59 protein-coding genes and 2 pseudogenes (2 of these 61 running past the window's edge) are annotated in these 54,462 nt (G+C 67.3%); 34 read left to right on the forward strand and 27 right to left on the reverse strand.

What is annotated here, in order from left to right; translation table 11 throughout:
- Together tssM and icmH are read left to right on the forward strand one after the other, a co-directional pair.
- Window positions 1–1,062: the 3' portion of a type VI secretion system membrane subunit TssM gene (gene tssM / locus HWX25_RS19350; RefSeq protein ID WP_175909779.1), read on the forward strand. Its footprint begins 3,030 nt before the window's first position; 1,062 of the gene's 4,092 nt are visible here — the last part of the coding sequence; its start codon lies beyond the left edge, outside the window; its stop codon occupies window positions 1,060–1,062.
- Window positions 1,063–1,081: 19 nt separating this feature from the next.
- The gene (icmH, locus tag HWX25_RS19355) at window positions 1,082–2,299 is read left to right on the forward strand and encodes a type IVB secretion system protein IcmH/DotU (RefSeq protein WP_175909782.1); all 1,218 of its coding nucleotides are present in this window, start codon (window positions 1,082–1,084) and stop codon (window positions 2,297–2,299) included.
- A 73-nt stretch (window positions 2,300–2,372) separates the two neighbouring features.
- Here the strand turns inward: icmH and HWX25_RS19360 are convergent, their stop codons facing one another.
- Window positions 2,373–3,581: a benzoate/H(+) symporter BenE family transporter gene (locus HWX25_RS19360; RefSeq protein ID WP_175909784.1), complete on the reverse strand. Its 1,209-nt coding sequence runs from the start codon at window positions 3,579–3,581 to the stop codon at window positions 2,373–2,375.
- Window positions 3,582–3,810: 229 nt separating this feature from the next.
- Window positions 3,811–4,836 carry a fatty acid desaturase gene (locus tag HWX25_RS19365; protein WP_175909785.1) on the reverse strand — a complete coding sequence of 342 codons (1,026 nt, stop codon included), beginning with the start codon at window positions 4,834–4,836 and terminating at the stop codon, window positions 3,811–3,813.
- A 318-nt stretch (window positions 4,837–5,154) separates the two neighbouring features.
- Here HWX25_RS19365 and HWX25_RS19370 point away from each other — a divergent pair, with 318 nt between their 5' ends.
- Entirely contained in the window at window positions 5,155–5,979 is an 825-nt protein-coding gene (locus HWX25_RS19370) for a PhnD/SsuA/transferrin family substrate-binding protein (protein ID WP_175909787.1), read from the forward strand.
- A 23-nt stretch (window positions 5,980–6,002) separates the two neighbouring features.
- On the opposite strand, the gene HWX25_RS19375 is transcribed toward HWX25_RS19370, so the two are convergent.
- Window positions 6,003–6,743, reverse strand: coding sequence for a GntR family transcriptional regulator (locus tag HWX25_RS19375; protein WP_059818353.1), 741 nt, complete (start codon window positions 6,741–6,743; stop codon window positions 6,003–6,005).
- Between the two features lies 1 nt (window position 6,744).
- Window positions 6,745–8,433 (reverse strand): sigma-54-dependent Fis family transcriptional regulator, encoded by a 1,689-nt coding sequence (locus HWX25_RS19380; protein WP_175909789.1) that lies wholly within the window; start codon window positions 8,431–8,433, stop codon window positions 6,745–6,747.
- Between the two features lie 130 nt (window positions 8,434–8,563).
- Here HWX25_RS19380 and HWX25_RS33460 point away from each other — a divergent pair, with 130 nt between their 5' ends.
- The 17 genes from HWX25_RS33460 to HWX25_RS19465 all read left to right on the forward strand — a co-directional run bounded on the left by HWX25_RS33460 (window position 8,564) and on the right by HWX25_RS19465 (window position 22,452).
- Window positions 8,564–8,950: a phenol hydroxylase subunit gene (locus HWX25_RS33460; RefSeq protein WP_244135270.1), complete on the forward strand. Its 387-nt coding sequence runs from the start codon at window positions 8,564–8,566 to the stop codon at window positions 8,948–8,950.
- Between the two features lie 16 nt (window positions 8,951–8,966).
- Window positions 8,967–9,962, forward strand: coding sequence for a phenol hydroxylase (locus HWX25_RS19390; protein ID WP_175909791.1), 996 nt, complete (start codon window positions 8,967–8,969; stop codon window positions 9,960–9,962).
- Between the two features lie 37 nt (window positions 9,963–9,999).
- The gene (locus HWX25_RS19395) at window positions 10,000–10,269 is read left to right on the forward strand and encodes an MmoB/DmpM family protein (protein WP_059818357.1); all 270 of its coding nucleotides are present in this window, start codon (window positions 10,000–10,002) and stop codon (window positions 10,267–10,269) included.
- Window positions 10,270–10,307: 38 nt separating this feature from the next.
- A complete protein-coding gene (locus tag HWX25_RS19400; protein WP_059818358.1) occupies window positions 10,308–11,858 on the forward strand; it encodes an aromatic/alkene/methane monooxygenase hydroxylase/oxygenase subunit alpha in 1,551 nt (516 codons plus the stop codon).
- 74 nt (window positions 11,859–11,932) lie between these two features.
- Complete coding sequence (locus HWX25_RS19405) at window positions 11,933–12,289, forward strand: phenol hydroxylase subunit P4 (RefSeq protein ID WP_175909793.1); 357 nt, start codon at window positions 11,933–11,935, stop codon at window positions 12,287–12,289.
- A 25-nt stretch (window positions 12,290–12,314) separates the two neighbouring features.
- Window positions 12,315–13,379 (forward strand): phenol 2-monooxygenase domain-containing protein, encoded by a 1,065-nt coding sequence (locus HWX25_RS19410; RefSeq protein ID WP_175909795.1) that lies wholly within the window; start codon window positions 12,315–12,317, stop codon window positions 13,377–13,379.
- 1 nt (window position 13,380) lies between these two features.
- On the forward strand, window positions 13,381–13,737 hold the full coding sequence (locus tag HWX25_RS19415; RefSeq protein ID WP_059692558.1) for a 2Fe-2S iron-sulfur cluster-binding protein: 357 nt from the start codon (window positions 13,381–13,383) through the stop codon (window positions 13,735–13,737).
- Window positions 13,738–13,770: 33 nt separating this feature from the next.
- Entirely contained in the window at window positions 13,771–14,715 is a 945-nt protein-coding gene (locus HWX25_RS19420) for a catechol 2,3-dioxygenase (RefSeq protein ID WP_059692557.1), read from the forward strand.
- Window positions 14,716–14,735: 20 nt separating this feature from the next.
- Complete coding sequence (locus HWX25_RS19425; protein WP_175909798.1) at window positions 14,736–15,185, forward strand: heme-binding protein; 450 nt, start codon at window positions 14,736–14,738, stop codon at window positions 15,183–15,185.
- Between the two features lie 60 nt (window positions 15,186–15,245).
- A complete protein-coding gene (locus tag HWX25_RS19430; protein WP_175909800.1) occupies window positions 15,246–16,757 on the forward strand; it encodes a 2-hydroxymuconic semialdehyde dehydrogenase in 1,512 nt (503 codons plus the stop codon).
- 28 nt (window positions 16,758–16,785) lie between these two features.
- Window positions 16,786–17,568: a 2-oxopent-4-enoate hydratase gene (dmpE, locus tag HWX25_RS19435; protein ID WP_175909802.1), complete on the forward strand. Its 783-nt coding sequence runs from the start codon at window positions 16,786–16,788 to the stop codon at window positions 17,566–17,568.
- 41 nt (window positions 17,569–17,609) lie between these two features.
- Complete coding sequence (locus HWX25_RS19440) at window positions 17,610–18,530, forward strand: acetaldehyde dehydrogenase (acetylating) (protein WP_059818364.1); 921 nt, start codon at window positions 17,610–17,612, stop codon at window positions 18,528–18,530.
- 44 nt (window positions 18,531–18,574) lie between these two features.
- A complete protein-coding gene (gene dmpG / locus HWX25_RS19445; protein WP_175909804.1) occupies window positions 18,575–19,621 on the forward strand; it encodes a 4-hydroxy-2-oxovalerate aldolase in 1,047 nt (348 codons plus the stop codon).
- Entirely contained in the window at window positions 19,618–20,406 is a 789-nt protein-coding gene (gene dmpH, locus HWX25_RS19450) for a 2-oxo-3-hexenedioate decarboxylase (protein WP_175909806.1), read from the forward strand. The genes dmpG and dmpH overlap by 4 nt, the downstream gene beginning before the upstream one ends.
- A 24-nt stretch (window positions 20,407–20,430) precedes the next feature.
- On the forward strand, window positions 20,431–20,625 hold the full coding sequence (locus tag HWX25_RS19455; protein ID WP_257130074.1) for a 2-hydroxymuconate tautomerase: 195 nt from the start codon (window positions 20,431–20,433) through the stop codon (window positions 20,623–20,625).
- A 35-nt stretch (window positions 20,626–20,660) separates the two neighbouring features.
- On the forward strand, window positions 20,661–21,482 hold the full coding sequence (locus HWX25_RS19460; RefSeq protein ID WP_175909808.1) for an alpha/beta fold hydrolase: 822 nt from the start codon (window positions 20,661–20,663) through the stop codon (window positions 21,480–21,482).
- A gap of 67 nt (window positions 21,483–21,549) precedes the next feature.
- Window positions 21,550–22,452, forward strand: a complete 903-nt coding sequence (locus HWX25_RS19465) for a transporter (RefSeq protein ID WP_175909810.1) — start codon at window positions 21,550–21,552, stop codon at window positions 22,450–22,452.
- Window positions 22,453–22,532: 80 nt separating this feature from the next.
- On the opposite strand, the gene hndA is transcribed toward HWX25_RS19465, so the two are convergent.
- Complete coding sequence (hndA, locus tag HWX25_RS19470; protein WP_175909812.1) at window positions 22,533–23,483, reverse strand: 2-hydroxy-1-naphthoic acid nonoxidative decarboxylase; 951 nt, start codon at window positions 23,481–23,483, stop codon at window positions 22,533–22,535.
- A gap of 121 nt (window positions 23,484–23,604) precedes the next feature.
- Between hndA and HWX25_RS19475 the strand changes: the two genes are divergently transcribed.
- On the forward strand, window positions 23,605–24,489 hold the full coding sequence (locus tag HWX25_RS19475; protein WP_175909813.1) for a LysR substrate-binding domain-containing protein: 885 nt from the start codon (window positions 23,605–23,607) through the stop codon (window positions 24,487–24,489).
- Window positions 24,490–24,518: 29 nt separating this feature from the next.
- On the opposite strand, the gene dbpA is transcribed toward HWX25_RS19475, so the two are convergent.
- From dbpA to HWX25_RS19515, 8 genes and pseudogenes are all read right to left on the reverse strand, one after another.
- Window positions 24,519–25,916 carry an ATP-dependent RNA helicase DbpA gene (gene dbpA, locus HWX25_RS19480; protein WP_175909815.1) on the reverse strand — a complete coding sequence of 466 codons (1,398 nt, stop codon included), beginning with the start codon at window positions 25,914–25,916 and terminating at the stop codon, window positions 24,519–24,521.
- 1 nt (window position 25,917) lies between these two features.
- Window positions 25,918–26,115 carry a hypothetical protein gene (locus tag HWX25_RS19485; RefSeq protein WP_059818388.1) on the reverse strand — a complete coding sequence of 66 codons (198 nt, stop codon included), beginning with the start codon at window positions 26,113–26,115 and terminating at the stop codon, window positions 25,918–25,920.
- 338 nt (window positions 26,116–26,453) lie between these two features.
- Window positions 26,454–28,112 (reverse strand): malate dehydrogenase (quinone), encoded by a 1,659-nt coding sequence (gene mqo, locus HWX25_RS19490; protein WP_175909817.1) that lies wholly within the window; start codon window positions 28,110–28,112, stop codon window positions 26,454–26,456.
- A gap of 503 nt (window positions 28,113–28,615) precedes the next feature.
- Window positions 28,616–28,927: a hypothetical protein gene (locus HWX25_RS19495; RefSeq protein WP_059818389.1), complete on the reverse strand. Its 312-nt coding sequence runs from the start codon at window positions 28,925–28,927 to the stop codon at window positions 28,616–28,618.
- 66 nt (window positions 28,928–28,993) lie between these two features.
- A pseudogene (locus HWX25_RS19500) lies at window positions 28,994–29,152 on the reverse strand (Lrp/AsnC ligand binding domain-containing protein); the annotation flags it as partial.
- Between the two features lie 74 nt (window positions 29,153–29,226).
- Window positions 29,227–30,102 (reverse strand): mechanosensitive ion channel family protein, encoded by an 876-nt coding sequence (locus HWX25_RS19505; RefSeq protein WP_175909819.1) that lies wholly within the window; start codon window positions 30,100–30,102, stop codon window positions 29,227–29,229.
- Between the two features lie 368 nt (window positions 30,103–30,470).
- The gene (locus HWX25_RS19510; RefSeq protein ID WP_175909821.1) at window positions 30,471–31,205 is read right to left on the reverse strand and encodes a fucose-binding lectin II; all 735 of its coding nucleotides are present in this window, start codon (window positions 31,203–31,205) and stop codon (window positions 30,471–30,473) included.
- Window positions 31,206–31,326: 121 nt separating this feature from the next.
- Complete coding sequence (locus tag HWX25_RS19515; RefSeq protein ID WP_057926312.1) at window positions 31,327–31,716, reverse strand: fucose-binding lectin II; 390 nt, start codon at window positions 31,714–31,716, stop codon at window positions 31,327–31,329.
- A gap of 123 nt (window positions 31,717–31,839) precedes the next feature.
- On the opposite strand from HWX25_RS19515, the gene HWX25_RS33465 reads away from it, so the two are divergent.
- Window positions 31,840–32,574 carry a hypothetical protein gene (locus tag HWX25_RS33465; RefSeq protein WP_244135271.1) on the forward strand — a complete coding sequence of 245 codons (735 nt, stop codon included), beginning with the start codon at window positions 31,840–31,842 and terminating at the stop codon, window positions 32,572–32,574.
- Between the two features lie 114 nt (window positions 32,575–32,688).
- On the opposite strand, the gene HWX25_RS19525 is transcribed toward HWX25_RS33465, so the two are convergent.
- Together HWX25_RS19525 and HWX25_RS19530 are read right to left on the reverse strand one after the other, a co-directional pair.
- Complete coding sequence (locus HWX25_RS19525) at window positions 32,689–33,498, reverse strand: TlpA disulfide reductase family protein (protein ID WP_175909823.1); 810 nt, start codon at window positions 33,496–33,498, stop codon at window positions 32,689–32,691.
- 229 nt (window positions 33,499–33,727) lie between these two features.
- The gene (locus HWX25_RS19530) at window positions 33,728–34,741 is read right to left on the reverse strand and encodes a hypothetical protein (RefSeq protein ID WP_175909825.1); all 1,014 of its coding nucleotides are present in this window, start codon (window positions 34,739–34,741) and stop codon (window positions 33,728–33,730) included.
- Window positions 34,742–34,956: 215 nt separating this feature from the next.
- On the opposite strand from HWX25_RS19530, the gene HWX25_RS19535 reads away from it, so the two are divergent.
- A complete protein-coding gene (locus HWX25_RS19535) occupies window positions 34,957–35,682 on the forward strand; it encodes a methyltransferase domain-containing protein (RefSeq protein ID WP_059533662.1) in 726 nt (241 codons plus the stop codon).
- Window positions 35,683–35,713: 31 nt separating this feature from the next.
- Here the strand turns inward: HWX25_RS19535 and HWX25_RS19540 are convergent, their stop codons facing one another.
- Window positions 35,714–36,190: a GNAT family N-acetyltransferase gene (locus tag HWX25_RS19540; protein WP_175909827.1), complete on the reverse strand. Its 477-nt coding sequence runs from the start codon at window positions 36,188–36,190 to the stop codon at window positions 35,714–35,716.
- A 131-nt stretch (window positions 36,191–36,321) separates the two neighbouring features.
- On the opposite strand from HWX25_RS19540, the gene HWX25_RS19545 reads away from it, so the two are divergent.
- Entirely contained in the window at window positions 36,322–37,800 is a 1,479-nt protein-coding gene (locus HWX25_RS19545; protein WP_175909829.1) for a PLP-dependent aminotransferase family protein, read from the forward strand.
- 60 nt (window positions 37,801–37,860) lie between these two features.
- Here the strand turns inward: HWX25_RS19545 and HWX25_RS19550 are convergent, their stop codons facing one another.
- Complete coding sequence (locus HWX25_RS19550) at window positions 37,861–38,898, reverse strand: aldo/keto reductase (RefSeq protein ID WP_175909917.1); 1,038 nt, start codon at window positions 38,896–38,898, stop codon at window positions 37,861–37,863.
- Between the two features lie 127 nt (window positions 38,899–39,025).
- Here HWX25_RS19550 and HWX25_RS19555 point away from each other — a divergent pair, with 127 nt between their 5' ends.
- From HWX25_RS19555 to HWX25_RS19575, 5 genes are all read left to right on the forward strand, one after another.
- Window positions 39,026–39,913: a LysR family transcriptional regulator gene (locus tag HWX25_RS19555; RefSeq protein WP_175909831.1), complete on the forward strand. Its 888-nt coding sequence runs from the start codon at window positions 39,026–39,028 to the stop codon at window positions 39,911–39,913.
- 195 nt (window positions 39,914–40,108) lie between these two features.
- Window positions 40,109–40,408, forward strand: a complete 300-nt coding sequence (locus HWX25_RS19560) for a helix-turn-helix domain-containing protein (RefSeq protein WP_059533672.1) — start codon at window positions 40,109–40,111, stop codon at window positions 40,406–40,408.
- 20 nt (window positions 40,409–40,428) lie between these two features.
- Entirely contained in the window at window positions 40,429–41,781 is a 1,353-nt protein-coding gene (locus HWX25_RS19565) for a pyridoxal-dependent decarboxylase (RefSeq protein ID WP_175909833.1), read from the forward strand.
- 140 nt (window positions 41,782–41,921) lie between these two features.
- Window positions 41,922–42,389, forward strand: coding sequence for a cupin domain-containing protein (locus HWX25_RS19570; protein ID WP_175909835.1), 468 nt, complete (start codon window positions 41,922–41,924; stop codon window positions 42,387–42,389).
- A 69-nt stretch (window positions 42,390–42,458) separates the two neighbouring features.
- Window positions 42,459–43,280, forward strand: a complete 822-nt coding sequence (locus tag HWX25_RS19575) for an SDR family oxidoreductase (protein WP_175909837.1) — start codon at window positions 42,459–42,461, stop codon at window positions 43,278–43,280.
- 90 nt (window positions 43,281–43,370) lie between these two features.
- Here the strand turns inward: HWX25_RS19575 and surE are convergent, their stop codons facing one another.
- The 3 genes from surE to HWX25_RS19590 all read right to left on the reverse strand — a co-directional run bounded on the left by surE (window position 43,371) and on the right by HWX25_RS19590 (window position 45,385).
- Window positions 43,371–44,150, reverse strand: a complete 780-nt coding sequence (surE, locus tag HWX25_RS19580; protein ID WP_059533679.1) for a 5'/3'-nucleotidase SurE — start codon at window positions 44,148–44,150, stop codon at window positions 43,371–43,373.
- A gap of 205 nt (window positions 44,151–44,355) precedes the next feature.
- Window positions 44,356–44,655, reverse strand: coding sequence for an AzlD family protein (locus HWX25_RS19585; RefSeq protein ID WP_175909919.1), 300 nt, complete (start codon window positions 44,653–44,655; stop codon window positions 44,356–44,358).
- Window positions 44,648–45,385, reverse strand: coding sequence for an AzlC family ABC transporter permease (locus tag HWX25_RS19590; protein WP_059698770.1), 738 nt, complete (start codon window positions 45,383–45,385; stop codon window positions 44,648–44,650). Before HWX25_RS19590 ends, HWX25_RS19585 begins: the two co-directional genes overlap by 8 nt.
- A 125-nt stretch (window positions 45,386–45,510) precedes the next feature.
- Between HWX25_RS19590 and HWX25_RS19595 the strand changes: the two genes are divergently transcribed.
- Window positions 45,511–45,969 (forward strand): Lrp/AsnC family transcriptional regulator, encoded by a 459-nt coding sequence (locus HWX25_RS19595; RefSeq protein ID WP_006486309.1) that lies wholly within the window; start codon window positions 45,511–45,513, stop codon window positions 45,967–45,969.
- A gap of 219 nt (window positions 45,970–46,188) precedes the next feature.
- Window positions 46,189–46,758, forward strand: coding sequence for a hypothetical protein (locus HWX25_RS19600; RefSeq protein ID WP_175909838.1), 570 nt, complete (start codon window positions 46,189–46,191; stop codon window positions 46,756–46,758).
- A 248-nt stretch (window positions 46,759–47,006) separates the two neighbouring features.
- Here the strand turns inward: HWX25_RS19600 and HWX25_RS19605 are convergent, their stop codons facing one another.
- The 4 genes from HWX25_RS19605 to HWX25_RS19620 form a co-directional block, all read right to left on the reverse strand.
- A complete protein-coding gene (locus HWX25_RS19605) occupies window positions 47,007–47,639 on the reverse strand; it encodes a LysE family translocator (protein WP_175909840.1) in 633 nt (210 codons plus the stop codon).
- A gap of 186 nt (window positions 47,640–47,825) precedes the next feature.
- The gene (locus HWX25_RS19610) at window positions 47,826–48,686 is read right to left on the reverse strand and encodes a hypothetical protein (RefSeq protein WP_175909842.1); all 861 of its coding nucleotides are present in this window, start codon (window positions 48,684–48,686) and stop codon (window positions 47,826–47,828) included.
- Window positions 48,687–48,748: 62 nt separating this feature from the next.
- Complete coding sequence (locus HWX25_RS19615) at window positions 48,749–49,081, reverse strand: DUF2322 family protein (protein ID WP_059533687.1); 333 nt, start codon at window positions 49,079–49,081, stop codon at window positions 48,749–48,751.
- Between the two features lie 44 nt (window positions 49,082–49,125).
- Window positions 49,126–49,818 carry a flavin reductase family protein gene (locus HWX25_RS19620; protein ID WP_175909844.1) on the reverse strand — a complete coding sequence of 231 codons (693 nt, stop codon included), beginning with the start codon at window positions 49,816–49,818 and terminating at the stop codon, window positions 49,126–49,128.
- Window positions 49,819–50,032: 214 nt separating this feature from the next.
- Here HWX25_RS19620 and HWX25_RS19625 point away from each other — a divergent pair, with 214 nt between their 5' ends.
- Complete coding sequence (locus HWX25_RS19625; protein WP_059533691.1) at window positions 50,033–50,359, forward strand: thioredoxin family protein; 327 nt, start codon at window positions 50,033–50,035, stop codon at window positions 50,357–50,359.
- A gap of 10 nt (window positions 50,360–50,369) precedes the next feature.
- Entirely contained in the window at window positions 50,370–50,789 is a 420-nt protein-coding gene (locus HWX25_RS19630; protein ID WP_059464957.1) for a secondary thiamine-phosphate synthase enzyme YjbQ, read from the forward strand.
- A 57-nt stretch (window positions 50,790–50,846) separates the two neighbouring features.
- Here HWX25_RS19630 and atsR read toward each other — a convergent pair whose 3' ends face one another.
- The 3 genes from atsR to HWX25_RS19645 are packed head-to-tail and all read right to left on the reverse strand — an operon-like array spanning window position 50,847 to window position 54,094.
- Window positions 50,847–52,658, reverse strand: coding sequence for a hybrid sensor histidine kinase/response regulator AtsR (atsR, locus tag HWX25_RS19635; RefSeq protein WP_175909846.1), 1,812 nt, complete (start codon window positions 52,656–52,658; stop codon window positions 50,847–50,849).
- A gap of 9 nt (window positions 52,659–52,667) precedes the next feature.
- Window positions 52,668–53,168: a molybdopterin-dependent oxidoreductase gene (locus HWX25_RS19640; RefSeq protein ID WP_175909848.1), complete on the reverse strand. Its 501-nt coding sequence runs from the start codon at window positions 53,166–53,168 to the stop codon at window positions 52,668–52,670.
- A 47-nt stretch (window positions 53,169–53,215) separates the two neighbouring features.
- On the reverse strand, window positions 53,216–54,094 hold the full coding sequence (locus HWX25_RS19645; RefSeq protein ID WP_059818443.1) for a helix-turn-helix domain-containing protein: 879 nt from the start codon (window positions 54,092–54,094) through the stop codon (window positions 53,216–53,218).
- Window positions 54,095–54,430: 336 nt separating this feature from the next.
- On the opposite strand from HWX25_RS19645, the pseudogene HWX25_RS33910 reads away from it, so the two are divergent.
- Window positions 54,431–54,462 (forward strand): annotated as a pseudogene (locus HWX25_RS33910) (hypothetical protein) (its annotated part continues 178 nt past the right edge of the window); the annotation flags it as partial.

Below are 54,462 nucleotides of genomic sequence, written 5' to 3' on the forward strand. Positions count from 1 at the left end.
GTGACCGGCAACGCCGATTCGGAGGGCGCTTCCCAGGCGGCGGCTCAGGCTGGCGCGACAGGCCTCGACGGTGTAACGAACCTGTTGAACGATTACTACACGGCGCTCACGGTCTCTGACAACGCGTTGTCGAACAACAGCATGCCGCCGGCCAGCGACACGGCGGCGAAACTCAAGATGGCCGCCAACACGATGCCCGCGCCTTTCCGGGCGGTACTGCTGCAGCTTGCCGCGGATGGCTCGCGCGAAGTCAATCAGGGTATCGGGCAACTATTGTCGCGCCAGATGCAGGCAGCCGTTGGCGACACGTGCCGGCTGACCATCGAGGGCAACTATCCGTTCTCGCCCGACAGCAAGCGCGATGTCGGCATCGACGATTTCACCCGCATATTCGCGCAAGGAGGCGTAATCGACGATTTCTTCGCGAAGACGCTGGCGCCTTTCGTCGACACGTCAGCGAAGCCGTGGCGGTACCGAACGCTTCCCGGCGCGACGGAACCCGTACGGGGGCCGGATCTCGAACCGTTCGAACACGCGAAAGCGATTCGCGACACCTTCTTCAGCGATCCCGGCCACAAGCAACTCACGTGGAAGGTCGACATCCGCATTCCCGAACTGGACCCCGCGATCCTGGGCCTGTCGCTCGACGTCGATGGCCAGACGTCGCTCTATCAGCATGGTCCCGTGGCGCCGTTCACGGTGTCGTGGCCGGGGCCGCGCGGTGGCGTTCATGCGGAGATCACCGCCAATCCGCGCATTCGTCCCGACACGTCGACGATCGCTGCCGACGGACCCTGGGCACTGATGCGACTGCTCCAGCGGGGACGGGTCGTCGAAACGGCGACGCCCGGCCGCAGCCGCGTCGCGTTCGAATTCGACGGTCGCAAGGCGGCGCTCGACATCGCGAGCACCGGGAGCGTGGCGAATCCGCTGACGAGCGATGTGCTGAGCACATTCCGTTGCCCTAGCTCGATGCCGCTGTTCGACCTGTCGGATAGTGGCCCGCCCCCCGGATTGCCGCGCGGCACGGTGCCGGCGGGCACGATCAATACTGCCCGATGAATGGCGAGGAGGGAACACGATGACGATTTCGACGGCCGATCCGAGAAGTCCTGCCGGAGCGCCGGCATCCCCGCCGCTTGCAACGCGTCTCAGGGATGCGGAACAGGCGGTCAACCCGCTGCTGGAGTCGGCGCGCAGCTTGCTGCGAGCGCTGGCGGATACGCCCACCGTGCTGGAACCTGACGCCGTCGCGCATCGACGCTGGTGGCTGGAGCAGGAGCTCAGGTTGTTCACGCGTGTCTGCAACGAGTTGAAACTGCGATCCGACCACGTTGTTCGCGCGAGCTATGGCCTGTGTGCCGCGCTTGACGAAGCGGCGATGCAGACGCGTTGGGGCAAGGGCGGGGCGACGGGAGCCGACTGGCAGTCGAACAGCCTGGCAGCGGCGCTGGGTCATGACCGGCAAGGAAGCGATCGCGTGTTTCGACTGATCGACGAGGCGCTCGGGAGTCCTCGCGAGCATCTCGATTTGCTCGAGCTGTATCAGAACATCCTCGATCTGGGTTTCAAGGGGCGATATCGCGTTGGGAACGATGGCTCGGCCCGTCTTCAGGGTGTTCGCGAAGCCGTGCACCAGGTTGTGGTGACTAGCGGATTCGGCAGCATGCGCGACAGTGAGCCGATCCGGCGGCCACGGCAATCGATCGTCGATCCGTGGGTGCGCCCCGTACGGGCGCGTCGTACACGTTGGTGGATTGGCGCGGGCCTTTTCGTTGCGTTGATGCTCGGCGCGGCGGGTTATGCGGCGGTGAGCCACTGGATTCACGGCAAGCCGGCTGCGACGACGTCCTCGCTGGAAGTCCTGTCGGCGCAGCTTGGCACGAGTCTGCGTGATGAGGTGGCTGCCGGCAACGTCGAACTGAACCGGGATACGGCGACGAATGCACTGACGCTCCGGTTCAACGGCATGTACGCGTCGGGTGACGTGGCGGTCGCGCCATGGTGGGCATCCATCATGGCTACAGTCGGTCGGACCATTGTCGCGTCGGTACCCGCCGCGCACGTGCGGGTCGTTGGTTACACCGACAACGTGCCGGCTGGCGCGACATCCCGGAACAACAATCAGGCGCTTTCCGAAGCCCGCGCCCGGCAGGTCGCGCAGATCCTCGCGGCGGCGGGTGTGCCGGTGCAAAACATCTCCGCGGCTGGACAGAGCGACGCCGATCCGCTGGCCGACAACGGCACGGCACAGGGAAGATCGAGGAATCGCCGTGTCGAAGTGACCGTATCGAACTGAACGGCGAGTCGATGTGTATTGCGAAGCGCCGATACGGGAGACGTGCCTTTCGCCGAAGGCAATCGGAGCCTGCTTAAGTGCCCTGGCGCCGCCGCACCCTGCTCAACACCGCATAAGAAAGCGACCCGATCATGATCCCCCAGAACGCGGACCCGAGCCCGAGCCAAGTCATCCCCGACGCAGTCGCGAGGAACGTGATCACCGACGCTTCGCGATGATCCTCATCCTCGAAGATCCCGTGCACGTTCGCGCCGATCGCACCGATCAGCGCGAGCCCGGCGAGAATCGCGACGAAGGCCTTCGGCAGTGCAAAGAACAGCGTGACGATCGTCCCCGCGAAGAGCCCGCCGATCAGGTAAATCACGCCGTTCGCGATGCCCGCGATATAACGCCGGTCCGGATCCTCGTGCGAATCCTTGCCGGTGCACAGCGCAGCGGTGATCGCCGCGACGACGATCGTGATCCCGCCGAAGCACGCGACGACAAGCGACATCACGCTGGTTGCGGTGATGATCGGCCGCGCCGGCGTGTGATAGCCCGAGACGCGCAGGATCGTCATGCCGGGCAGGAACTGGCCGGTGAGACTCACGACGACGAGCGGCAGCGCGAGGCTGAGCGTGGTGCCGAGCGTCCATTCGGGGGCGATGAAGATCGGTCGCGCGATGCTCGGCGACACGTTGCCGAGATGCGCCATCCCGAGCAGCGTCGCGAGCGCGGTGCCGGTCAGCAGCACGAGCACGATGCTGTAGCGCGGCAACAAGCGCTTGAAGATCACGTACGCCGCGATCATCCCGAACCCGAGCACCGGCTGCGCAGTCGCGGCGGAGAACGCATGCATGCCGAACGGCAGCAGGATGCCGGCCATCATCCCGCACGCGATGCCGCGCGGAATGTGGCGCACGAGCCGGTCGAAATAGCCGGTGATGCCGATCACGAGGATGATCAACGCGGCCGTGATGTACGCGCCGACGGCCTGGTTCAGCGTCAGCTGCGGAAAGAGGCCGACGAGCAGCGCGGTGCCGGGCGCCGACCATGCGGTCACGATCGGCACCTTCAGTTTCCAGCTCGCGAAGAGGCCCGACACGCCCGCGCCGATCGAGATCGCCCAGACCCACGATGCCACCATCTCGTTGGATACGTGCGCGGCCTGCGACGCCTGGAAGAAGATCGCGAGCGGGCCCGCGTAGGAAATCAGCACCGCGAGAAAGCCGGCGGTGACCGCGGAGACGGACCAGTCGTTGCCGATCGAGCGGATCGCGCCGGGCGAGGTGTTCGGTTGCATCGTCGTAGGGGAGTGCGGCGCGCGGCCGGGAGGCTGAGCCGGGGCGAATGATTGTTGGAGGCCCCGGACGATCCGTCATTCTGGGCATTGCCGCCGAAATTGGCAATTTGCCGATGAGGATCGGTGTTGTCGGCTTTTCGTAAGCAAAGCGCGTCGCGGCAGCCGCGCGGCCTTGCGCGGCCGTCGCCGCATCGGGCGCCTTCCCGGCGCAGCGCGACCCGCTCAAGCGTTACGTACTGATCTGAAGATACCCGTCGACCGCGGCGACCTTCGCACCGCTGCCCGTCGACAGCGACGCCGTGCCGTGGTCGAACGGATGCACGGGCGCGTCGGTCGGCGTCCATGCGTGACGCGCCAGCAGTTCGCGATACCCGCCGCGGATCACGAAGCCGCCGCATTTCTCCAGATACGCGTCGCGCCGCATCCGGTACGCGCGCGGCAGGTCGTACCACGGCAGCCTCGGCAGGTCGTGATGCACGAGGTGATAGTTGTTGTTCAAGTACAGCAGCCGCATCGCGAAGCCCGCCTCGTTGATGACGATGCGCGCCTTCGGATGCCGCGCGGCGCGGTGCTCGAACAGCGAACGGATCATCGCGAGCGACAGCGCGGGCCACGTGACGGCAAGCAGGTAGTACCACCACGGCACGCCGATCGCCCGCTGCAGCCATGCGAGTAGCGCACCCACGCAGACGGCGTGCGTCACCCACATCCGCAGATAGCGGAAGTTGCCGCGCCGGAACGCGGTGAATGCGCCGGCGAACATCGCGGCGACGCTCGTCGGCGGCCCGAACACGAGACGTCCGACGAAGGTGGTGCGCGCAACGGTCAGCGCGCGACGCCAGCGCGGCAACCGCGCCCACTGCGCGCGCGACACGTAGTTCGTTTCCGGGTCGACGCCCGGCACGGTCAGGTCCTCGTCGCGGTGATGGTCGAGGTGCGTGTCGCGATAAAGCGTGTACGGATACCAGATCGTCAACGGCGGATAGCCGAGCAGCCGGTTCACGAACGCGGAGCGCGTCGGGTGGCCGTGCAGCAGCTCATGCTGCAGCGACATGTGCCACGCGCCGAGCAGGATCAGCGGCGGCGTCGCGGCCGTGAGCGACAGGCGCTCGGCGCGTACGAGCAGCAGCACGGCGAGCCAGCCGCCGTAGATCGCGACGACCAGCAGCCACGTCGGCCACTCGGTGCGGGCAGTGAAGCGGGCGTCGAGTGCGGCGATCGCGCGCGCGTGGTCGACGTCGAAGTATTCGGCCATGGTGCTGGGGCGGGATGTAGCGGGTGATACGGGGGCTGCACGGGTAACGGGTAGCGGACGATCGCGCCGTTGCGAGCCGCGATGCAGGTGGCCGACTTGCGTCGCGACTCGCAGTCGACCGCTACGGCGAGCGGCTTGCGACGGCGTCGCGACACTGGAACGCTAACCGGCTCGCGTAGTCAGGCCAACCAAGCAATTCGCATTTGCTTATCGCTGCGCGACCGATAAGCATTGACCGCCCCAGGCGCGTGCCGGACCTGTGCGAAACCCGAGCAAACGGGCTTTCTCCAACGCACCGCCGGTGCGTAGAATGCGCACATGAGCCCATGGATCGCCGGACTGCCGATGTACAACGTGACGCCGCGCCACGCCGCACTGTGGCGCGCGTTGCTGCGTGACGCACTCGACGCGTTCGCGCGTCACGGCGGGCCGGCCGGCGTCGCGCTGCTCGACGAACCGTTCGGAGATCTGCACGCGCTGTGGCACCGCAGCGACTTGCTGTTGTCGCAGACATGCGGTTATCCGTACCGGATGCTCGGATTGCGCGATGCCGTGCACCTGATCGCGACACCGGCATTCGATGCGCCCGGCTGCGACGGCGCGCGTTACAGCAGTGTGCTGGTGGCGTCGGCGCGCGTGCATGCGGGCGGCGCGACGACGCTGGCTGCCTGTCGCGGATTACGGGCCGCATTCAACGGCGAGGATTCACACAGCGGGATGAACGCGTTCCGGCACGCGGTCGCGCCGCATGCGCACGACGGGCGTTTCTTCGGTTCGGTCGTGTCGTTCGGCTCGCACCTGAACGTGCTGCGCTCGCTGGCGGCAGGCGCTGCCGATTGCGCGGCGATCGACTGCGTGACGTTCGCGTATGTGCGTGACGCACTGCCCGAGTTGTTGAACGACATCCGGATCATCGGCATGACGGCGTCGGCGCCGGGCTTGCCATTGATTGCATCGAAGGCGCTGAACGGGAGCCTCGTGGAGGCGTTACAGGATGCGCTCGATCACGCGGTCGCGGTCGATGCGGATCGGGCGACCGCGCTGCGCCTGAAGGGATTCGAGCGCCGGCCGCCGGCCGCATACGACACGATTGCCGATCTCGCGCGGGACGCGGCCGCGCACGGGTATCCCGAGCTGGCGTGAGCGCGTCGTCCGCGCGGCGGTGGCTAGAACGGCAAGGTGCCGGGCGGCGCGTTGCGTACCACGGCGAGCGTCGTGCCGATGTGGTCTTCGAGCGCGAGGGCGGCGCGCGCATCGGCGCGGCGCATCGCGGCCTCGAACAGGCACGTGTGCTCCGCATGCACGTCGCGCTTCGAATCGCCGAGCCCGATGCACACGCGCCGATAGCGTTCGCTTTGCTGCGACAGCATGCGCAGGATCAGGTACGTCCAGGGCGTCGCGGCCGCCGAGATCAGCGCTTCGTGAAAGCGACGGTTGCACGCTTCCCATGCGGCGCGGTTTTCGATGGACACCGGTTGCTCCCACGCCGACAGCATGTCGAAACTCTGCCGCACGCGCTGCGCCCACGCGTCGTCGCCGCGCCGCACGGAGTCGCGCAGCGCATCGACCTCGATATGAATGCGCAGCCGCGTGATCGCTTCCAGATCGTCGACCGACATCGGCGTCACGCGAAACCCGCGCTGCCCTTCGGCGACGACCAGCGCATCGCTGACGAGCCGCGTGAGCGCCTCGCGCAGCGTGCCCGCGCCGACGCCGTACACGTCCTTCAGATGCTCGACGCGCAGCTTCGTGCCGGGCGGGTAATGTCCCTCGATGATGTGTTGACGGAGCTGGTGATACGCGTGCTCGCTGAGCGTGCGGGCATGCGGCTCGGCGGCGTCGTCGGCGGCCGGCTCAAGCGCCGGCGACGAGTCGTCGAACGGATGGGCGGGCAGGATGGTGTTCATGTCACGCGTTCTCCTGATCCTGTTTGCGGTTGAGCCGATAGCTGAGCTGTGCGCGCGTCAGGCCGAGCAGGCGCGCGGCGGCCGACAGGTTGCCGTTCGCGCGATCGACGGCCTCGTGCAGCAGCGCGCGTTCGAGGCCGTCGAGCCCGCCGCCGCCCTGCAACTGGTCGAGGATGGAGCCGCAGTCGATCGACATGGCGGCCGCCGGCCGGATCTGCCCGGCCCGGTCGACCGTCGCGCCGCCGGGTGAGCCGACGCCGGGGAACAGGTCCTTAGCGTCGACCGGGCGGTTCGGGCGCGACAGGATCACCGCGCGCTCGATCAGGTTCTCGAGCTCGCGCACGTTGCCGGGCCAGCGGTAGCCGCGCAGCGCGTCGTAGGCGTAATCGGTCAGCGTCGGCGTCGGCTTGCCGTGCACGGCCGCGAAGCGTTCGAGCATCGCGTCGGCGAGCGGCGCGATGTCGTCCTGCCGGTCGCGCAGCGGCGGAATCAGCACCGGGTAGACGTTGATCCGGTAATAGAGATCGGCGCGAAAGGTGCCGTCGCGCACGGCCTGCTCAAGATCGCGGTTGGTCGCCGCGACGACGCGGACGTCCACCTTCCGGCCGTCGGTCGCGCCGAGCCGCTCGACCTCGCCCTCCTGAAGCACGCGCAGCAGCTTCGCCTGAACGTCGAGCGGCAGCTCGCCGATCTCGTCGAGAAACAGCGTGCCGCCGTCCGCGCGCTCGAAGCGGCCGGCGCGCGCGGCTTGCGAGCCCGTGAACGCGCCTTTTTCCGCACCGAACAGTTCGGACTCGATCAGCGCATGCGGAATGGCCGCGCAGTTGATCGCGACGAACGGCTTCTGCGCGCGCGGGCTGAGGCTGTGCAGCGCGCGCGCGAAACGCTCCTTGCCGACGCCCGTTTCGCCGGTAAGCAGCACGGCGACCTTGGTCGGCGCGGCCGTCTCCAGCAGCGCATAGGCCGCGCGAAACGCGTCGGAACGTCCGACGAGGCGAGTCCGGCCGTCGTCGGGCGTCATCTCGAGGCGCAGCGATTCGACTTCGGTCTGCAGGTCGCGGATCGTATTGATCAGCGAGTCGGCCTTGAACCACGACGAGATCTCTTCGGCATCGGGCCATTCCTCGGCCGGCTTGCCGACGATCGTGCAGTGCGGGTCGTGCATGCCGACGCAAGTCGTTTCCTTGAACAGGATCGTCCGGCCGATGAACGCACTGGTGTAGCCGGTCGCATAGCCGATCAGCATCCAGCAGACGGGCTCGGGCTGCGGCCCGAACGTGCGACGGTGCACGTCGGCCTCCCATGAATGTTCCCAGCGGTATTCGCAATAGAACGCGCCCGTCGCGGGATCGGCCTCGAACCGCACCGGCGTGACCTGCACCGCGCCTTCGAGCATGTGCAGTTGCGGGCCGACATGGAACATGTCGAACAGCGACGCGCCGCTGCGAATCTCGCGGGCGAGCGCGGCATCCCGTTCGCCGGCGGCGAATCCGACACGCGTGAAGAAGCGTCGCGTCTGTGCCGGTCCGACGCTTTCCATCAATTCCTGGCGCAGCGTCGCCAGCGCGCCGGCATGCAGCAGCACCATCCGCTGACCGGCCAGCCAGATGCGACCGTCGCTCGCCGAAAAATGGATCAGCTTGCGCAGGTCTGTGTCCGGCGGCAATGGGGGCAGGCTGGGCCGCGTCATGTCTCCTCCGTCGAGATTTCTCGTGATTTTCAAGGTTTTCGCCAGCGGCGTCACAGCTGGCGGATCGATTTGATCATTTCGGCAAATGCGCTCGACCGGGTTGCTCAAATGATGAAAAACGCCGCCGTGTATGGCTTCGGTCGTGGTCGACGCCGACCGATTTCCGTTCTGGTTAACCGCCATTGTGGATCGCGAATTTGAACTTCGCGTCAGGGCTTTCCCTGAATTATCGAGATTTTTTGGGCGCCTGCCCGGACGTGGCACGGATGGTGCATTGAAGTCCGGCATGGAGGCGACACCGATCATGAATCAGCACCCGACCGATCTTTCCCCGCTCGACCCTTGCCGCAAGTGCGCGCGCGTGACCGGCACGAACGCGCGCGGCTTCGTCGAATTCGAGTTTTCGCTCGGCGGCGCGCCGGATCTGTTCGTCGAGCTGACGTTGTCTCCTGCCGCCTTCGACGCGTTCTGCCGCGAACAGCAGGTTACGCGGCTCGACGTCGAAGCGAACCCATGACCTTGAGGAGCAAGAAGTGACCATCGAGCTGAAGACAGTCGACATCAAGCCGCTCCGGCACACCTTCGCGCATGTCGCGCAGAACATCGGCGGCGACAAGACGGCGACGCGCTACCAGGAAGGCATGATGGGCGCGCAGCCCCAGGCGAACTTCCATTACCGGCCGACCTGGGATCCGGACCACGAGATCTTCGATTCGTCGCGCTCGGCGATCAGGATGGCGAACTGGTACGCGTTGAAGGATCCGCGCCAGTTCTACTACGCGTCGTGGGCGACGACGCGTGCGCGCCAGCAGGACGCGATGGAGTCGAACTTCGAGTTCGTCGAATCGCGCCGGATGATCGGCCTGATGCGCGACGACGTGGCCGCGCAGGCGCTCGACGTGCTGGTACCGCTGCGTCATGCCGCGTGGGGCGCGAACATGAACAACGCGCAGATCTGCGCGCTGGGCTACGGCACCGCGTTCACCGCGCCCGCGATGTTCCATGCGATGGACAACCTCGGCGTCGCGCAGTACCTGACGCGCCTCGCGCTCGCGATGGCCGAGCCCGACGTGCTTGACGCAGCCAAGGCCAGCTGGACGAACGACGCCGCCTGGCAGCCGCTGCGCCGCTACGTCGAGGACACGCTGGTCGTGGCCGATCCGGTCGAGCTGTTCGTCGCGCAGAACCTCGCGCTCGACGGCCTGCTGTATCCGCTCGTCTACGACCGCTTCGTCGACGAACGGATCGCGCTCGCGGGCGGCTCGGCGGTCGCGATGCTCACCGCGTTCATGCCGGAATGGCACGCCGAATCGAGCCGCTGGATCGACGCGGTGGTGAAGACCATGGCCGCCGAATCCGACGACAACCGCGTGCTGCTCGCCCGCTGGACCCGCGATTGGTCTGCACGAGCCGACGCGGCGCTCGCGCCGGTCGCGGCGCGCGCGCTGCAGGATGCAGGCCGGGCAGCGCTCGACGAAGTGCGCGAGCAGTTTCAGGCACGCGTCGCCAAGCTCGGCCTCGCGCTCTGACGACGGGCATTCACTTCACATTCCAAGGAAAGCCAGCATGTCGAATGTATTCATCGCCTTTCAGGCCAATGAGGAATCCAGACCAATTGTCGACGCGATCGTCGCCGACAACCCGCGCGCGGTGGTGGTCGAGTCGCCCGGGATGGTCAAGATCGACGCGCCGGACCGGCTGACGATCCGCCGCGAAACGATCGAGGAACTGACCGGCACGCGCTTCGACCTGCAGCAGCTGCAGGTGAACCTGATCACGCTGTCCGGTCACATCGACGAGGACGACGACGAGTTCACGCTGAGCTGGTCGCACTGAACGCCGCGCAACACGCACCGACAACACCGGAGACACGAATGGACACGCCAACGCTCAAGAAAAAGCTCGGCCTGAAGGACCGCTACGCGGCAATGACACGCGGCCTCGGCTGGGAGACGACCTACCAGCCGATGGACAAGGTCTTCCCGTACGACCGTTACGAAGGCATCAAGATCCACGACTGGGACAAGTGGGTCGACCCGTTCCGCCTGACGATGGATGCGTACTGGAAATACCAGGGCGAGAAAGAGAAGAAGCTGTACGCGGTGATCGACGCGTTCACGCAGAACAATGCGTTCCTCGGCGTGACCGACGCGCGCTACATCAATGCGCTGAAGCTGTTCATCCAGGGCGTGACGCCGCTCGAATATCTCGCGCATCGCGGTTTCGCGCACGTCGGCCGGCACTTCACCGGCGAGGGCGCGCGCATCGCGTGCCAGATGCAGTCGATCGACGAGCTGCGGCACTACCAGACCGAAACGCATGCGATGTCAACGTACAACAAGTTCTTCAACGGCTTCCATCACTCGAACCACTGGTTCGACCGCGTCTGGTACCTGTCGGTGCCGAAGTCGTTCTTCGAGGACGCGTATTCGTCGGGGCCGTTCGAGTTCCTGACGGCGGTCAGCTTCTCGTTCGAATACGTGCTGACGAACCTGCTGTTCGTGCCGTTCATGTCGGGCGCCGCGTACAACGGCGACATGTCGACGGTCACGTTCGGCTTCTCCGCGCAGTCGGACGAATCGCGGCACATGACGCTCGGCATCGAGTGCATCAAGTTCCTGCTCGAGCAGGACCCGGACAACGTGCCGATCGTGCAGCGCTGGATCGACAAGTGGTTCTGGCGCGGCTACCGGCTGCTCACGCTGGTCGCGATGATGATGGACTACATGCAGCCGAAGCGCGTGATGAGCTGGCGCGAATCGTGGGAGATGTACGCGGAGCAGAACGGCGGCGCGCTGTTCAAGGATCTCGCGCGCTACGGCATTCGCGAGCCGAAGGGCTGGCAGGACGCATGCGAAGGCAAGGACCACATCAGCCACCAGGCATGGTCGACGTTCTACGGTTTCAACGCGGCCTCGGCGTTCCACACCTGGGTGCCGACCGAAGACGAGATGGCGTGGCTCGCCGCGAAGTATCCCGACTCGTTCGACCGTTATTACCGCCCGCGCTTCGACTACTGGGGCGAGCAGGCGAAGGCCGGCAACCGCTTCTACATGAAGACGCTGCCGATGCTGTGCCAGACCTGCCAGATCCCGATGCTGTTCACCGAGCCCGGCAACCCGACGAAGATCGGCGCGCGCGAGTCGAACTACCTCGGCAACAAGTTCCATTTCTGCAGCGATCACTGCAAGGAAATCTTCGACCACGAGCCGCAGAAATACGTGCAGGCGTGGCTGCCCGTGCACCAGATCTATCAGGGCAACTGCTTCCCGCCCGACGCGGATCCGAGCGCGGAAGGCTTCGATCCGCTCGCCGCGGTGCTCGACTACTACGAGGTGCAGATGGGCCGCGACAACCTCGATTTCGACGGCTCGGAAGACCAGAAGAACTTCGCGGCCTGGCGCGGCCAGGCCACGAGCAACTGACCCGCAACCGACAAGCAACCTTGAAGAAGGCCCGCGCGCGCTGCCGCGTGAACGCGGGCCGACAGGAGACAAACATGGCCGTCATCGCGCTCAAACCCTACGACTTCCCGGTGAAGGATGCCGTCGGGAAGTTTCCGGCGCCGCTGCTTTACGTGTGCTGGGAAAACCACCTGATGTTTCCCGCGCCGTTCTGCCTGCCGCTGCCGCCCGACCTGCCGTTCGGCGCGCTCGCCGACAAGGTGCTGCCGCCGGTCTACGGCTATCACCCCGACTTCGCGAAGATCGACTGGGACCGCGTCGAGTGGTTTCGCTCCGGCGAGCCGTGGACGCCGGACGCAGCGAAGAGCCTGGCCGACAACGGCCTCGGGCACAAGGATTTGATCAGTTTCCGAACGCCGGGCCTCGATGGCCTCGGCGGCGCGAGCTTCTGATCGCCACGCCAACGAGCGAACCATCATGAGCCACCAACTTACCATCGAGCCGCTGGGCGTCACGATCGAGGTCGAGGAAGGACAGACGATGCTCGATGCCGCGCTGCGCCAGGGCATCTACATTCCGCATGCGTGCTGTCACGGCCTGTGCGGCACCTGCAAGGTCGCGGTGCTCGACGGCGAGACCGATCTCGGCGATGCGAACCCGTTCGCGCTGATGGATTTCGAGCGCGAGGAAGGCAAGGCGCTCGCGTGCTGCGCGACGCTGCAGGCCGACACCGTGATCGAGGCCGACGTCGACGAGGAACCGGACGCGGAGATCATTCCGGTCAAGGATTTCGCGGCCGACGTCACGCGCATCGAGCAGCTCACGCCGACCATCAAGTCGATCCGACTGAAGCTGGCGCAGCCGATCCACTTCCAGGCAGGCCAGTACGTGCAGCTGGAGATTCCCGGCCTCGGGCAGAGTCGCGCGTTCTCGATCGCGAACGCGCCGGCCGACGTCGCGGCCACTGGCGAAATCGAGTTGAACGTGCGGCAGGTGCCGGGCGGCCTCGGCACCGGCTATTTGCACGAGCAACTGGCGACGGGCGACCGCGTGCGCCTGTCGGGCCCGTACGGCCGCTTCTTCGTGCGCCGCTCGGCCGCGCGGCCGATGATCTTCATGGCCGGCGGGTCGGGGCTGTCGAGCCCGCGCTCGATGATCGCGGACCTGCTCGCCGGCGGCGTCGCCGCGCCGATCACGCTGGTCTACGGCCAGCGCAACGCGAAGGAGCTGTACTACCACGACGAATTCCGCGCGCTGGCCGAACGTTATCCGAACTTCACATACGTGCCGGCGCTGTCCGAAGGCGCGCCGGATGCGGGCGGCGAGGTCGCGCAAGGGTTCGTGCACGACGTCGCGAAGGCGCATTTCGACGGCGACTTCTCGGGGCATCAGGCGTACCTGTGCGGACCGCCCGCGATGATCGACGCCTGCATCACGACGTTGATGCAGGGCCGCCTGTTCGAGCGCGACATCTATCACGAGAAGTTCATCTCGGCGGCCGACGCGCAGCAGACGCGCAGCCCGCTGTTCCGGCGGGTGTGACATGGACGCGGGCCGCGTATGCGGGACGGTCAGGATCGCGCAGACCGACGAGCGCTATGCGTGCGTGTCCGGCGAGTCGTTGCTGGCCGGCATGGCGAAGCTCGGCCGGCGCGGCATTCCGGTCGGCTGCCTGAACGGCGGGTGCGGCGTGTGCAAGGTGCGCGTGCTGCGCGGCGCGGTGCGCAAGCTCGGGCCGGTCAGCCGCGCGCACGTCAGCGCGGAAGAAGAGAACGACGGCTATGCGCTCGCGTGCCGTGTGGTGCCGGACGGCGACGTCGAACTCGAAGTGGCCGGCCGGCTGAAGAAGCCGTTCTTCTGCGGCGCGGCCGGTGCCGGCGCGCCGACGATCGACAAGTAACCAGGAAACCAGGAAACCAGGAGGAGACACATCATGGGTGTGATGCGTATTGGTCATGTCAGTCTGAAGGTGATGGACATGGAAGCGGCGCTGCGTCATTACGTGCGCGTGCTCGGCATGCAGGAGACGATGCGCGACGCGGCGGGCAACGTCTATCTGAAATGCTGGGACGAATGGGACAAGTATTCGCTGATCCTGTCGCCGTCCGACCAGGCAGGGCTCAAGCACGCTGCGTACAAGGTCGAGCACGACGCTGACCTGGACGCGCTGCAGCAGCGTATCGAGGCATACGGGATCGCGACCGAGATGCTGCCCGAAGGCGCGCTGCCGGCCGTCGGCCGTCAACTGCGGTTCCTGCTGCCGAGCGGGCACGAACTGCGGCTGTTCGCGAAGAAGGAGCTGGTGGGCACCGCGGTCGGCTCGCTGAACCCCGATCCGTGGCCCGACGACGTTCCGGGCTCGGCCGTGCACTGGCTCGACCACTGCCTGCTGATGTGCGAACTGAATCCCGAAACCGGCGTGAACCGTGTCGAGGAGAACACGCGCTTCATGGCCGAGTGTCTCGACTTCCATCTGGCGGAACAGGTGATGGTCGGCCCCGGCAACACGATCCAGGCCGCGACGTGGATGTTCCGCAGCACGACGCCGCACGACATCGCGTTCGTCGGCGGCCCGAGCAACGGCCTGCATCACATCGCGTTCTTCCTCGACGACTGGGCCGACGTGCTGAAGTCGGCCGACGTGATGGCGAAGAACAAGGTGAAGATCGACGTCGCGCCGACGCGGCACGGCATCACGCGCGGCACCACCATCTATTTCTTCGATCCGAGCGGCAACCGCAACGAGACGTTCGCGGGGCTCGGCTATCTCGCGCAACCCGATCGCCCGGTCACGACGTGGACCGAGGAGGAACTCGGACGCGGGATCTTCTTCCACTCCGGCGAGCTGAACGAAGCGTTCACGACCGTCTACACCTGAGCCGCAAGGAGTCCAGCGTCATGGATCGAAACGACACGAACCGGAGCGTCGACACGCGCACGATCGACTGGCCCGCCGCGGCACGCGCGGCGCAGGCGGCGGCCGAGGCCGCCGAGCGGCTCGGCGTGCGCGTGAACGTCGCGGTCGTCGATGCGGCGGGGCTGCTCGCGGCATTCGTGCGCATGCCCGGCGCGCCGCTGCATTCGATCGACATCGCGATCGACAAGGCGTACACGGCCGCGAGCTTCGGTCTGCCCACCGGCGCGTGGCACGCCGCATTGGCGTCGCACTCCGACGCGGTGCGGCAGGGCCTCGTGCTGCGGCCGCGTTTCGTCGCGTTCGGCGGCGGGCTGCCGATCGTCGATGACGGCGCGTTGATCGGCGGCATCGGCGTATCGGGCGGCAGCGAGGCGCAGGACGCGCAATGCGCGCACGCGGGGCTCGACGCGGCCGGCTTCGGCGGGCCATGACGCTCGGCGCGCGAACGCGCTTCACGAACCCACGGATTCACGATCATCGGCACACACATCATGTACGACACCGAACCCATCGCCGCGACACGCGGCCCCGCCGGCGGGCAGCCGGACCCGCGGCTCGTCCGCAACTTCATCGACGGCGAGTATCGCGCGGGCGAACGCTGGTTCGACAAGCGCTCGCCGCTCGACAACGCGGTAATCGCGCGCGTCGCCGAAGCGAGCCGCGCGGATGTCGACGCGGCGGTACAGGCCGCCCGCGCGGCGCTGGCCGGCCCGTGGGGCGCCCTGACGGTCGCGCAGCGCGTCGAACTGCTGTATGCGGTGGCCGACGGCATCACGCGCCGCTTCGACGATTTTCTCGAAGCGGAAGTGGCCGACACCGGCAAGCCGGTGAGCCTCGCCAGCCATATCGACATCCCGCGCGGCGCCGCGAACTTCAAGGTGTTCGCCGACGTGGTGAAGAACGTGCCCGGCGAAACCTTCGAGATGGCGACGCCGGACGGCGCGGGCGCGCTCAACTACGCGATCCGTCGGCCGGTCGGCGTGGTCGGCGTGATCTGCCCGTGGAACCTGCCGCTGCTGCTGATGACGTGGAAGGTCGGCCCCGCGCTCGCCTGCGGCAACACGGTGGTCGTGAAGCCGTCGGAGGAGACGCCGCAGACGGCCGCGCTGCTCGGCGAAGTGATGAACGCGGCGGGCGTGCCGCGCGGCGTCTACAACGTCGTGCACGGCTTCGGGCCGGGTTCGGCCGGCGAATTCCTGACGACGCATCCGGGCGTGAACGCGATCACGTTCACCGGCGAGACGCGCACCGGCGCGGCCATCATGAAGGCGGCGGCCGACGGTGCGCGGCCCGTCAGCCTCGAAATGGGCGGCAAGAACGCGGCGATCGTGTTCGCCGATTGCGATTTCGACGCGGCCGTCGAGGGCACGTTGCGCTCGTGCTTCGCGAACGCGGGGCAGGTTTGCCTCGGCACCGAGCGCGTGTATGTCGAGCGTCCGCTGTTCGAGCGTTTCGTCGCCGCGCTGAAGGCCGGTGCCGAACGGCTGCGGCCCGGCCGTCCGGAAGCAGAGTCGACCGGCCTCGGCCCGCTGATCAGCCAGGAGCATCGCGACAAGGTGCTGTCGTATTACCGCAAGGCGGCCGAACTCGGCGCGACGGTCGTGACGGGCGGCGGCGTGCCCGACATGCCGGCGGATCTGCGCGACGGCGCGTGGGTGCAGCCGACGATCTGGACCGGCCTCGGCGACGATTCGCCGATCGCGCGCGAAGAGATCTTCGGGCCGTGCACGCTGGTGATGCCGTTCGATTCCGAAGCCGAGGTGATCGGCCGCGCGAATGCGAATGCGTACGGGCTGTCGACCGCGATCTGGACGACCAACCTGTCGCGCGCGCACCGCGTCGCGGCGTCGATCGACGTCGGCATCGCGTGGGTCAATTCGTGGTTCCTGCGCGACCTGCGTACGGCGTTCGGCGGCGCGAAGCAATCGGGCATCGGCCGCGAAGGCGGCGTGCATTCGCTCGAGTTCTACACGGAGCTTCGCAACGTCTGCATCAAGCTCTGACCCAACCGTTCATGACCGGAAAACTCTTATGGACTCCACGTTGATTACCACGCTGGGCGACCGGCTATACGACGCGATGACGTCGCGCGAGCCCATCGCGCCGCTGACGTCGCAGCACGAGGACCTGTCGGTCGACGACGCGTACCGGATCCAGCAGCGCTTCGTGCAGCGCCGCCTGGACGCCGGCGAGACCGTCGTCGGCAAGAAGATCGGCGTCACGTCGAAGGCGGTGATGGACATGCTCGGCGTCTACCAGCCCGACTTCGGCTACCTGCTGTCGGGCATGGTGGTCGGCGAGGGCGAGTGCATCGCGCTCGACACGCTGATCCAGCCGAAGGCCGAAGGCGAGATCGCATTCGTGCTGAAGCGGGACCTGCTCGGCCCGGGCGTGACGAACGCGATGGTGCTCGCCGCGACCGAATGCGTGATGCCGTGCTTCGAGATCGTCGACTCGCGCATCCGCGACTGGAAGATCTGCATCGGCGACACGGTCGCCGACAACGCGTCATGCGGCGTGTTCGTGCTCGGCGACCGGGCGGTGAGCACGCGCAGCGTCGATCTGTCGACCTGCGGAATGGTGCTCGAGAAGAACGGCGACGTGATCGGCACCGGCGCCGGCGCGGCCGCGCTCGGCTCGCCGGTGAACGCGGTCGCGTGGCTCGCCAACACGCTCGGCCGCCTCGGCATTCCGCTGAAGGCCGGCGAAGTGATCCTGTCCGGCGCGCTCGCCGCGATGGCGCCGGTCGGGCGCGGCGACAACTTCCGCGTGTCGATCGGCGGGATCGGCGCGTGTTCGGTGCGGTTCGCGTGAGCGCCGCCCGTTCCCCTTTCCACGCAAACGAGGAATTTCCCATGACCCGAAAGATCCGTTGCGCACTGATCGGTCCCGGCAACATCGGCACCGACCTGCTCGCCAAACTGATGCGCAGCCCCGTGCTCGAACCCGTGTGGATGGTCGGCATCGATCCCGATTCCGATGGCCTGAAACGCGCGCGCGAACTCGGCCTCAAGACCACTGCCGACGGCGTCGACGGCCTGCTGCCGCATGTGCGGGCGGACGGCGTGCAAATCGCGTTCGACGCGACGAGCGCATACGTCCATGCGGAAAACAGCCGCAAGCTGAACGCGCTCGGCGTGCTGATGATCGACCTGACGCCGGCCGCGATCGGCCCGTACTGCGTGCCGCCCGTCAACCTGAAGGATCACATCGGCTCCGGCGAGATGAACGTGAACATGGTCACGTGCGGCGGCCAGGCGACGATTCCGATGGTGCGCGCGATCTCCCGCGTGCAGCCGGTCGCGTACGGCGAGATCGTCGCGACCGTGTCGTCGCGTTCGGTCGGCCCCGGCACCCGCAAGAACATCGACGAGTTCACGCGTACGACGGCCGCGGCCGTCGCGCAGGTCGGCGGCGCGAAACAAGGCAAGGCGATCATCGTGATCAACCCGGCCGACCCGCCGCTCATCATGCGCGACACCGTGCACTGCTTGACGGAAAGCGCGCCCGACGAAGCGCGCATCGTCGAATCGGTGCACGCGATGATCGCCGACGTGCAGCGCTACGTGCCCGGCTACCGGCTCGTCAACGGGCCGGTGTTCGACGGCAACCGCGTGTCGGTCTATCTCGAGGTCGAAGGCCTCGGCGACTACCTGCCGAAATACGCGGGCAACCTCGACATCATGACGGCCGCCGCCGCGCGCACCGCCGAGATGTTCGCCGAGGAACTGCTGGCCGGGCGCCTCACGCTGGCATCGGCCGCCGAGGCGGCCTGACGCCCGCCAACGCGACTTCCACGACCGGACGACAAGGAACGGAAATGAATCTCAAAGGCAAACGAATCACCGTCCACGACATGACGCTGCGTGACGGCATGCACCCGAAGCGTCACCAGATGACGCTCGACCAGATGCGCTCGATCGCGAGCGGGCTCGACGCGGCCGGCGTGCCGCTGATCGAAGTCACGCACGGCGACGGCCTCGGCGGCTCGTCGTTCAACTACGGCTTTCCCGCGCATACCGACGCGGAATACCTCGGCGCGGTGATCCCGCTGCTGAAGCGCGCGAAGGTGTCGGCGCTGCTGCTGCCGGGCATCGGCACCGTCGACCACCTGAAGGAAGCGCACGCGCTCGGCGTGCATACGATCCGCGTCGCGACGCACTGCACCGAGGCGGACGTGTCCGAGCAGCACATCGCGATGGCGCGCAAGCTCGACATGGATACCGTCGGCTTCCTGATGATGAGCCACATGAACAGCCCCGACGGGCTGGTGAAGCAGGCGAAGCTGATGGAGTCGTACGGCGCGAACTGCATCTACATCACCGATTCGGCCGGCTACATGCTGCCCGACGACGTGAAGGCGCGCCTCGCCGCGGTGCGCGACGCGCTGAAGCCTGAGACGGAACTGGGCTTCCATGGTCACCACAACCTCGCGATGGGCGTCGCGAACTCGATCGCCGCGATCGAGGCCGGAGTGAACCGGATCGACGGCGCGGCGGCCGGGCTCGGCGCCGGCGCGGGCAACACGCCGCTCGAAGTGTTCGTCGCCGTCTGCGAGCGGATGGGTATTGAGACCGGCGTCGACGTGTGGAAGATCCAGGACGTCGCCGAGGATCTCGTCGTGCCGATGATGGATTTCCCGATCCGCATCGACCGCGACGCGCTGACGCTCGGCTATGCCGGCGTGTACGGCTCGTTCCTGCTGTTCGCGAAGCGCGCGGGCGAGAAGTACGGGATTCCGGCGCGCGACATCCTCGTCGAGCTCGGCCGGCGCGGCATGGTTGGCGGGCAGGAAGACATGATCGAGGACACCGCGCTGACGCTCGCGAAGGCGCGCGCGGCACAAACGAAGCGGGAGGCCGCATGAATCTCACGACCGACACGATCGAGTCGCTGGCCGCGCATCTCGACGACTGCATGCGCGAGGCGCGCGACACGCCGAAGATCACCGACCGTCATCCGGAGATGGACTGGGACGACGCATACGCGGTGCAGGATGCGATTCGCCGCCGGCAGCTTGCGCGTGGCGCGCGGATCGTCGGCTACAAGGCCGGCCTGACGTCGCACGCGAAGATGCGGCAAATGGGCGTGGACACGCCCGTGTTCGGATTCCTGACCGACGTCTACGACCTGCCCGACGGCGGCGAGTGCGATACGTCCGCGCTGATTCATCCGAAGGTGGAGCCCGAGATCGCATTCGTGACGAAGGCCGAGCTGAAGGGGCCGGGCTGCCATGTCGGCGCGGTGCTCGCCGCGACGGACTTCGTCGTCGCCGGGATCGAGGTGATCGACAGCCGCTACCGCGACTTCAAGTTCGACCTGAAGAGCGTGGTGGCCGACAACACGTCGGCCGCGCGCTTCGTCGCGGGCGGCAGGCCGCTGGCCGTGCACGGCGTCGACCTGCGCACGCTCGGCATCGTGCTCGAGAAGAACGGCTTGCCGGTCGCGTTCGGCGCCGGCGCGGCCGTGCTCGGGCACCCGGCCGCCGCGATCGCGATGCTCGCGAACCACCTCGGCGCGCGCGGCGAATCGATTCCGGCGGGCAGCCTGATCCTGTCGGGCGGTATCACGGAGGCGGTGGCCGTCGCGGCCGGCGACAACGTGACGCTGCGCGTGCAGGACATCGGGTCGGTGGGCCTGCGATTCATCTGAACGTTTCGAACGCAAAGGGAGGCCATCGTGCCGATAGCGCATCTGTACATCCTGGAAGGCCGCGACGACGACAAGAAGGAACGCCTGATCGCCGAAGTCACCGAAGCCATCCATCGCTCGCTCGACGCACCGCTCGAATCGGTGCGCGTGATCATCACCGAGATGCCGAAGGCGCACTTCGGGATCGGCGGGCAGAGCGCGAAAAAGCGCGGCCGCTGACGCGCCGCGCCATCGAAATCGACTGGAGGAGCGTCATGTCAACCAATCCCGAACTGGGCCGCCGGATCGTCGCGAGCGGCCTCGACACCAACTATCACGACCTCGGCGACGGGCCGCCCGTGCTGCTGATCCACGGCTCGGGGCCGGGCGTCACGGCCTACGCGAACTGGCGGCTCACGATGCCCGCGCTCGCCGAGCAGTTTCGCGTGATCGCGCCGGACATGGCCGGATTCGGCGAAACCGAGCGGCCGCGCGATTACGCGTATTCGATGGACCACTGGGTCGACCACGCACTCGGCCTGCTCGATGCGCTTCGCGTCGAGCGCGCGCACGTGATCGGCAATTCGTTCGGCGGCGCGCTCGCGCTTGCGCTGGCGATCCGTGCGCCCGACCGGGTCGGCCGCCTCGTGCTGATGGGCGCGGCGGGCACGCGCTTCACGCTGACGGAGGGGCTCGATGCCGTGTGGGGCTATACGCCGTCGATCGCGAACATGCGCGGCCTGCTGGACATCTTCGCGTTCGATCGCACGCTGGTGAACGACGAACTCGCGAAGCTGCGCTACGACGCGAGCGTGCGGCCCGGTTACCAGGAGGCGTTCGCGAACATGTTTCCGGCGCCGCGCCAGCGCTGGGTCGATGCGCTCGCGAGCGACGAGGCGAAACTGCGCGCGCTGCCGCACGAAACGCTGATCGTGCATGGTCGCGAGGATCGCGTGATTCCGCTCGACAGTTCGATGAGGCTGCTGGAACTGCTGCCGAACGCGCAACTGCACGTGTTCGGGCGCTGCGGACACTGGACGCAGATCGAGCATGCGGCACGCTTCAACCGGCTCGTGATCGAGCACTTTGGCGAGTAGCCGGCGAAGGCGGCGTGCAGGACGACCATAAAAAATCAATTCAGTAGAACGAATATCGGAGACATCGATGAAACGAAAAACTGCATTCGGACTGGTCTCGCTCGCCGCGTGTGCGGGCATGGTGCTGAGCACCGGCGCATCGGCGACGGAAGGCGGCAGCGACACGATCGGAGAGGGCGCGGAGGCGTTCTTCGCCGGCGCGCTGCCGCCGGCTGGGTTGTACGGGCTGTTGTATTACACGCATTACCATGCATCGCGCTTCAACGATTCGCACGGCAACGGCTCGGTGCCGGGTTTCAAGCTCGACGCCGACGTGCTGATTCCGCGCGTCGTCTGGATGTCGAACCTGTCGGTGCTCGGCGGGCGCTACGGCGCATATGCGGTGCTGCCGATGGAGCACCTGGCGCTGGACGCGGGCGGCGCGTCGTTCGACCGCACCAATCTCGGCGACCTGATCGTTAGCCCCGCGCTGATCGCATGGGGATCGGGTGCGCTGCGCACCGTCGCGGCGATCGAGTTCGTGTTTCCGACAGGACAGTACGATGCCCACGCGGCGCTGAACACCGGGAAAAACTATTACACCGCGCGGCCGGTGTTCGGCGTGTCGTGGTTGCCGAACGACAAGATCGAGGTGTCCGCGAAGATGACCTACAGCTTCAACGCGCCGAACAACGATACCCATTACCACTCGGGGAACCTGTTCCACATCGATTACTCGGCGAGCTACGCGGTCACGCCGAAGGCCCGTGTCGGGCTGTCGGGATACTTCGTCAAGCAGACCACCGACGACATGCAGAACGGGCAGCCGGTCGCGGGCGACGGCTTTCGCGGGCAGACGTTCGCGATCGGGCCCGGCTTCCGTTACCAGTTCGGCAAGATCAGCGTGGAGGCGCGCGTCGTGAAGGAGTTCTTCGTGCGCAACCGGCCGGCCGGCGAGGCCGTGTGGGCTAAGGCTGTTATTCCGTTCTGACGGCGCGGCGCGGATGGCCGCGGGCCGAGCGAGCGCGTGACGCCGCCATTGCGGGGCGTCACGCTGCATGTCGTCGTGCGTTACCGCGCGAGCGCGGCGAGGCGCGGGAACAGCGGCAGCGCGTTCGCACGGTTGATCGCGGCGTGGCCGTCGGCGTCCAGCGGGGCATACGCGTCCTGCGCGGCGGCGAACGACGTGCTGACGGACGGCGGCGCATACGGGAAATCGCTGCCGTAGAGGATGTGAGCGGGCCTCGCGAACGCCATGAGGCTCGGCAGCGCGGACGGCGACGACAGCGCGGTGTCGAAGTAGAACGTGCGCAGCAGGTCGAGTAGCCCGTCGCGATCCGGCACGTCGTCGCGCACGCCCGGCGCGAGTTCGGCAAAGCGGTATGCCGTGTACGGCAGGAAGCCGCCGGCGTGCGACAGGATGATGCGCACGTTCGGGTAGCGCGCGACCACGCCGTTGAGCACGAGCTGCAGCGCGGTGCGCGTCGTATCGAACGGATAGTCGAGCAGCGGGCCGGGCATGCCGGCCAGGACGTCGATCGCGGGCTTGGCCGGATGAATGAACACCACCGCGTGACGGCGATCGAGTGCGGCCCAGACGGCTTCGAATGCCGCATCGCCGAGGTAGACGCCGCCGTAGTTGCTGAGCAGCACGACGCCGTCGGCGTTCAGCGTGTCGAATGCGTGGTCGATTTCGGCGAGCGCGCCGTCGACGTCGGGCAGCGGCAGCGTCGCGAAGTTGCCGAAGCGGGTCGGCCATTTCGCGACGAGGCCGGCCACGTATTCGTTGACCTGACGCGCCATGTCGCGTTTCGCCTGGCCGTTCCAGCCCTGCACGCCGGGCGCCGTCAGCGACAGCACGCCTGTGCGGATCTCCAGCGAATCCATGAACGCGAGCGCGGCTTCGGGGCTCCAGGTGGGGCTGCCCCAACCGGACGGGTCGCCGCCGTGGGCGGGCAGGGCGTCGGCCCAGAACGGCGGGACGACATGCTGGTGAACATCGATGCGGTTGCGGTCGGACATGATCGGGCTCCCTGGGCGTGCGCTGCGATGCAGCGGATGTCGATCAGGATGCGCGCGGTTGATTTTTCATTCCAATAGATTAAATTTCGAGATTAATCGTTACGAGTGATCAATCGACGTCATGGACCTTCGCCATTTGCGCTACTTTCTCGCGGTTGCCGAAGAAGGGCATTTCGGCCGGGCGGCGGAACGGCTGCATATCGTGCAGCCTGCGTTGAGTGCGCAGATCCGCGCGCTCGAGGAGGAGCTGGGCGCCACGCTGTTCGAGCGCACCACCCGCAAGGTGCTGCTGACCGACGCGGGTCGGTTGCTCGTCGCCGAAGCGCGGCACACGCTCGAGCAGGCCGAGCGCGCGAAGACGGTGGTGCAGCGTGCCGCACGCGGCGAGACGGGCGTGGTGCGGATCGGCTTCGTCGGCAATGCGGTCGCGACGGGGCGGCTGTCCGACGATCTGATCGCGTTTCACGCGGCATGGCCGGAGGTGACGCTCGACCTGCACGAAATGGCGCCGGCCGCGCAGCAGGACGCGATCCTGGCGGGCCGGCTCGACATCGGCTATTGCCCGGCCTTCGGCGCGGCGTTCGATCCGAAACTGGCCGTGCGGACGGTCGGCAGCTGGGCGTGGGACGTGATGATGAGCGACCGGCATGCGCTCGCGAAGCGGCGCGCGGTGAGCGTCGCGGCGCTGGCGGACGAGCCGTTCATTTTCTATGCGGCCGACGGCGACGACGAAGGGCAGCTGGCGATCCTGCGGCGGGTGCTCGGCCGGGCGCCGCGCATCGCGCACAAGGTGAGCAGCACGCTGTCCGTGCTGGCGTTGACGGGGGCCGGCCTCGGCGTGGCGCTGGTGCCGGCGCCGCTCAGCCGGATCGCGGCGCCGAACATCGTGTACCGGAAACTCGCGGGCGACGTGCCGGGCTCCGAACTCGTCGCGCTGAGCCGGATCGGCGGGGAATGGGGAGCGGTACGGCAGTATCTGGCGATGCTGGGCGGGCGCGCCGCGTAAGCGCCGCGGCCCGCGCCGGCATCACCGCGTCATTCCTCGTCCATCAACCGGACCTTGACCCGCTTGCCCTTGATCTTCCCCGCATTGAGCTTGCGCAGCGCGTCGCGCGCGACGCCGCGCTCGATCGCGACATAGGTCGAGAACTCGGTCACGTTGATCTTGCCGATCTGCTTGCCGTCGAACCCCGCGTCGCCGGTCAGCGCGCCGAGCACGTCGCCCGGGCGGATCTTGTCCTTGCGGCCGCCGAGAATCTGCAGCGTTTCCATCGGCGGCAGCAGCGTGTCGTTGCCGGCCGGCTTCAGTTCCGCGAGCGGATGCCATTCGACGTCGCGCTTCTGCGCCTGCTCGATCGCGCCGACGCGGCCCATCTCGTCCATGCTGGCAAGGCTCAGCGCCCAGCCTTCCTGGTCCGCGCGGCCAGTGCGGCCGATGCGGTGCACGTGCACTTCGGGATCGGGCGTCACGTCGACGTTGATCACCGCCTCCAGCTGCGCGATGTCGAGCCCGCGCGCGGCGACGTCGGTCGCGACCAGCACCGAGCAACTGCGGTTCGCGAACTGGATCAGCACCTGGTCGCGTTCGCGCTGTTCGAGCTCGCCGTGCAGCGCGAGCGCGTGGAAGCCCTGCGCGTGCAGCACGTCGAGCAGGTCGCGGCATTGCTGCTTGGTGTTGCAGAACGCGATCGTGCTCACCGGCCGGTAGTGGTTCAGCAACTGGCCGACCGCGTGCAGCCGCTCGGTTTCCGTCACTTCGTAGAAGCGCTGGCGGATCTTGCTATTGTCGTGGCGCTCTTCGAGCTTCACTTCCTTCGGATTACGCAGGAACTGCTGGCTCAGCTTCGCGATGCCGTCCGGATAGGTCGCCGAGAACAGCAGCGTCTGGCGCGTCGTCGGGCACATCCGCGCGACCTTCGCGATGTCGTCGAAGAAGCCCATGTCGAGCATCCGGTCGGCTTCGTCGAGCACGAGCGTGTTCAGCGCGTCGAGCTTCAGGTTGCCGCGGTCGAGGTGATCCATGATGCGGCCCGGCGTGCCCACGACGATATGCGCGCCGTGCTCGAGGCTCTGCGCCTGCGGCCGCATCGGCGTGCCGCCGCACAGCGTCAGCACCTTCACGTTTTCCTCGGCGCGCGCGAGGCGGCGCACTTCCTGCGCGACCTGGTCGGCGAGCTCGCGCGTCGGGCACAGGATCATTGCCTGCACGTCGAAGCGGCGCGCGTCGAGGCGCGCCAGCAGCGCGAGCGAGAACGCGGCGGTCTTGCCGCTGCCCGTCTTCGCCTGCGCGATCAGGTCCTGGCCGGCCAGCGCGATCGGCAGGCTCGCGGCCTGGATCGGCGTCATGTCGACATAGCCGAGCTGCGCGAGGTTCGCGAGCATGGCGGGCGTCAGCGTCAGCGCGCTGAACGGCGTGGCGGTCGATTGGGTCATGTCAGGAGAGATCTCCGAGGTAAGGGCGGCCTTCCATCTGTTCGTAGAGGACGTTCCCTTCCTCGTCCTCGAAGCGTTCGACATAGTTGCGCGCGCCGCACAGCGGGCAGCGGAACAGCAGCCCCTGGCCTTCGTCCTTGATGACGACGTCGGACGTCTCCCACTGCGTGCCGCAGCTCTGGTTTCGGCAGGTAAACACGGTCTTTCTCCAGCTGAATTCGGTTGATGGCGCGCCCGGCGGGCGCGGCAACGGCGTGCGGCGCTCGCGCGGCTCGGGCGCGGGCCGCACCGGCGGTCGCGTGGACCGCGTCGATGCGGATGGTGGATCGGGTGGCGACGGCGTCGCGCGTGCCCGCAATTCTAGCGGATGCGGGGGGCCGGCAGTGGGCGATACGGTGCGCGGACCGGCAGCGGACGAGCGTCGATGCGCGGCCGGTGAGGGCGCCGCCGACGGATGCGAGCGGTGCCGCCCGCATCCGCCATGAAAAACGGCCGCCCCGAAGGGCGGCCGTACGCGGCGAAACGGGGCCGGACGCGTTACAGCGCCATGTCGGCCGATGCCTTCGCGGGGCGCGCCGGGGCGGTGCCCGTCGCCTGCGACGGCGCCGTCAGGTCGATCTTCGGCGGCGGCGAGAGCTGCAGCACGTCGCTCGTGTAGGTCCATTCCTCGACGACCTTCGCCGGGCTGTCGTTCAGCTTCGTGCCGTAGCTCGGCACGATCTGGCGGATCTTCTGCTGCCATTCGGGCGTCGAGACCTTGTCCTTGAACACCTTCTGCATCAGGTTCAGCATGATCGGCGCGGCCGTCGACGCGCCCGGCGATGCGCCGAGCAGGCCCGCGATGCTGCCGTCCTGCGAGCTGACGATCTCGGTGCCGAGCTTCAGCACGCCGCCCTTCTTCGGGTCGCGCTTGATGATCTGCACGCGCTGGCCGGCTTGCCACAGGCGCCAGTCTTCCTTCTTCGCGTCCGGGAAATATTCCTTCAGCGCGTTGAAGCGGTCGTCGTCGGACAGCATCAGCTGGCCGGCGAGGTACTGGACGAGCGGAAATTCGTCGACGCCCACGCGCATCATCGGCGCGACGTTGTGCAGATTGGTGCTTTTCGCGAGGTCGAAGTACGAGCCGTTCTTCAGGAACTTGGTCGAGAACGTCGCGAACGGCCCGAACAGGATGATCTTCTTGCCGTCGATGATGCGCGTGTCGAGGTGCGGCACCGACATCGGCGGCGAGCCGACCGACGCCTTGCCGTACGCCTTCGCGAGGTGGCGCTTCACGACCTCGGGGTTGTCGGTCACGAGGAACGAGCCGCCGACCGGGAACGCGCCGTAGTCCTTCGCCTCGGGGATGCCCGACGCCTGCAGCAGGTGCAGCGCACCGCCGCCCGCGCCGATGAACACGAATTTCGCGTCGACGGCCTGCGGCGGTTCATCCGAATGCAGCTTCACCCACGACACGTGCCACGTGCCGTCCGCGTTGCGCGAGATCTCGCGCACTTCGCTCGACAGCGACAGCGTGAAGTTCGGCTGCGTCTTCAGGTAGCCGACGAACTGGCGCGTGATCTCGCCGAAGTTCACGTCGGTGCCGATCGGCGTCCACGTCGCCGCGACCTTCTGGTTGCGGTCGCGGCCTTCCATCATCAGCGGCACCCACTGCTTGATCTGGTCGTGGTCTTCCGAATACTGCATCCCGCGGAACAGCGGGCTCGCCTGCAGCGCGTCGTAGCGCTTCTTCAGGAAGCGGACGTTGTCGTCGCCCCACACGAAGCTCATGTGCGGCGTCGAGTTGATGAACGAGTGCGGATTCTTCAGCACGCCCTGCCTGACTTGCCAGGCCCAGAACTGGCGCGAGATCTGGAACGACTCGTTGATCTCGATTGCCTTCGAGATGTCGATCCTGCCGTCCGCCTTCTCCGGCGTGTAGTTCAGTTCGGCGAGCGCCGAGTGGCCGGTGCCCGCGTTGTTCCAGCCGTTCGAGCTTTCCAGCGCGACGCCGTCGAGGCGTTCGACCATCGTCATCGACCAGTCGGGCTGAAGCTCGTGCAGCCACACGCCGAGCGTCGAGCTCATGATGCCGCCGCCCACCAGCAGGACGTCGACCTTCTTCGTATCGGCGGCATGCGCGGACGACGCGACGCACAGCGCGAGCGCCGACAGTATTACCCGTAACGTTTTGATCACAGCAGATCCCTTTTTCAACTTGGATGCATCGGTTTGCCATGCCGCCCGGCCGATGCGGATTCGCGTTCGGCCCGCGCATCCGGAGATCCGGACCGCGAATCCGGAATTCCGGACCGGCCGCGTTCGCCGTTGCATTTGCGCACGCGAAGCCGTTGCGAAGGACACCTTCGGATCGACTTCATGAAGTCACGCAATCGCATGCTTCGCGGTCGTGCCGGGCGCGCGCGGGCCCGTGCCGCAGGCCTCGCCGGACGGCGCTTCAGGCCGCGTCGAAAGAGGCCGCGCGCAATGCGTTTCGCGGGGGCGGGATGGCAAGGGGCGCGTAATATAACCGAACTCGATTGCCGTGTCGCACGCGCGGAATATCCTTGTTTTCGTGGGGTTTTTTGCGTGTCCGGGTTTCCGGAACGACGGTGCGCGGAACGGGAAGAACGGCGGGGTCGGAACGGTCGCGACGCGCGCGGTATCGATACTTCATCCGGACCGCGGCGTTGCACCGCGATCCGGTTCCGGTCACGGCATCACTTCGACGAAGCGCTCCGGCAAAACTGTTCGTACGCCTGCGCCGAATTCGCGAAACCTTGCGCCTTCGCGAGTTCCCACGGACGCTCGCATTGCTGCGTGCGTTCGCACCATGCGTAGCCGGCCGAGCCGATGCAGCCATGCGCATCGCGATCGCCGCCGACGATCGGCGGCGCGGCCTGGGCGGTTTGCGTGTCCTGCCCGGCGACATCGGGCGGGAGGGGGGAAGCCGGCTGAGTCGCGCACGCGCCCAATGCAAGCGCGCAGGCGATCATGGCGGCAAGCGACGCGGAAGAAATGCAATGCTTCATACGGTAGCGCTCCATGGGATGAAGTTCGACGGCGGATGCCCGCGGACGGGCGCTTGAACGATTCGATCACGCATCCGGCACCGGCACGCGCGACGAGAACTTGACGTCGCGCAGCGCGAGGCTCGACTGGATCGACGACACGCCTGCCTGCTTCCGCAGCACGCGTTCGACGAATTCCGCATACGCGTCCAGATCGGTTGCGACGACCTGCAGGATATAGTCGGCGACCGACTATCGCGGCGTGATCGGCGAAACGCGCTTCACGCCGCAAGGCGATTTGAAGCACGGCGCGATGCGCGTCACGACGCCTGCACGCGGCGCGTTTCGGCCCGGCGTTGCTGTTCGGCGTCGTGCACGATGTGCAGCTCGCGCGTGCGGATCGGCAGTGCGCAGTCCGCATCGGCAAGCGTCTTGCGCACCTGCCGCGCGAGGCGCCAGCGCATCGCCCAGAACTTGTCGGTGTGCGTCCACACGCGCATGTTCGCGATCGCCGTGCTGTCGTCGAAACGCATCACCATCACGTCCGGTGCGGGATCCTGGAGGACGTCGGGATCGGCTTCCGCCAGCGCGCGCAGTGCGTCGAGTGCACGATCGATGTCGTCGTGCACGGACACTTCCACTTCCAGATCGAGGCGCCGCGTCGGGTTGCGCGTGTAGTTGCGGATCGCGCTGCCCCACAGCGCGCTGTTCGGCACGTATTCGCAGATGCCGTCCGGCTTCGTCAGCCGCGTCATGAAGAGCCCGACTTCTTCCACCGTCCCGGCGACGTTCGAGCCGCCGTCGATGAAGTCGCCCACCTTGAATGGCCGCAGCAGCAACAGCATGATGCCGGCCGCGATGTTCTGCATCGTGCCCTGCAGCGCGAGCCCGATCGCGAGGCCGGCCGCGCCGAGCACCGCGACGACGCTCGCCGTTTCGATGCCGAGCTGCGACAGCGCGCCGACGATCGCGACGATGCGGATGCCCCACACGGCGACGTCGCAGAGGATCGGCCGCAGCGTGTCGTCGACGCGCTCCTTGTTCGCGAGCAGCCGGTTCAGCCAGTTGCCGATGCGTTTCGACAGCCACCAGCCCGCGACGAGCAGCGCGAGGGCGGCGCAGAGCCTGAGCGAGAGTGTGGACAGCGCGTTCCACAGGAACGTCCAGCGTTCCGGATGAAGATGATCGAGAAACATGACGGGATTCCGGGTTGAGGGCGGAAGGCGCGCGACGGATGCCGGCGACCGTCAATGTCGGACAGGCATGCGCTCGCGCGTCGGCAGCCCTCGACTGTACACGCCATGCGGGTTTTCGCGCGGACGCATGGGTGACGGCACGCGAATTCCGGTTTCGCGGCCAGCGCGTTGCGGCGGTGTGGTTTTCCGCGGAAACGGGCACGTCGGATGCCCGTGCTGCGACCCCGCCCGCGCGCCGCTCGCGGACACCCGGTTCGCGATGCCGGCCGCACGCGGCGCATGCGGCCGTGCCGCCCCGCGCCGGCGGGCGGCGTCGATGCGGATCGCCACGCCGGGCGGCGTGGCGAAGATCGACAGGATCGAGCTGCTTAGCCCAGCGGCCAGTTCAGGATCGCGATGCCGTCGTTGTAGTCGCCGTCCGTGCCGTCTTCCGAGCCGACCAGCCCGAAGTAGGTCTTCTTGAAGATGTCGACCTGACGCGAGCCGATCTTCGACGGCTTGCCGTTCGCCGTCACGACCACGCGCACCTTCCCCTTGCCTGAGTTCACGATCTGCGTGTTCAGGTTCGCGTCCTGCGTGCCGGCGCCCTGGAACGTCGCGGCCGGTTTCGGGTTGTCGTCGACATAGACTTCGATCGTCTGCTGTGCGGACGAATTGACCAGCGCCGTCACGCCGAACGCGATGTTCGGCGGCAGGTTGAAGATGCCGTCGCGCTCACCGCCGCCGGTCGTCGTCGGCTCCGGCTGCGCGGGCTGCGGCGTCGCCTTCGAGAAGTAATTGACCACCGCGCCGACACCGAACTTCGCCGCCGCGCCGGGCAGGACACCGGGCGCGCCGGCCCACGTCACCGTGCACGCGATCACCTGGCCCGCCGCATCGGCCTTCACCTTGTTCTGCCAGCTGCCGACGTCGAAGCTGTACGGGATGGTCGCGATGTCGACGAACACGTCGTATTGCGGCAGCTTTTCCACGAGCTGCGCGGTCATGAACTGACGCATCCGGTCGAGCACCGCCTGGTCGCCGTTCGCCTGTACGGCGGTTGCGTCGTTGCCGGCGAGCTGCAGAAGCGCATACAGGTCGTCGTGGGTAAAGGGTTGGGTCATGTCGTCCTCGTCTTGATGGATTGTCTTTGCGTGATGCGGCCGGCGAGCGGATGTCGCCGTGTCGTGCGCGGCGCGGCGCGCGGGACATGCCGCGCCGCGAATCTTCGTCAGCGTTCGGCCGTCAGCCGATCGGCCATTGCAGCACGACGATGCCGTCGTTGTAGTCGCTGTCGTGACCGTCTTCCGACACGACGATTCCGAAGTTGACCGTGAACGGCGAGCCGTCCGATTTCTTGCCGTTGATCGGCGCGAGGCGGGCATCGGTGGCCGATGTCTTGCCGTTCACCGTCACTTCGAAGCGGAGTTTGCCGTTGCCGGAATTCAGCGTGGCTTCGCGCGGGCCGTCGCGCGTGGTCAGCTTGTGATAGGCGGCGGGCTCCTTGCTGTCGCCGATGAACAGCTTGATGTGCTGCTGCTCGGCGGCATTCGCGAAGAAAATCGCGCGGAAGTCGGTGTTCGGCGGAATCGAAAATTCGCCGGCGCGATTCGAGGACGTTTGAGAGTCGGCCATGCTTGCCTCCTGAAGGTCGGTGGATAAGGCGTTTTGTGCGTCGCGCAAACGTTTGCCGTTTAAAACGCGACGCGGCCAGCATGGCGAAAAATAAATAAAAAAATATTCGACCGGGAATGGAAATTGTCCAGAAAATCGGAGATCGAAACAGTTCGATTTAATGATGAGTGTTTAATCGAATGTGGGTCTGAATATCCGCGAAATGATTTCGCTGCGCGTCACGCTTTTTTGAATAATGAATGGGTGCGCGGAGGGGAATGGCGGGAGGATCAGGGCTTCGGCGCCCGTCGGAACGAGCTGATTTATTCCATCTATGTTGCGATGCGCTCGCCTGATACACCTGACAGGCGATTAATTTCGAGATTAGAGGTATCGTGCACGGAGCGCGCGCGCTCCATATTCGGCGGCTTTTATTCAATTGGCCCGTTGCCGGGCCCTCACGAGGACAGTGCGATGACGAAACCCGATATTCTGAAAGGCGAGATCAAGGGGCAGGCTCAGGAGGCAGACCGTCACAACCTGGCGCGGCCAGCGGTGAATGGCGCGTTGTGGGCGCGCGGCCTGACGACGCAGCGCGTGGCCGATCTGTTCAGAACCCTGCCGGGCCTCCCGGGGCACTGGATGCAGCTGCAAAACGAAGTCAACGCAGGGAATCGCTATTTCTACGGCGTCCAGAACGGTCACCAGACGACCGACGAAGGAAAGGAACTGATCCGCTGGATCGCCGACGCGGTGGTCAGCGCCGCGCAGCGGGCGGGATTCGATTTTCCGTTGCAGCAGCTTCGGTTCACGGCCGACACGGGGTGGTTGAAGCTTCAGCGTGTGTCGGGGCGCGTGATGGTGCTGTCGAGGCCGTAAGCGTGGCGGGCGGTTGTCGACGTGTCGGCATGTCGTGGGGCGCGTCAGCCGCGGCAGCGGGAACGCGCGCGCCATCGACGATCGAGCATGGCCGCGCGCAGGCGGCCAACGGGATCACTGACCGAAGCGCTGCGCCACGGCGTCCTTCAACCGCGCGGCGGTGATCTCGCCCATGTGCGATTCGACGAGTTCGCCCTTCGCATCGAAGAACAGCGTCGTGGGCAGCCCGCGCGACCCGTACGCATGCATCGCACGCAACGGCGGATCGAGCAGCACGTTGTCGAAGCGCAGCCCCTGCTGTTCGAGGAACGCGCGCACCGCCTGCGCGTTCTCCCCCTGATTGAGCATCAGCACCGCGATGCCGGGATGCTCGCGCTGCGCCTGTTCGAGGATTGGCATCTCGCGCCGGCAAGGCGCGCACCACGTTGCCCACAGGTTCACGACGACCGGCTTGCCGGCAAAGCGTTGCGGCAGCACGGGCGTCGAGTCGAGCGCTTCGAGCTGCATTGCGGCGAACGGCGGCGCGGTGCGCTGCAGCGTCGCGAGCGTGCCTTGCGCGATACCCCATGCGGCGAGACCCGCGACGATGCCGGCTGCCACCGGGCGGCGCAGCGCGGGCAGGCGACGCAGCCGCCACACGGCGAACACCAGCGCGACGGCGATACCAATGCGCCAGTCGAAGCCACCGTCGCCGAGCGCGATGATGGACCGTGGCGCCGCTGCATATTCGCGCCACCATTGCGCGACATAGCCGATGCGCGCGGCGACCAGCCCGAGCAGCAGCACGTCGAGGATCAGGCTCGACGCGGTCTTGTGCTGGCCGTCGGGCGGGCGGCGCTGGATGAAGCGGGCGACGAGCCACGCCAGCAGCGCGGCGGCGGCTACCGCGACGACGCGGATCGAGAAGGGACCGATGCTCAACATGGGAAGAAAAAAGTGCGGGGATCGTGGATCGACCGGTGAAGGCGACACCGTTGCCGGTCATGTGGCGTTTCGACCCTGCGTGACGCATGCGGGTTCCCGTTGCGAGCTCGCGACATGCATCGCCCTGCGCGCGCGGATTGCATGCCGGGTACCAGCATTCAGGATGACGTCGTTTTCGTTGAAGCGTCTCGAAGCGTCAGGTCGACTGACGATCGCGCAGCACCGGTAATTACTGCCTGTTTCCGCCGGAGCTGGGCGACGCGCCGCCGAGCCGATACGCGGTGAAGAACTCGTACCACGGCGAACCCTGACCGACCGGCACGCCGAGTGCCGACGTCCGCTGCTTCAATGCCGCGAACACGTCGTTGATACGCGCGGCCTGCGCGGCATCGCTGAACGGACGCGGCTTCGCCCTGCCGGCCGCGAATGCGCCGTAGGCGATCGCGAGCAGGCGCGCGCTGTCGTCGATCGAGAAGATCGACCCGCTGATCGCTTCGACGAAGCGCGACCGGTCCGCTTCGCGCGATGCGGCGATGCACTGGAACACGATCGCCGACACTTCGTGCAGGTCGTTCGCGCGCAGCAATGCCGGCAGGCGTGCGGCGATCCGGTCGGCCGGTTCCTCGTGCAGCGCGGCGCCGAAGTCGAGCACGGCGGCCATCGGATTGCCGTCCTGCTTCACGCGATCGAGCGCCGATGCGGACGCGGCCGCCGCCGCTTGCGCGTCGTCGCCGGACGCGGCGCGCAGCACGTCCGCCACCTGCTGCCGCCACTCCGGAAAGATCATCCGCACGTTGCCGAACTGCTCGCCGCCTTGTGCGGCCGGATTCCAGCGATAAACGATCGTGCCGCCGTGAATGAACGGCGAATACAGATGCTCGGGCGTTTGCGGCAGCGGCCGCTGGTTGATCGGCAGCCACGCGAGCGTCAGCCAGTCGTAGCGGCCGGTGGCGGGCACCGACGGGCTCGAACTCGCGACGACCTGCCAGGTGCCGCGGTTCGCATAACGCCGGCGCGCGTCGGGCACCGCGACGGTTTGCTGTTTCGCGGTATCGAAGTAGGTCGTGCCGGTCACGTTTTCGCCGCTGTCCGGGGCCGGCGTGACGGTGGCGATGACCCACGCTGCGCCGTCGGCCGAACGATAGTCCGACGGCCGCAGCGTGGCGACGTCGTGCACCATGCGCGTTTCGGCGGCGACTGGGCTCGGCGGAAGATGGGCGGGACCGGCGACGATACTCGGCATGGACATTCCTCGGAATCGGGTGCGTATCGACGGACGCGAACCGAACGTGAAAGTGGGCGGCGCCGCATGTCGTCTCTCGTAACTGTAGAACGCCGCCGCCGGAAACGGAAACCGGCCGCGGCGGCTCCCACTCGCGCAACGCGCTCACGCGCACCGACGCTTCGGCTTACCATGCGCATCCTGGGCCAGCACGACGCACACGATCGGGAGCGCACATGACCGACACGAAAGCCATTACCGAACACTGGACGCACGTCGCCGACCAATGGATCGACTGGGCCGGCAGACCGGGCCACGATGCGTTCTGGAAGTATCGCGAGGGGTTGGCGGCTTACCTCGGCCGAGGCAGCGGCCACGCACTGGAAATCGGCTGCGGCGAGGGCCGCGTGAGCCGCGAGCTGAAGGCGCTCGGCTACGACGTGACCGCAAGCGACGCGGTGCCCGCGATGCTCGACGCCGCCCGTCGCGCGGATTCCGCGCACCGCTACGCACTCGCCGATGCGGCATCGCTGCCATTCGATCCGGCAAGCTTCGATGTCGTGATGGCGTACAACGTGCTGATGGATCTCGACGACATGGCCGCAGCATTGCGCGAGGCGCGCCGCGTGCTGAAGCCGGGCGGGCTGCTGTTCGTGTCGCTCGTGCATCCGTTCCGCGATCGCGGCCGTTTCGCGGGGCCGCAGCCCGATGCGCCATTCGTGCTCGAAGGCACGTATTTCGGCAGCGAGCATTTCGAAGGCGTGGAAACGCGCGACGGGTTGTCGATGCATTTCGCGGGCTGGTCGCTGCCGCTGCAGGCCTACATGGATGCGCTGGAGGCGGCCGGCTTCGCGATCGTGTCGCTGCGCGAGCCACCGCCTGACCGCGCTGACACGGACACGCTGAAGCAGTGGTCGCGCGTGCCGCTGTTCCTGTGGATCAAGGCGCGGCCGCTGGCGTGAAGCCGCCGCCGCGGCGGCGCGCTCGGCGCGCTCAGCGCGGCAAAACCTTCCGGTAGATCACGAATCCGGTTTTTTCCGCGACGGTGTCGTAGAGCTGCATCGCCGTGTGATTCGTCTCGTGCGTCTGCCAGTACACGCGTTCGGCGCGTTGCGCCTGCGCGGCGTCGTACACGGCTTCGATCAACGCGCGGCCCACGCCCTTGCCGCGTTCGCTCTCGAGCGTGAAAAGATCCTGCAGATAGCAGGTCGGCCCGATCAGCGTCGTGCTGCGGTGATACAGGAAATGCACGAGCCCGACGAGCCGGCCGTCGCGTTCCGCAACGCGCGCATGCACGGGCTCGTAGCCATCGAAGAAGCGCGACCACGTGAGCTGCGTGATCTCGTGCGGCAGCGCGGTGTCGCCGAAGCGGCCGTAGAAGCGGTTGTAGCCGTCCCACAGCGGCAGCCAGTTGTCGAAATCGTCTTCCCGCACAGGGCGTACGGTCAGGCCGGTGTCGGTAGCGTTCATGGTCGCGAACCTTTTGAGGATGGGTGAATTGAAGCGTTGCCGGCGCGGCCGGAAACTAGAACAGACATCCACGATAGAAAGTTCGTGGCACCATGTGTAGACCCATGACATTCCCACATTCTGGAGCCACGATGGATTACGCGGTGCTGCTGTCGACCTTCGAGCGCGAGGCGGGGCCGCACGCGGTCACGCGGATGTCGCAGCAGCAGCGGCTGTACGCGTGCCTGCGCGACGCGATCCTGAGCGGCCGGATCGCCGAAGGCGCGCGGCTTGCCGCCTCGCGCACGCTGGCCGACGAACTCGGCATCGCGCGCAACTCGGTGCTGTACGCGTACGAGCGGCTCGCGTCGGAAGGGTTCGTGACCGGCACGCGGCAGGGCACGGTGGTCGCCCGGATGGGTTTGCGCGGGTCGCGGATCGCCGCCGCGGCGCCCGCCGGCGATGCGGCGATGTTGTCGCGGCGCGTCGTGCAGGCGGAGCGCGCGACGAGCGGCCTCGACGAATCGCTGCCGTTCATGCCGGGCGTGCCGGCCGTCGACGAATTCCCGCTCGCGCAGTGGCGGCGCTGCATCGAACGCGCATGGCGCGCGGCGGGGCCGGCGCAGCTCGGCTATCAATCGGCGGAGGGCGATTCAGTGTTGCGCGACGCGATCGCCGGTTATCTGCGCGCGTCGCGCGGCGTGCGCTGCGACGCGGCGCAGGTGATCGTCACCGACGGCACGCAGGGCGCGCTCGACCTGTGCGCCCGCGCGCTGGCGGACGCGGGCGATGTCGCCTGGATCGAGAACCCGGGCTACCACGGCGCGCGCAACGCGTTTCTCGCGGCCGACCTGCGCGTCGAGCCGATCGGCGTCGATGCGCAGGGGCTGGCGCCGCATCCGGACGACTGGCGCGATCGTCCGCCGAAGCTCGTCTACATCACGCCGTCGCACCAGTATCCGCTCGGCGCGGTGATGAGCCTCGAACGGCGGCTCGCGCTCGTCGCGCAGGCGCGCGCGGCCGGCGCATGGATCGTCGAGGACGACTACGACAGCGAGTTTCGCCACCACGGCACGCCGCACGCGGCCGTGCAGGGGCTCGCCGACGATGCGCCAGTGATCTATCTCGGCACGTTCAGCAAGGTGATGTTTCCGGCGTTGCGGCTCGGCTTCATGGTGGTGCCGCCCGCGCTCGCGCAGCCGCTGCGCGACGCGGCGGGCGCGCTGATGTTGCAGGGTCGCGCGGTCGAGCAGCGCGCGCTCGCGGATTTCATCGAGGCCGGGCATTTCACGCGCCACCTGCGGCGCATGCGCCGCGTGTATGCCGAGCGGCGCGATGCGCTGCACGACGCGCTGGTGCGGCGATTGAGCACGCGGCTGACGGTGTCGGGCGGCGCGGGCGGCATGCATCTGTCCGCGCGGCTCGACGTGCCGGTGGCCGACACTGAGTTGAGCCGCGTCGCGCAGGCGCACGGGCTGATCCTGCGGCCGCTGTCGTCGTTCTGCCTGCCGGGCACCGCGCATGGCTACAACGGGCTCGTGCTCGGCTACGGCGGCGTGCCGGCTGAACGGATGGACGCGCTCGCGCGGCGGATCGGCGAGATGATCGACCGCGCGCTGGCCGGGCGGTGAGACTGACGTCCGTCGCGCCGGTCCGCCGTTGCGTCGGCGCGTGCCTGCCCGTTGGTCCGCTCAGCCGCACATCGGCGGGTTGAGTCGCGCGAACGCGTCCTGCCGGCGATACGGGAAGTACGGATACGGCGCTTCGACCGCACTCGCCGCATCGAGCTTCGCGATCTGCGCGTCGGTCAGCGACCAGCCGACCGCGCCGAGGTTCTGGCGCAACTGTTCCTCGTTGCGCGCGCCGACGATCACCGACGACACGGTCGGGCGCTGCAGCAGCCAGTTCAGCGCGATCTGCGTCACGGTCTTGCCGGTTTCCTCGGCGATCGCGTCGAGCGCATCGACCACGTCGTACAGTCGTTCGTCGTCGACCGGCGGGCCGAAGCCGGCCGTATCGTGCAGGCGGCTGCGTTCGGGCAGCGGCGCATCGCGGCGGATCTTGCCCGTGAGCCGGCCCCAGCCGAGCGGGCTCCACACCAGCGCGCCGAGGCCCTGGTCGGCGCCCAGCGGCATCAGGTCCCACTCGTAGTCGCGGCCGACGAGCGAGTAGTAGACCTGGTTCGCGACGTAGCGCGACCAGCCGTGCCGGTCGGCCGCAGCGAGCGACTTCATGATCTGCCAGCCCGCGAAATTCGACACGCCGATATAGCGCAGCTTGCCCGCGCGCACCAGGTCGTCCAGCGTCGACAACACTTCCTCGACCGGCGTGGCCGCGTCGAACGCGTGAAGCTGCAGCAGGTCGATGTAGTCGGTATCGAGGCGGCGCAGCGCGTCGTCGACCGCGCGGATCAGCCGCGGGCGCGACGTGCCTGCGTCGTTCGGGCCGTCGCCGGTCGGCAGGCCCGTCTTGGTCGAGATGAGCACCTGGTCGCGCCGTCCGTGGATCGCGGCGCCGAGCACGCGCTCGGATGCGCCGTCCGAATACACGTCGGCCGTGTCGAACAGGTTGACGCCGGCTTCGAGGCAGATGTCGACCAGGCGGCGCGCTTCGTCGACGCCCGTGTTGCCCCATGCGCCGAACAACGGGCCGGTGCCGCCGAACGTGCCTGCGCCGAAGCTCAGCACGGGAATCTTGAGGCCGGAGCGGCCGAGCGTGCGGTATTCCATGTCGTGTGCCCTCTTGTCGTCGAGGCCGACGCGTGAATGCGCCGGAAAGGTAGCGCTCACTCTAGCGCTTGCGGTTGATCCGGATAATTGGGCAGGCTTCGAAAATATCCTTCGGAGGAAGCGAGGAATGCTGCTCGACAATCTGGCGCTGTTTCTGCGCATCGTGGAGAAGGGCGGGCTGGCCGCGGCCGGCCGCGAGGTCGGGCTGTCGCCGGCCACGGTTTCCGAACGGCTGGCGGCGCTCGAGAGTTACTACGGCGCGGCGCTGCTCACACGCACGACCCGCGCGATCAGCCTGACCGACGAAGGCCGCACGCTGGTCGCGGGCGCGCGGCGCCTGCTCGCCGAGGCCGACGAACTCGAAAGCCGCGTGCGGCTCGGCGCGCAGACGCTGTCGGGGCCCGTGCGGCTGAGCGCGCCGGCCGATCTCGGGCAGGCGCGCGTCGTGCCGGTGGTCGACGCGTTCCTGACCGAGCATCCCGGCGTCACGGTCGACCTGCATCTCGGCGACGGCTACGTCGATCTCGTCGGGCAGGGGCTCGATTTCGCGATCCGGCGCGGCACGCTTGCGGACAGCGCGTTGCGTAGCCGTTCGCTCGGCCGTTCGCGCCGCGTGGTGTGCGCCGCGCCCGCGTATCTCGCCGCGCACGGCACGCCGCGGCATCCGGACGAACTCGCCGCGCACGACTGCATCGTGATGCGCTTCGGCCAGGAGCTGTATGCAGGGTGGCCGTTCCGCATCGACGACGAACTGAAACGCGTGATGGTGCGCGGCCGGCGCGTGGCCAACGACGGCGCCCTTGTGCGTGCGTGGTGCGTCGCGGGGCGCGGTATCGCGCTGAAATCGCGACTCGACGTCGAGCAGGATCTGGCGTCCGGCGCGCTCGTCGAGATCCTCCGCGACTTCTCGCCGGGCGAAGTCGACCTGCAGATCGTCTATCCGGGCGGTGCGGTGCAGCCGCGGCGCGTGCGGGCGCTGATCGAAAGGTTGGCGCAGGCGCTGACCGCCGAGTGATCGCAACCAACCGGATCACATCGGCTGGCGCTCCCGCATCGGCCTCCGACGTGATGACGTCGAATGCGGCGCAGCAGCGCAGACACCGCTTCCGGCACCTTCCCGCACGCCGGCAAACGCAACGATCCCGCGCGCAACCGGTTGCCCACGTTTCGTCATTTAGCTAATATTCGAAACGTCAAACGAGGCCGAACCATGGACGACGTCACCCGCATCAGCGCACTGGCCAACGAAAGCCGTCTGGCCGTGATGCGCTGGCTCAAGCAGCCGCGCAAGCATTTCCCGCCGCAGCCGCATGGCGACTTCGACGAACTCGGCGTGTGCTGCACGTACATCACCGAGAAGCTCGGCATCGCGCCGGCGACGACCACGCGCCACATGCGCATCCTCGCGGATGCCGGGCTCGTGCAGGCGACGCGCGTCGGCAAGTTCACGTACTACAAGCGGATCGACGATGCGCTGCATCGGTTGGGCCGCGATCTCCTGCAACTCTGATCTTCACAGAGGCAAACGACATGGATGAACTCGCCCTGCTGGCCGACGCCGACCGGCGCGCGCACGCGTATCTCGCAGCAGCCGGCGAACGGCGCGCGTATCCCGATGCGGCCGCGCTCGCCGGTCTTGCGGCCTTCGACGAACCGCTGCCCGATACGGGCCGCCCGGCCGACGACGTGCTGCGCCTGCTCGACGAGCGCGGCACGCCCGCGACCGTCGCATCGAACGGCCCGAACTACTTCGGCTTCGTGATCGGCGCGACGCTGCCGGCCGCGGCGGCGGCCGAGCGGCTGATGCTTGCGTGGGACCAGTGCGCGTCGTCGTTTGCGAATTCGCCGGTGGCCGCGACGATCGAGCGGCAGGCCGCGCGCTGGGTCGTCGACGTGCTCGGGCTGCCGGAGGGCAGCGCGGTCGGCTTCGGCACGAGCGCGACGGCCTGCACGCTGGTCGCGCTGGTCGCCGCGCGGCGTGCGCTGCTCGCGCGCAAGGGCTGGGACGTCGACGAAGCGGGCCTGATCGGCGCACCCGAGGTGAAGGTCGTGCTCTCCGAGCTCGCGCACATCACGGTGAAGAAGGCGCTGCGCGTGCTCGGCTTCGGGATGAAGCGCCTGATCGTCGCGCCGGTCGATCCGCACGGCCGCATCGATCCCGCGCAATTGCCGCCGCTCGACGACATGACGATCCTCTGCGTGCAGGCCGGCGAAGTGAACACCGGCGAATTCGATCCGTTCGCGGCGCTGGTTCCGCGCGCGAAGGCCGCCGGCGCGTGGGTGCACGTGGACGGCGCGTTCGGGCTGTGGGCGCGCGCGTCGTCGAAGCGCGCGCTGACCGACGGCATTGACGGCGCGGACAGCTGGACCAACGACGGCCACAAGTGGCTCAACACGCCGTACGACGGCGCGATGGTGATCTGCCGCGACGCGGCCGCGCTCGCGACCGCGATGAACAGCGATGCCGTCTACCTGAGCGGCGCGCAGGACGCGCAGAAGAATCTCAACCTCGAATTCTCGCGGCGGGCGCGCGGCATTCCGGTGTGGGCCGCGCTGCGCGCGCTCGGCCGCGCCGGCGTGGCGACGCTGGTCGAGCGGCATTGCGCGCAGGCCCAGCGTGTCGCCGACGGCCTGCGCGCGGCCGGCTACGACGTGCTGAACCGCGTCGTGCTGAACCAGGTGCTCGTGCGCGCCGGCACCGACGACGAGACGATCGCGATCCTTCAGGCCGCGCAGGATTCGGGCGACGTCTGGTTCGGGCAGACCGTGTGGCAGGGGCGGCCGGCGTTCCGGATCAGCGTGTCGTCGTGGCGCACGGAGGACGAACACATCGATCGCCTCGTCGCCCTGCTGACGAAGCTGCGCGGCGTGCACGTGGGCTGAGCGACGTCTCCACGGCGCGGTGGACGAGGATCGTGCCGGTGATCTCGTCCGCATGAAAATGTCGGACAATAGCGCGGCATGCACGCCGCGCCCGCCCGGGCGGCGCGTTCAACCGCTGCATTGACGCCGACGAGATCCCCATGTCCACGACACCTCCCCGGGAACTGCTGAAAGCCGCCGACATCGCGAAAATGGAACCGACCCGCGCGGTGCATTCGCTCAATCCCAACGCCGTTCGCCTCAAACGGCAGCTCAGCGACCTGACCGGCCTCACGCAGATCGGCGCACACCTGCTCACGCTGATGCCCGGCCACGAATCGGCCGAGTATCACCGCCACCTGTACGAGGAAGAATGCGTGTACGTGCTGTCCGGCACCGGCACGGTCACGATCGGCGAACGCACGTACGAAATCGGGCCGGGCGACTTTCTCGGCTTCCCGCGCGGCGGCGATGCACACACGTTGCAGAACACCGGCGACGGGCCGCTGGAACTGTTCGTCCTCGGCCAGCGCCTCGAACACGACGTCTGCGAATACCCCAGAGTCGGCAAGCGGCTTCACATCGCCGGCGAGCTCGAGGATTTCGTCGATCTGCCGAAACGGCCGTAGACGGCACGCATCCGCATCGGCCGTCGTCATGCTTATGATGCGGGAACGCCACTGACAGGATTCCACGCCATGGACGCGCCGCATCCGCCGATGAATGCCCCGGTCTCCGAAACGGAACCTGAAACCGAAACCGTCACCGAGCCGCGCGCGTCGCGCGTGCAGCGGCCCGTCGCGCTCGTCACCGGATCGACGTCGGGAATCGGCGCGGCCATCGCGCGACGGCTGGCGGCGGACGGTTACGCGGTGATCCTGCATTCGCGCAGTTCCGTCGAAACGGGTCGCGCGATGGCGCGCGAACTCGGCGCGGCCTACGTGCAGGCCGATCTCGCCGACGATGCGCAGCGCGTGCGGCTGATCCGCGACGCGGTGGCGGTGCACGGCCGCCTCGACGTGCTGGTCAACAACGCGGGCGTCAGCCGTGTGATTCCGCACGACGATCTCGCCGCCGCGACGCCCGACGTGTGGCGCGAGATGCACGAGATCAACGTGATCGCGCCGTTCCGGCTCGTCGCCGAAGCGCAGCCCGCGCTGCTCGAAGCGGCGTCGAGCGGGCGCGCCGGTTGCGTGATCAACGTCAGCTCGCATGCGGGCGTGCGGCCGAAGGGCGCGTCGATTCCGTATGCGGCGGCGAAGGCCGCGCTCAATCACACGACGCGCTTGCTGGCGCGCACGCTCGCGCCGGCGATTCGCGTCAATGCGGTGGCGCCGGGGCTCGTCGATACGCCGCTGACCGCCGACTGGACCGACGCGCAGCAGCTCTGGCGCGAGCGCGCGCCGATGCGCCGCGCGGCGACGCCGGACGACGTCGCGCAGACGGTCGCGATGCTCGTCGCGTCCGATTACGTGACGGGCGAGATCGTGATGCTCGACGGGGGATTGAACCTGACGTGACCGCGGACGGGTGATGCGGGCGGCGGGGCGGCGTTGTGCTGGGGCGATGCGCGCCGACGGCGAAGCCGCCGGCCGGTATCACCCCCGAGGTCAGCCGAGGTTCGACCGCAGCCGCGCGAGCGCGTGGTCGTGCGTGCGTTCGAACTTCAGCGGCGTGACGGCGATGTAGCCTTCGCCGAGCGCGACCGTCTCCGAATCCGCATCGTCGTCGCGCGGTGCGCGCGCCAGTTTCAGCCAGTGGTATTCGATGTCGCGCGGATCGCGCCCCGACACGATTTCGACGCCCTGCAACGTGCCGGCACCCTGGTTCGTCACCTTCAAGCCGCGCACGTCGTCGGCCGGCCGCGCCGGGAAATTCACGTTGAGGCACGCGTCGCTGTCCCAGCCGGCCGCGACCAGCCGGCGAATCACGTCCGGCGCATGCGTGAGCGCCGTGGTCCACGGCACCGCGTTGCGGTCGCTGAACGCCTGGCTCAGCGCGATCGCCGGCACGCCGACCAGCATGCTCGTCATCGCGGCGCCGACGGTGCCCGAGAACACCGTTTCGGTGCCGAGGTTCGCGCCGCGATTCACGCCGGACAGCACGACATCGGGCCGTGCGTCCTTCATCAGGTGGCTGACCGCGATCGCGACGCAATCGCCCGGCGTGCCGCGCACGGCGAAGCGGCGCTCGCCCTTGCGATGCACGCGCAGCGGTTCGTGCAGGCTCAGCGAATGCGACGTGCCGCTCTGGTCTTCCGCCGGGGCGACGATCCAGACTTCGCGCGCCAGTTGCGTGGCGACCTGTTCGAGCACTTCAAGGCCGGGGGCGTCGAATCCGTCGTCGTTGGTGAGCAGGACGCGGTCGAACAGCGGGCGGGTTTCTTGCATCGGGACGATCCTCGCAGGCAGGCAATCAGGGGAAGGCATCGCGGGTATAGCCGCAAGGCTAACACCCCGTCGTGACGCGTGCCGGGTGTCGCGTCACGCAGAGCCGAAGCCGCTCCCGGCGCGCGGATGCGAAAACGGGCGCATGGCGCGCCCGTCTTCCGCTTCGATGTGTCGCCCGCGCGGCGCTCGGAACCGCGTTACCCGATTACCCGAGCAAATACCGCAGCAGGCCGGCCGACACGACGCCGACGATGACGGTCGGCAGGATCGACAGGCGGGTCGCCGCGATCAGCGTGACGGCGAGCGCGAGCAGATCGGCCGGGCGCGTCGACACGAAGGCCGGCGCGATCACCGAGATCAGCACGCAACCGGGCACGTTCTCCATCACCGACGCCATCCGCGGGCTCAGCGTGCGGTTGCGCAGCAGCACGTAGCCGAGCACGCGCGACAGGTAGGTCGTCGACGCCATCAGCATGATGGTCGCGACCGTCGCGAAATCAGGCAGCATCGCGCGGCTCCCACAGCAGCGCGGCGATCAGCCCCGCGCACGCGCCGGCCGGGACGTACCACGCGCCGGGCACGGCCAGATGCGTGCCGGCCGCGACGACGAGGCTCACGAACCACGGACGGCTCGCGCGCATGCCTTTCCACATCCCACGCAGCAGCACCAGAAACACGGCCGTGAACGCCATGTCGAAGCCGTACTGCTCGACGTTGCCGATCGTCGGGCCGACCGCCGCGCCGAGCGTCGTCATCGAGATCCACGTCAGGTACAGCCCGGCGCACACGCCCGCGTAATACGGGACGCTGATGTGCGTGGCCGAGCGCGAGCGTGCGTCGGCAAGCGACATCGCCCAGCTTTCGTCGCACATGAAGAACAGCGCGGCGAATGCGCGGCGGCGCGGCAGGCGCCGGATGTACGGCGCGAACGCCGCGCCCATCAGGATGTGACGCGAATTCACGAGGAATGACATCGCGACGATCAGCGCGATGTGCGGCGGCGACGTCCACAGATGGATCGCCGCGAATTCGGAGCCGCCGCCGAAATTCAGGCCCGTCATCATCGGGACCTCGAACAGGCTCAGCCCTTTTTGCGCGGCCTGCGCGCCGAGCACCAGCGCGAACGGCACGAAACCCAGCATGACGGGCAGCGCCGCGCGCAATCCGCGGCCCATCTCGGCGACATAGGCGGGCCTGTCGCGAAGCCCGGACGACGTTGAAACGCTACTGCTCATTACTCCTCCTTCGGGGAGGAGGATTGTCTGCTTTTTTGACTCGAATCGGGTTGCGTTGCGGATCGATATTCACGAGAATTTGGCATCGAGTGAGTAATTCGCGATTTTTTTGGAATTTGATGCCAATGAAGCTTGACGCTATCGACCGGCGGATCCTGAGCGCGCTGCAACGCGACGGCCGCATGCAGAACGTGGAACTCGCGCACGAGGTCGGGCTGTCGCCGTCGCCGTGCCTGCGGCGCGTGCGGCTGCTCGAGGAAGCGGGCGTGATCGAGAAATACGTGGCCGTGCTGAACCCGGCGAAGGTCGGCAAGGGGCTGACGATCTTCACGCGCGTGTGGCTGAAGGGGCAGGACGCCGAATCCGTGAACCGCTTCGCCGAGGCCGTCCAGCAGATGCCGGAAGTGGTCGAATGCCACCTGATGGCCGGCGACTGCGATTTCCTGCTGCGCGTGGTGGCCGCCGACATCGACGACTACCGGCGCTTCCAGATGGAATACCTGACGCGCATCCCGGGCGTGCTGAGCGTGAAGACCGACATTCCGATGCAGAAGGTCAAGCTCACGTCGGCGCTGCCGACGTAACGCGGCACGGGCGCGTGACGACGATTCGGCGAATCGTCACCGGCCGGTGACATTTGGCCGATACACTGGGAGGACGAGCCGCTTCGCCACGCACCGGGCGCATCACGGTGCGACTTCGATGCGCAAGCAACTAACGGTCAGCCGCAAAGGGATCGGCGAACGCGCGCGCTGCGCGCGATGCGATCCGCCGGGCGGTGCGTCCATCTTGTCGAGCCATTCATGCAGCCATTCAACAATCCGTGGAATTCGCTGGAAATCGTCAAGCTCGTGCTCGGTGTGCTGACACCGTTGTCGGTCGCGTGTCTCGGCTGGCTCGTCGCGCGCCGATTGAAGCGGCTCGAGCTCGTGCAATGGACCAACCAGCGGCTGATCGAGAAGCGCCTCACGCTGTATGACACGGTCGCGCCGCAGCTCAATGCGCTGCTGTGCTTCTACACGTGGATCGGCTACTGGAAGGACATCTCGCCGGACGACGTGATCCGCGCGAAGCGCGAACTCGACCGCACGTTTCACATCTACCGTTACCTGTTCGACGACGACGTGTACGACGCGTATCACACGTTCATCCACGCGTTGTTCGAGATGCATACGGGACCGGGGCGCGACGCGCGGATCCGTGCGCTGATCCAGTCGCCGGACGGCGACCGCAGCGTGCACGGCACGTATGAGTGGAAGGCCGCGTGGTCCGAGCGGTTCTCGACCGCGAACGTGACGGACAAGGCCGATGTGGTGCGGCACTACACGCGGCTGATGGAGCGGCTGCGCGTGGCGCTCGGCGCGAATCGCTGACGATTGCGCGCGCCGCGCGCCGGTACCGGAATTCGCTACCGGGCGGCGCGGATTGGTCCCCTCATGCACGCGGCCATGTCCACTCGCGTGAGGTTCGCATGTTGATCGACACGGGTTTTCAGCCGCTTATGGTGCGCCGGCCGGGGATACGGCGGCGCCGTCTTCCAGGCATCGCATCGAGTGACACGAATTTCTCGCGCGTCAGTCGATCGTATTCGGTACGGACTTCGGAGTCGGCCGGTTCGCGATCAATTCCGTCCCGCCACCGCCAGCCGGGCGGCCAATCCCACGAACACCGTTCCGAGCAGATACCGCGGCAGCTTCGACGGCTGGCGTCGCGCGCCGATGCGCTGACCCAACCGACTCGCGGACAGAATCACCGCGCCGTTGACGACGAGTCCGATTGCATTGAGCACCGTCGCGAGAACGAGGATCTGCACGGCGATCGAGCCATGCTCGGGACGCACGAATTGCGGGAACAGCGCGAGGACGAACAGCGCCATCTTCGGATTCAGCAGGTTCGTCATCACGCCCTGGCGGAAGATCGCGGCGGTCGAATGGCGGCGAGGCGACGCGGCCGGCGACAGCGCGGTCGCATCCGAACGGAATGTCTTCCATGCGAGGTAAAGCAGATACGCGGCGCCGGCGAATCGCACGGCGTCGTACGCCAGCGGCACCGCGACGAAGAGCTGAGACAGCCCGAGCGCGGCTGCGAGCGCATGACAGTAGGTGCCGACCTGAATGCCCGCGAGCGTGGCGAACCCCGCGCGGCGGCCCTGGCTCACGCTGCGCGATGCAATCAGCAGCATGTCGGGGCCGGGTGTGGCGGTCAGCGCGAGACACGCGCCGGAGAACAGCGCGAGCGTGGAGAGGTCGATCATGGAAGTCCCCTTGTGCTGGAGATGCCCGAAAGGGAGGTCAGTTTAGGAGCGCACGTGGAGCGGGTCAATCGACCGGACGGCCGATCGTCAACGTATTTGTTCCATCTTCCGCGCGACGACAAACGCATGCCATGCGAGCAAGCGCGAGGAATCACGCGCACTCGTCGACGCGCCGCACCGCGCCGATCACTGTTTCCGGCAAGCCACCTGATAATCGATCACGGTATTCGCCGACGGCGTGTCCGGCTCGCCGCCGGCCGTCGTCACACCGAGCACGCCGGCCGCGCTCCGATACCGCAGCGCGCAATACCCCATGCCGGTGCCGGAGCACGCTTCGGCTTCGATGATCCCGTGCTTCGCGAGCGTGGCCGCGCCGTCCGCCGAGTCCGGCTTCTCGCGCGGACGCAGCGGCTGCCAGCCACGCGAGATCAGGATCTTGCGCGCCGTATCGAGCGGCTTGCCGTACACGTTGGGCACGACTGCACGGCCGTGGCAGTACGTGCGCTCGGCGGCGACCGCCGCCAGCCGCAAGCCGCCATGCTCTTCGCGCAGCTCGCCGACGGGCGCCGACGGGCCGTCGCCGCCCCAGACCAGCAGCGCGCCGCTTTCCAGCGACTCGGCCGAGCCGAGCTGCCAGCCGGCCGCGCGTGCCGTATAGCCGAGCGCGACGAGCGTCGTGCCGTCGAAGACGCCGATGTTTGCGTTGCGCGCGTAACAGATCGCGCTCGTCCCCGGCTTGAAACCGCTCGCAAACGTGACGACCGTATAGCGGCCGAGCGGCGCTTCCGACGTCACGATCCAGCCGAGCTTCGCGACATCGCGGCCGGCCGCGGTTGCGGTCTTCGCACGATATCGCGCACAGAATGCGTCGAGCGTGCCGTTCTCCGGCGAGCGCGGCAGCGCGCCGAGCGGAACCAGGGACGCGCCGGCGATATCGGAAGCCGTGTGCAGCGTCTCGGCGGACGCCGTGCCGCCGAGCGCGACGCACGCGAGGGCGACGCTCGATGCGACGCGGCGGGTGAACGGCCGGACAGTCATGCGACGCATGTGGATGGTCTCCGGGAAAGGACGGGCATCGCCCGTTTGCGTGCGTGCCCGTCGCCGGGCATTCAGGCCTTCGCGACCACGTCGATCCGCAGCGCGTCGCCGCCGTCGACGATCGCCAGCAGACGATCGACGTTCGGGTGTGCGCCCGGGCGGTTACGCGCGTCCGCGGTGTGCTCCGCGAACACGGCGAGGCCGTGCTCGGCGGCCTTCGCGTCGAGCGTGCCGAATGCCTGCTTCAGATAGTTGTACACCGCGAGCGAACCCTGCTTGCCCGGCTGGTTCTCGATGCTGGCGACCACGTCGCCGTTCGCGCCGACGAGATCGATGCGCGCGACACCGTCGATGGCCGGCAGTTGCGCGAGGTTGTCCTTGAATACTTGGGTCGGTTGAATCACTGAAACACTCCGTCGGTTCGGTCATGGGTCGATCGGCCCGTATCTTATCCGATCGACATGCCCGCTTCGCGCGCGCGGTCGATGTCGGGGCTGCGATAGGCGCGCTCCGGAATCTCGGCGAGCCTTGACGCATGCACCTGATGCGGCGCGAGGCCATAGAACTTCTGAAAACTCATGATCAGCGGCGACCATTTGTCCGGATCGATGCGGTCCGGATGACCGTCCATCAGCAGGTCGGGATGTACGTGAACGCGCTGGATGCGCACCTCGAACACGCGGATGTGGCCGCGCAGGTCGGGCGCTTCGTCGCCGATGCCGTGCGTGGCGGCGACCACCGCTTCCAGATGCACCGGGCATTCGAGCGCGCGCGGCGGGGCGATGGTCTGCGAGGGCGTCTCGGTGAGCCCGGCGGTGCCGAACTTGTCCGGTTCGTACACGTAGCCGCGCGCCTGCTTCGACTCGGGTACCGGATGCGTGCCCGTCGTGCGCGCGATGCGGTCGACCGCCTGCGCCTGCGCCGCCGACGGCAGGTTCAGCACGCATTCGCCGGTGCGCATCAGGTTGTGCGTGGTCTGCGAGCTGGCGGCGAGCCCGAGCATGCCGCGCCAGCCGAGCCAGAACGCGGACGACATCGGCGCAAGATTGGCCGTGCCGTCCGGATTCAGCGTGCTGATCAGCACGACGGGCGTGCCGAAATAGAGGATGTTGGGTTCGGTGACGCGATGCGGGGCATTCATGGTCTTTCCTTCGTTGACGGGATCAGTTCGCATGCTGATCGCGTCGCCGCCGCGCGGCGCTCCGATTCTTGTCGTGTCATTCGCGGGGCGGGGCGTGGCGCGGCCGCCGTCGGCATCGCGCGTGCTTTTCCGCTACAGTGGGAAATCGAAGGTCGCATGTGCCGCCCACGCCGGCGCGCGGCGGCCACGTTCCGCAATTGCACACGAGGGACCGATGGACATCGAGCAACGCTACACCGCCAACGCGCCGACGCGCGCGGAAGTCGACGCACTGGCCGGTGCGACCGTCATCGAATTCGGCACGAACTGGTGCGGAATCTGCGCGGGTGCGCAGCCCGCGATCGTCGCGTCGTTTTCCGCGCATCCGGCCGTGAGGCACCTGAAGATCGAGGATGGCCCGGGTCGGCCGCTCGGCCGTTCGTTCGGCGTGAAGCTGTGGCCGACGCTGGTATTCCTGCGCGACGGGGTCGAAGTCGCGCGCGTCGTGCGCCCCGCCGACGCCGGGCAGATCGAGGCCGACGGCTTTGCCGCGCTCGCCTGAGGCCGTCGTCATGCAACAGGCCATCACGCATATCGGCGTCGACGCGCGCGGCAGCGGCCTCGTCGAGTTCACGCCGCAAGTGCGCGCATTCGTCGACCAGCAGGCAATCCGCACCGGGCTGCTGACCGTGTTCTGCCGCCATACGTCCGCGTCGCTGCTGATCCAGGAGAACGCGGATCCGTCCGTGCAGCGCGACCTCGAACGCTACTTCGCGACGCTCGCGCCCGAGGACGACACGCGCTACGAGCACGACACCGAAGGCCCCGACGACATGCCTGCGCATCTGCGCACGGCGCTCACGCAAGTGCAGCTGTCGATCCCGATCGAGCACGGACGCATGGTGCTCGGCACGTGGCAGGGCATCTATCTGTTCGAGCATCGTCGCGCCGCGCATCGGCGCGACATCGTGCTGCATTTGATCGGCGAGTAAGCGGGAAACGCGCTGCGGGCGGCCGGAACGCCCGCCCGTCACGCATCGCGACCGTGCTCAGCCGAGCAGCTTCTCGACGAGCGCGCCGAGTTCGCGCAGGTGAACGGGTTTCGGCAGGAATTCGTCGAACACCCGCTGGTTCTCGCGCAGCGCGGCCGATTCGTACGCGCTGACACCGAGGATCGACGGAAACTTTCCGTCGTCGTCCGGCTGCGCGACCATCCGGATGCGGTGCGCGACTTCGAAGCCACTCAGGTCCGGCAGTTCGAGATCGACCACGACGAGGTCGTAATGCGTGTCGCCGAAACGGGCGACGCCTTCCTGCCCGGTGCCGCACAGGTCGACGTCGAGGCCGAGCGCCGACAGCATCGCGCCGAGCGTTTCGCGCGCGTTGTCGTTGTCGTCGACGACGAGCGCGCGGCGGTTGCGATGCGCGGCGACGGCCGGCCACGCGGGCGCGTCGCCGGTCGTTTCGCCGGCATCCGGCATCTCGGCCGGCAGCGTCACGACGAACTCGCTGCCTTCGCCGACGACGCTGCGCACGTCGACGTGGCCGCGCAGCGTCGTCACGATCTCGCGCACGACCGCGAGCCCCATGCCGATTCCGTCCACATGCAGGCCGACCGCGTCGTTCGCGCGGTAGAACGGCTCGAAGATCTTCGGCAGATGCTGCTTCGCGATACCGGCGCCCGTGTCCCGCACCGCGAGTTTCAGTTGCCGGCCGGCCGGCGCGTCGACGAGCATGATCGATACGTCGATCGATCCGTCGACGGTGTATTTCACCGAATTCTCGATCAGGTTCGACAGCACCTGACGCAACAGCTTGCGATCGGAGCGGATCGCGAGGTCGTGAGGCTCGACGCGCTGTGCGACGGCGATCCGCTTTGTCGCGATCTTCTCGCGCAGCGGATCGAGCACCTCGGCGAGCAGCGACGCCATGCCGACCGTTTCGGTTTCGGCGAGGCGCTTGGTCGAGCGCAGCTTGATGTAATCGGTCAGGTCCTTGACCAGCGCTTCGAGCGACGACGCGGAATTCTGCAGCCGCCGGATCGTCTTCAGGTTGGCGTCGGACTGCGGCCGCGCGAGCAGGATCTCGATCGAGCCGCAGATCGCCTGCAGCGGCGTGCGCAGTTCATGGCTGACCATCCCGAGGAACGCGTTCTTCGCCTCGATCATCTCGAACGCGCGATCGGATGCCTTGCGCTCCGCATCGAGCGCCGCGTCCTGTCGTTCGAGCAGGTCGTCGCGCGTGCGCATCGTGTAGAACAGCAGCAGGAACAGCGCGCACAGGATCACGCCGAGGATGATGCCGAGCGACAGGATCGCCCGCTGCTTTTCCTTCAGCTGATGGAATGTGAAGTCGCGCTGCGCCATCTCGATCGCGCGGAAGTAGTTCGCGAGGCCGTTGACCTTCGGCCAGTATGCGTTGACGTCGTCGATCACGCGCGGCGCATTCTTTGGCGCGTTGCGCAGCAGCGGCACGTCGTGCTTCAGGCGCGCCATGAATGCGCCGAGCACCGCGATTTCGGCGCGCGCGCGCGGGATGCGCAGCCAGTATTCGGACACTTCGGACGGCCGCTGCAGGAATCCGAACGATACCGACAGGCTGTCGAGCTGCATCTGCACGTGGTCGAAGTCGTCGTCCACGTGCGTCGAGTAGAGGATCAGCTGGCGGTCGAAGCGCGTGTAGGCGTTCCGGTATTGCGCGGCTGTCCAGAACACGCCTTCGCGCGGCCCTTCGAGCACGCCCTCGTTGACCGAGGTCGCGAGCAGGTCCCACAGCAGGAATGCCCACGCGGCGAATCCCAGGATCCACAACGATCCCAGGATGAGGATGATCTTTCTGTTCTTCCACCGCCCGCGCATCATGTCCCGCGCTTACTTCACGGTCAGGCCGATGATCTGCCATGCGAACTTGGCTTCGCCGAGCGGCGTCTTCAGCTCGTCGGGATACTGGTCGCGCGGATACATGATCCACAGCGGGCCGTAGTTGTCGTTGCCGAGCACCTTGCCGTTCATCGTGCGCGCGAGGATCACGCCGTACTTGTCGGCATCCGACACGGGGATCGTGAACGTATATTCGTCGATGCAGCGGAACTCGATCTGCGTGCCGTGCGCGTCGACGGTTTTCAGCACGTCGGACAGTCGCGGGCCGGTGAAGGTCGCTTTCGGCGTCCAGCTCGTCGACGTGACGATCGTGTGCTGCGGCAGCGCCATCAGCGCCTGCTCGGTAAAGACGAACGTCGTCTTGCCGGGCTGGTTGCTGCGGCCGATCTTGCCGTCGACGGTGAACGTGAACGACGCGGCCCAGCTCGCGGCGGCCATGCCGAGCAGGCAGGCCGTGACCAGGCTCTTGATCCAGATGGTCGAAATTCGCATGTGTTTCCCCTTGATCGTGTTCGTGTGGTGGAGTTCTTGTCGTGGTCTCAGCTCGCGGCGGCGGCCGTGGCGGCCGGCAGCGCGATCTTCAGTTCGCGCGCGACTTCGGCGAACAGGATCGGCAGGCGCACCGGCTTTTCCTCGCAGCGCGCGTTGTAGTGCGACACGATGTGCGCGATTTCGTCCTCGCTCGCTTCGCCGGTGGAGATCTTGCCGGTCAGCAGGAAGATCGGCGCGCCGCCGTTCTCGCTCGAACGGATACCGCGCACGAGCTCGGCGGCCGTCTGGTCGCCGAGCATCCAGTCGAGGATGTAGCCGTCGAAATCCTCGACTTCCAGCGCCTTGCGGAACGACGCGCCGTCATGGTACGGAATCGCGTTCACGCCTTTTTCGATGAAGTATTCGCAGACGGTTTCGGCGACGTCCCGCGAATCGTCGACGACCGCGATCCGCGCCGCGTACACGGTCGGCTGGCTCGAGCGCAGTTCGATGACGTCGACCGGATAGAGGCGGCCTTCGCGCGCGTGCTGGCGCTCGGTGACGATCCATTCGCCCTGCCACTGCAACGCGACGAAGTCCGTTTCGGTCTGGCTGCTGGCCTTCGCCGAGATCGCCGCGCGGCAGCGGAAACGGCGCGACTCGATCACGAGCGTCGCGTCGATCATCTCCGCGGCGGCCGGCTGCGTGCCCTTGTCGTCGAGCAGGATCGCGGGCGGCACGCCGAAGTGCGTCGCGATGTCCTGCAACTGCGACAGGTTCCACGGGATCAGGCCTTTCATCTTGCGGGTGACGACCGAGAAACTGAGGCCCAGCACGTTCGCGATCGTCGTGTTGTGACTGCGCGGCGGGACGCCGTTGCGCGTCAGCAGATCGCGCACCTTGGTGGCGGTGATGAGGTCGGCGTTGGCCTGCTCGCTATTGGGCATCTCGAAGGGGTCTCCTAGTTTGAGCGACGAAGAGCATATTCAAAAGTGACGCGATGCGCAAACTTTGAAATCGCGAATCACCTTGACATGCCATTTTTCTCCATTATTATTGCTCACCACGTCACTATTGTTTGTTGCGTCATGTTTGGAAGCCGGTGTCGACAACGGTCGGCCCAGCGAAAAGCGGCAACCAGTGCGTGACTGAACGATTCGAAGAGAGCCTGAGAGAGCCTTGGACTGCGTGTCGGCGTGGGTGAATTGTATTCGCCCCGCCGCGCGCAAGCCGGGTACGTGCTCGCGACAAGATGGCGCGAAGCAGTGCGGTGCAAATGGAACGTGGGAGAAGAAACGACGGTTCGTCGTTTGCT

The sequence above is a fragment of the Burkholderia sp. BCC1640 genome (genome assembly GCF_902833125.1).
Taxonomy (GTDB): domain Bacteria; phylum Pseudomonadota; class Gammaproteobacteria; order Burkholderiales; family Burkholderiaceae; genus Burkholderia; species Burkholderia diffusa.

Bases quoted from the DNA above. Each gene is read 5' to 3' on its own strand.
- icmH (WP_175909782.1), top strand. From the start codon at position 1,082: ATGACGATTTCGACGGCCGATCCGAGAAGTCCTGCCGGAGCGCCGGCA.
- HWX25_RS19360 (WP_175909784.1), bottom strand. From the start codon at position 3,581: ATGCAACCGAACACCTCGCCCGGCGCGATCCGCTCGATCGGCAACGAC.
- HWX25_RS19365 (WP_175909785.1), bottom strand. From the start codon at position 4,836: ATGGCCGAATACTTCGACGTCGACCACGCGCGCGCGATCGCCGCACTC.
- HWX25_RS19370 (WP_175909787.1), top strand. From the start codon at position 5,155: ATGAGCCCATGGATCGCCGGACTGCCGATGTACAACGTGACGCCGCGC.
- HWX25_RS19375 (WP_059818353.1), bottom strand. From the start codon at position 6,743: ATGAACACCATCCTGCCCGCCCATCCGTTCGACGACTCGTCGCCGGCG.
- HWX25_RS19380 (WP_175909789.1), bottom strand. From the start codon at position 8,433: ATGACGCGGCCCAGCCTGCCCCCATTGCCGCCGGACACAGACCTGCGC.
- HWX25_RS33460 (WP_244135270.1), top strand. From the start codon at position 8,564: ATGGCTTCGGTCGTGGTCGACGCCGACCGATTTCCGTTCTGGTTAACC.
- HWX25_RS19395 (WP_059818357.1), top strand. From the start codon at position 10,000: ATGTCGAATGTATTCATCGCCTTTCAGGCCAATGAGGAATCCAGACCA.
- HWX25_RS19400 (WP_059818358.1), top strand. From the start codon at position 10,308: ATGGACACGCCAACGCTCAAGAAAAAGCTCGGCCTGAAGGACCGCTAC.
- HWX25_RS19405 (WP_175909793.1), top strand. From the start codon at position 11,933: ATGGCCGTCATCGCGCTCAAACCCTACGACTTCCCGGTGAAGGATGCC.
- HWX25_RS19410 (WP_175909795.1), top strand. From the start codon at position 12,315: ATGAGCCACCAACTTACCATCGAGCCGCTGGGCGTCACGATCGAGGTC.
- HWX25_RS19415 (WP_059692558.1), top strand. From the start codon at position 13,381: ATGGACGCGGGCCGCGTATGCGGGACGGTCAGGATCGCGCAGACCGAC.
- HWX25_RS19420 (WP_059692557.1), top strand. From the start codon at position 13,771: ATGGGTGTGATGCGTATTGGTCATGTCAGTCTGAAGGTGATGGACATG.
- HWX25_RS19425 (WP_175909798.1), top strand. From the start codon at position 14,736: ATGGATCGAAACGACACGAACCGGAGCGTCGACACGCGCACGATCGAC.
- HWX25_RS19430 (WP_175909800.1), top strand. From the start codon at position 15,246: ATGTACGACACCGAACCCATCGCCGCGACACGCGGCCCCGCCGGCGGG.
- dmpE (WP_175909802.1), top strand. From the start codon at position 16,786: ATGGACTCCACGTTGATTACCACGCTGGGCGACCGGCTATACGACGCG.
- HWX25_RS19440 (WP_059818364.1), top strand. From the start codon at position 17,610: ATGACCCGAAAGATCCGTTGCGCACTGATCGGTCCCGGCAACATCGGC.
- dmpG (WP_175909804.1), top strand. From the start codon at position 18,575: ATGAATCTCAAAGGCAAACGAATCACCGTCCACGACATGACGCTGCGT.
- dmpH (WP_175909806.1), top strand. From the start codon at position 19,618: ATGAATCTCACGACCGACACGATCGAGTCGCTGGCCGCGCATCTCGAC.
- HWX25_RS19460 (WP_175909808.1), top strand. From the start codon at position 20,661: ATGTCAACCAATCCCGAACTGGGCCGCCGGATCGTCGCGAGCGGCCTC.
- HWX25_RS19465 (WP_175909810.1), top strand. From the start codon at position 21,550: ATGAAACGAAAAACTGCATTCGGACTGGTCTCGCTCGCCGCGTGTGCG.
- hndA (WP_175909812.1), bottom strand. From the start codon at position 23,483: ATGTCCGACCGCAACCGCATCGATGTTCACCAGCATGTCGTCCCGCCG.
- HWX25_RS19475 (WP_175909813.1), top strand. From the start codon at position 23,605: ATGGACCTTCGCCATTTGCGCTACTTTCTCGCGGTTGCCGAAGAAGGG.
- dbpA (WP_175909815.1), bottom strand. From the start codon at position 25,916: ATGACCCAATCGACCGCCACGCCGTTCAGCGCGCTGACGCTGACGCCC.
- HWX25_RS19495 (WP_059818389.1), bottom strand. From the start codon at position 28,927: ATGAAGCATTGCATTTCTTCCGCGTCGCTTGCCGCCATGATCGCCTGC.
- HWX25_RS19505 (WP_175909819.1), bottom strand. From the start codon at position 30,102: ATGTTTCTCGATCATCTTCATCCGGAACGCTGGACGTTCCTGTGGAAC.
- HWX25_RS19510 (WP_175909821.1), bottom strand. From the start codon at position 31,205: ATGACCCAACCCTTTACCCACGACGACCTGTATGCGCTTCTGCAGCTC.
- HWX25_RS19515 (WP_057926312.1), bottom strand. From the start codon at position 31,716: ATGGCCGACTCTCAAACGTCCTCGAATCGCGCCGGCGAATTTTCGATT.
- HWX25_RS19525 (WP_175909823.1), bottom strand. From the start codon at position 33,498: ATGTTGAGCATCGGTCCCTTCTCGATCCGCGTCGTCGCGGTAGCCGCC.
- HWX25_RS19530 (WP_175909825.1), bottom strand. From the start codon at position 34,741: ATGCCGAGTATCGTCGCCGGTCCCGCCCATCTTCCGCCGAGCCCAGTC.
- HWX25_RS19535 (WP_059533662.1), top strand. From the start codon at position 34,957: ATGACCGACACGAAAGCCATTACCGAACACTGGACGCACGTCGCCGAC.
- HWX25_RS19540 (WP_175909827.1), bottom strand. From the start codon at position 36,190: ATGAACGCTACCGACACCGGCCTGACCGTACGCCCTGTGCGGGAAGAC.
- HWX25_RS19545 (WP_175909829.1), top strand. From the start codon at position 36,322: ATGGATTACGCGGTGCTGCTGTCGACCTTCGAGCGCGAGGCGGGGCCG.
- HWX25_RS19550 (WP_175909917.1), bottom strand. From the start codon at position 38,898: ATGGAATACCGCACGCTCGGCCGCTCCGGCCTCAAGATTCCCGTGCTG.
- HWX25_RS19555 (WP_175909831.1), top strand. From the start codon at position 39,026: ATGCTGCTCGACAATCTGGCGCTGTTTCTGCGCATCGTGGAGAAGGGC.
- HWX25_RS19560 (WP_059533672.1), top strand. From the start codon at position 40,109: ATGGACGACGTCACCCGCATCAGCGCACTGGCCAACGAAAGCCGTCTG.
- HWX25_RS19565 (WP_175909833.1), top strand. From the start codon at position 40,429: ATGGATGAACTCGCCCTGCTGGCCGACGCCGACCGGCGCGCGCACGCG.
- HWX25_RS19570 (WP_175909835.1), top strand. From the start codon at position 41,922: ATGTCCACGACACCTCCCCGGGAACTGCTGAAAGCCGCCGACATCGCG.
- HWX25_RS19575 (WP_175909837.1), top strand. From the start codon at position 42,459: ATGGACGCGCCGCATCCGCCGATGAATGCCCCGGTCTCCGAAACGGAA.
- surE (WP_059533679.1), bottom strand. From the start codon at position 44,150: ATGCAAGAAACCCGCCCGCTGTTCGACCGCGTCCTGCTCACCAACGAC.
- HWX25_RS19590 (WP_059698770.1), bottom strand. From the start codon at position 45,385: ATGAGCAGTAGCGTTTCAACGTCGTCCGGGCTTCGCGACAGGCCCGCC.
- HWX25_RS19595 (WP_006486309.1), top strand. From the start codon at position 45,511: ATGAAGCTTGACGCTATCGACCGGCGGATCCTGAGCGCGCTGCAACGC.
- HWX25_RS19600 (WP_175909838.1), top strand. From the start codon at position 46,189: ATGCAGCCATTCAACAATCCGTGGAATTCGCTGGAAATCGTCAAGCTC.
- HWX25_RS19605 (WP_175909840.1), bottom strand. From the start codon at position 47,639: ATGATCGACCTCTCCACGCTCGCGCTGTTCTCCGGCGCGTGTCTCGCG.
- HWX25_RS19610 (WP_175909842.1), bottom strand. From the start codon at position 48,686: ATGCGTCGCATGACTGTCCGGCCGTTCACCCGCCGCGTCGCATCGAGC.
- HWX25_RS19620 (WP_175909844.1), bottom strand. From the start codon at position 49,818: ATGAATGCCCCGCATCGCGTCACCGAACCCAACATCCTCTATTTCGGC.
- HWX25_RS19625 (WP_059533691.1), top strand. From the start codon at position 50,033: ATGGACATCGAGCAACGCTACACCGCCAACGCGCCGACGCGCGCGGAA.
- HWX25_RS19630 (WP_059464957.1), top strand. From the start codon at position 50,370: ATGCAACAGGCCATCACGCATATCGGCGTCGACGCGCGCGGCAGCGGC.
- atsR (WP_175909846.1), bottom strand. From the start codon at position 52,658: ATGATGCGCGGGCGGTGGAAGAACAGAAAGATCATCCTCATCCTGGGA.
- HWX25_RS19640 (WP_175909848.1), bottom strand. From the start codon at position 53,168: ATGCGAATTTCGACCATCTGGATCAAGAGCCTGGTCACGGCCTGCCTG.
- HWX25_RS19645 (WP_059818443.1), bottom strand. From the start codon at position 54,094: ATGCCCAATAGCGAGCAGGCCAACGCCGACCTCATCACCGCCACCAAG.